General features: G+C 64.6%; 59 protein-coding genes (2 of these 59 running past the window's edge). 18 read left to right on the top strand and 41 right to left on the bottom strand.

From position 1 onward, the window contains the following. From ACSQ3S_RS20390 to flgB, 12 genes are all read right to left on the bottom strand, one after another. Positions 1-507 carry the start of a hypothetical protein gene (locus ACSQ3S_RS20390; protein WP_413446620.1) on the bottom strand. It extends 534 nt beyond the left edge of the window, so the window shows 507 of its 1,041 coding nt (coding positions 1-507); it begins with the start codon at positions 505-507; the stop codon falls past the left edge of the window. A gap of 17 nt (positions 508-524) precedes the next feature. Next, positions 525-1,436 carry a flagellar hook-associated protein FlgL gene (flgL, locus tag ACSQ3S_RS20385; protein ID WP_176651335.1) on the bottom strand — a complete coding sequence of 304 codons (912 nt, stop codon included), beginning with the start codon at positions 1,434-1,436 and terminating at the stop codon, positions 525-527. Between the two features lie 11 nt (positions 1,437-1,447). Further along, the gene (flgK, locus tag ACSQ3S_RS20380) at positions 1,448-2,818 is read right to left on the bottom strand and encodes a flagellar hook-associated protein FlgK (RefSeq protein WP_176651334.1); all 1,371 of its coding nucleotides are present in this window, start codon (positions 2,816-2,818) and stop codon (positions 1,448-1,450) included. Positions 2,819-2,921: 103 nt separating this feature from the next. Further along, positions 2,922-3,380, bottom strand: coding sequence for a rod-binding protein (locus tag ACSQ3S_RS20375; RefSeq protein ID WP_176651333.1), 459 nt, complete (start codon positions 3,378-3,380; stop codon positions 2,922-2,924). A 9-nt stretch (positions 3,381-3,389) separates the two neighbouring features. After that, on the bottom strand, positions 3,390-4,508 hold the full coding sequence (locus ACSQ3S_RS20370) for a flagellar basal body P-ring protein FlgI (protein ID WP_176651332.1): 1,119 nt from the start codon (positions 4,506-4,508) through the stop codon (positions 3,390-3,392). 23 nt (positions 4,509-4,531) lie between these two features. Continuing rightward, the gene (gene flgH / locus ACSQ3S_RS20365) at positions 4,532-5,200 is read right to left on the bottom strand and encodes a flagellar basal body L-ring protein FlgH (RefSeq protein ID WP_436143561.1); all 669 of its coding nucleotides are present in this window, start codon (positions 5,198-5,200) and stop codon (positions 4,532-4,534) included. Continuing rightward, positions 5,200-5,991: a flagellar basal-body rod protein FlgG gene (gene flgG / locus ACSQ3S_RS20360; RefSeq protein ID WP_176651330.1), complete on the bottom strand. Its 792-nt coding sequence runs from the start codon at positions 5,989-5,991 to the stop codon at positions 5,200-5,202. Before flgG ends, flgH begins: the two co-directional genes overlap by 1 nt. A gap of 33 nt (positions 5,992-6,024) precedes the next feature. Further along, positions 6,025-6,750 carry a flagellar basal body rod protein FlgF gene (locus ACSQ3S_RS20355; protein WP_176651329.1) on the bottom strand — a complete coding sequence of 242 codons (726 nt, stop codon included), beginning with the start codon at positions 6,748-6,750 and terminating at the stop codon, positions 6,025-6,027. 14 nt (positions 6,751-6,764) lie between these two features. After that, a complete protein-coding gene (locus tag ACSQ3S_RS20350) occupies positions 6,765-8,030 on the bottom strand; it encodes a flagellar hook-basal body complex protein (protein WP_176651328.1) in 1,266 nt (421 codons plus the stop codon). Positions 8,031-8,044: 14 nt separating this feature from the next. Continuing rightward, complete coding sequence (locus ACSQ3S_RS20345) at positions 8,045-8,731, bottom strand: flagellar hook capping FlgD N-terminal domain-containing protein (RefSeq protein ID WP_176651327.1); 687 nt, start codon at positions 8,729-8,731, stop codon at positions 8,045-8,047. Positions 8,732-8,734: 3 nt separating this feature from the next. Continuing rightward, a complete protein-coding gene (flgC, locus tag ACSQ3S_RS20340) occupies positions 8,735-9,157 on the bottom strand; it encodes a flagellar basal body rod protein FlgC (protein ID WP_176651326.1) in 423 nt (140 codons plus the stop codon). Between the two features lie 21 nt (positions 9,158-9,178). Beyond that, on the bottom strand, positions 9,179-9,541 hold the full coding sequence (flgB, locus tag ACSQ3S_RS20335; protein ID WP_176651325.1) for a flagellar basal body rod protein FlgB: 363 nt from the start codon (positions 9,539-9,541) through the stop codon (positions 9,179-9,181). A gap of 146 nt (positions 9,542-9,687) precedes the next feature. On the opposite strand from flgB, the gene flgA reads away from it, so the two are divergent. After that, positions 9,688-10,398 carry a flagellar basal body P-ring formation chaperone FlgA gene (flgA, locus tag ACSQ3S_RS20330; protein WP_353403793.1) on the top strand — a complete coding sequence of 237 codons (711 nt, stop codon included), beginning with the start codon at positions 9,688-9,690 and terminating at the stop codon, positions 10,396-10,398. Here the strand turns inward: flgA and ACSQ3S_RS20325 are convergent. From ACSQ3S_RS20325 to ACSQ3S_RS20245, 17 genes are all read right to left on the bottom strand, one after another. Further along, positions 10,379-11,152: a glycoside hydrolase family 73 protein gene (locus ACSQ3S_RS20325; protein WP_436143560.1), complete on the bottom strand. Its 774-nt coding sequence runs from the start codon at positions 11,150-11,152 to the stop codon at positions 10,379-10,381. The genes flgA and ACSQ3S_RS20325 overlap by 20 nt on opposite strands. After that, positions 11,139-11,627, bottom strand: a complete 489-nt coding sequence (gene flgN / locus ACSQ3S_RS20320) for a flagellar export chaperone FlgN (protein WP_413446614.1) — start codon at positions 11,625-11,627, stop codon at positions 11,139-11,141. The genes ACSQ3S_RS20325 and flgN overlap by 14 nt, the downstream gene beginning before the upstream one ends. Further along, a complete protein-coding gene (flgM, locus tag ACSQ3S_RS20315; RefSeq protein WP_176651322.1) occupies positions 11,624-11,899 on the bottom strand; it encodes a flagellar biosynthesis anti-sigma factor FlgM in 276 nt (91 codons plus the stop codon). The genes flgN and flgM overlap by 4 nt, the downstream gene beginning before the upstream one ends. 40 nt (positions 11,900-11,939) lie before the next feature. Continuing rightward, positions 11,940-12,962, bottom strand: coding sequence for a flagellar motor protein MotB (locus ACSQ3S_RS20310; RefSeq protein WP_176651321.1), 1,023 nt, complete (start codon positions 12,960-12,962; stop codon positions 11,940-11,942). Beyond that, complete coding sequence (motA, locus tag ACSQ3S_RS20305) at positions 12,946-13,866, bottom strand: flagellar motor stator protein MotA (protein WP_176651320.1); 921 nt, start codon at positions 13,864-13,866, stop codon at positions 12,946-12,948. Before motA ends, ACSQ3S_RS20310 begins: the two co-directional genes overlap by 17 nt. A gap of 55 nt (positions 13,867-13,921) precedes the next feature. Beyond that, positions 13,922-14,659: a FliA/WhiG family RNA polymerase sigma factor gene (locus tag ACSQ3S_RS20300; protein ID WP_176651319.1), complete on the bottom strand. Its 738-nt coding sequence runs from the start codon at positions 14,657-14,659 to the stop codon at positions 13,922-13,924. A gap of 45 nt (positions 14,660-14,704) precedes the next feature. Further along, positions 14,705-15,193, bottom strand: coding sequence for a flagellar basal body-associated FliL family protein (locus ACSQ3S_RS20295; RefSeq protein ID WP_436143559.1), 489 nt, complete (start codon positions 15,191-15,193; stop codon positions 14,705-14,707). A 16-nt stretch (positions 15,194-15,209) separates the two neighbouring features. Next, positions 15,210-16,769 carry a flagellar hook-length control protein FliK gene (locus ACSQ3S_RS20290; RefSeq protein WP_436143558.1) on the bottom strand — a complete coding sequence of 520 codons (1,560 nt, stop codon included), beginning with the start codon at positions 16,767-16,769 and terminating at the stop codon, positions 15,210-15,212. Next, complete coding sequence (locus ACSQ3S_RS20285; protein WP_353403798.1) at positions 16,766-17,044, bottom strand: hypothetical protein; 279 nt, start codon at positions 17,042-17,044, stop codon at positions 16,766-16,768. The genes ACSQ3S_RS20290 and ACSQ3S_RS20285 overlap by 4 nt, the downstream gene beginning before the upstream one ends. 31 nt (positions 17,045-17,075) lie before the next feature. Continuing rightward, complete coding sequence (gene fliS, locus ACSQ3S_RS20280; protein WP_176651315.1) at positions 17,076-17,465, bottom strand: flagellar export chaperone FliS; 390 nt, start codon at positions 17,463-17,465, stop codon at positions 17,076-17,078. Between the two features lie 31 nt (positions 17,466-17,496). Continuing rightward, a complete protein-coding gene (gene fliD / locus ACSQ3S_RS20275) occupies positions 17,497-18,921 on the bottom strand; it encodes a flagellar filament capping protein FliD (RefSeq protein ID WP_436143557.1) in 1,425 nt (474 codons plus the stop codon). A 102-nt stretch (positions 18,922-19,023) separates the two neighbouring features. Beyond that, a complete protein-coding gene (gene fliJ / locus ACSQ3S_RS20270) occupies positions 19,024-19,455 on the bottom strand; it encodes a flagellar export protein FliJ (protein WP_436143556.1) in 432 nt (143 codons plus the stop codon). Then, a complete protein-coding gene (fliI, locus tag ACSQ3S_RS20265) occupies positions 19,452-20,762 on the bottom strand; it encodes a flagellar protein export ATPase FliI (protein WP_176651312.1) in 1,311 nt (436 codons plus the stop codon). Before fliI ends, fliJ begins: the two co-directional genes overlap by 4 nt. Continuing rightward, entirely contained in the window at positions 20,759-21,469 is a 711-nt protein-coding gene (gene fliH, locus ACSQ3S_RS20260) for a flagellar assembly protein FliH (protein ID WP_176651311.1), read from the bottom strand. The genes fliI and fliH overlap by 4 nt, the downstream gene beginning before the upstream one ends. Beyond that, positions 21,466-22,518, bottom strand: a complete 1,053-nt coding sequence (locus ACSQ3S_RS20255; protein WP_176651310.1) for a flagellar motor switch protein FliG — start codon at positions 22,516-22,518, stop codon at positions 21,466-21,468. Before ACSQ3S_RS20255 ends, fliH begins: the two co-directional genes overlap by 4 nt. Further along, positions 22,499-24,271 (bottom strand): flagellar basal-body MS-ring/collar protein FliF, encoded by a 1,773-nt coding sequence (gene fliF / locus ACSQ3S_RS20250; RefSeq protein WP_176651309.1) that lies wholly within the window; start codon positions 24,269-24,271, stop codon positions 22,499-22,501. Before fliF ends, ACSQ3S_RS20255 begins: the two co-directional genes overlap by 20 nt. A 33-nt stretch (positions 24,272-24,304) precedes the next feature. Next, positions 24,305-24,652 carry a flagellar hook-basal body complex protein FliE gene (locus tag ACSQ3S_RS20245; RefSeq protein ID WP_176651308.1) on the bottom strand — a complete coding sequence of 116 codons (348 nt, stop codon included), beginning with the start codon at positions 24,650-24,652 and terminating at the stop codon, positions 24,305-24,307. Between the two features lie 616 nt (positions 24,653-25,268). Here ACSQ3S_RS20245 and ACSQ3S_RS20240 point away from each other — a divergent pair. The 7 genes from ACSQ3S_RS20240 to ACSQ3S_RS20210 are packed head-to-tail and all read left to right on the top strand — an operon-like array spanning position 25,269 to position 31,596. Next, a complete protein-coding gene (locus ACSQ3S_RS20240; protein WP_176651307.1) occupies positions 25,269-26,153 on the top strand; it encodes a FliM/FliN family flagellar motor switch protein in 885 nt (294 codons plus the stop codon). Positions 26,154-26,157: 4 nt separating this feature from the next. Next, positions 26,158-26,529 carry a FliM/FliN family flagellar motor switch protein gene (locus tag ACSQ3S_RS20235; RefSeq protein WP_218087782.1) on the top strand — a complete coding sequence of 124 codons (372 nt, stop codon included), beginning with the start codon at positions 26,158-26,160 and terminating at the stop codon, positions 26,527-26,529. Beyond that, positions 26,526-27,302 carry a flagellar type III secretion system pore protein FliP gene (fliP, locus tag ACSQ3S_RS20230; protein WP_176651305.1) on the top strand — a complete coding sequence of 259 codons (777 nt, stop codon included), beginning with the start codon at positions 26,526-26,528 and terminating at the stop codon, positions 27,300-27,302. Before ACSQ3S_RS20235 ends, fliP begins: the two co-directional genes overlap by 4 nt. A gap of 12 nt (positions 27,303-27,314) precedes the next feature. After that, the gene (gene fliQ / locus ACSQ3S_RS20225) at positions 27,315-27,587 is read left to right on the top strand and encodes a flagellar biosynthesis protein FliQ (protein ID WP_176651304.1); all 273 of its coding nucleotides are present in this window, start codon (positions 27,315-27,317) and stop codon (positions 27,585-27,587) included. Positions 27,588-27,597: 10 nt separating this feature from the next. Further along, positions 27,598-28,380 carry a flagellar biosynthetic protein FliR gene (locus ACSQ3S_RS20220; protein WP_176651303.1) on the top strand — a complete coding sequence of 261 codons (783 nt, stop codon included), beginning with the start codon at positions 27,598-27,600 and terminating at the stop codon, positions 28,378-28,380. Then, the gene (locus tag ACSQ3S_RS20215; protein ID WP_176651302.1) at positions 28,373-29,512 is read left to right on the top strand and encodes an EscU/YscU/HrcU family type III secretion system export apparatus switch protein; all 1,140 of its coding nucleotides are present in this window, start codon (positions 28,373-28,375) and stop codon (positions 29,510-29,512) included. The genes ACSQ3S_RS20220 and ACSQ3S_RS20215 overlap by 8 nt, the downstream gene beginning before the upstream one ends. Next, positions 29,509-31,596 carry a flagellar biosynthesis protein FlhA gene (locus tag ACSQ3S_RS20210; protein WP_353403801.1) on the top strand — a complete coding sequence of 696 codons (2,088 nt, stop codon included), beginning with the start codon at positions 29,509-29,511 and terminating at the stop codon, positions 31,594-31,596. The genes ACSQ3S_RS20215 and ACSQ3S_RS20210 overlap by 4 nt, the downstream gene beginning before the upstream one ends. A gap of 107 nt (positions 31,597-31,703) precedes the next feature. On the opposite strand, the gene ACSQ3S_RS20205 is transcribed toward ACSQ3S_RS20210, so the two are convergent. The 5 genes from ACSQ3S_RS20205 to ACSQ3S_RS20185 form a co-directional block, all read right to left on the bottom strand. Next, positions 31,704-32,570 (bottom strand): IS3 family transposase, encoded by an 867-nt coding sequence (locus ACSQ3S_RS20205; protein ID WP_413449690.1) that lies wholly within the window; start codon positions 32,568-32,570, stop codon positions 31,704-31,706. Next, entirely contained in the window at positions 32,567-32,881 is a 315-nt protein-coding gene (locus tag ACSQ3S_RS20200) for a transposase (protein WP_353403268.1), read from the bottom strand. The genes ACSQ3S_RS20205 and ACSQ3S_RS20200 overlap by 4 nt, the downstream gene beginning before the upstream one ends. Positions 32,882-33,123: 242 nt before the next feature. Next, entirely contained in the window at positions 33,124-34,071 is a 948-nt protein-coding gene (locus ACSQ3S_RS20195) for a hypothetical protein (RefSeq protein WP_176651200.1), read from the bottom strand. Positions 34,072-34,170: 99 nt separating this feature from the next. Next, complete coding sequence (locus ACSQ3S_RS20190; RefSeq protein ID WP_436143555.1) at positions 34,171-35,052, bottom strand: flagellin; 882 nt, start codon at positions 35,050-35,052, stop codon at positions 34,171-34,173. Between the two features lie 283 nt (positions 35,053-35,335). Further along, positions 35,336-37,012, bottom strand: coding sequence for an electron transfer flavoprotein-ubiquinone oxidoreductase (locus ACSQ3S_RS20185; RefSeq protein ID WP_436143554.1), 1,677 nt, complete (start codon positions 37,010-37,012; stop codon positions 35,336-35,338). 202 nt (positions 37,013-37,214) lie between these two features. Between ACSQ3S_RS20185 and ACSQ3S_RS20180 the strand changes: the two genes are divergently transcribed. Beyond that, on the top strand, positions 37,215-37,991 hold the full coding sequence (locus tag ACSQ3S_RS20180) for an SDR family oxidoreductase (RefSeq protein ID WP_176651197.1): 777 nt from the start codon (positions 37,215-37,217) through the stop codon (positions 37,989-37,991). On the opposite strand, the gene ACSQ3S_RS20175 is transcribed toward ACSQ3S_RS20180, so the two are convergent. After that, the gene (locus ACSQ3S_RS20175; protein WP_176651196.1) at positions 37,992-38,552 is read right to left on the bottom strand and encodes a LuxR C-terminal-related transcriptional regulator; all 561 of its coding nucleotides are present in this window, start codon (positions 38,550-38,552) and stop codon (positions 37,992-37,994) included. Positions 38,553-38,679: 127 nt separating this feature from the next. Here ACSQ3S_RS20175 and ACSQ3S_RS20170 point away from each other — a divergent pair, with 127 nt between their 5' ends. Next, on the top strand, positions 38,680-39,378 hold the full coding sequence (locus tag ACSQ3S_RS20170) for a CoA transferase subunit A (protein WP_176651195.1): 699 nt from the start codon (positions 38,680-38,682) through the stop codon (positions 39,376-39,378). A 17-nt stretch (positions 39,379-39,395) separates the two neighbouring features. Continuing rightward, positions 39,396-40,046 carry a CoA transferase subunit B gene (locus tag ACSQ3S_RS20165; RefSeq protein ID WP_176651194.1) on the top strand — a complete coding sequence of 217 codons (651 nt, stop codon included), beginning with the start codon at positions 39,396-39,398 and terminating at the stop codon, positions 40,044-40,046. A gap of 46 nt (positions 40,047-40,092) precedes the next feature. Here ACSQ3S_RS20165 and ACSQ3S_RS20160 read toward each other — a convergent pair whose 3' ends face one another. The 6 genes from ACSQ3S_RS20160 to tssK are packed head-to-tail and all read right to left on the bottom strand — an operon-like array spanning position 40,093 to position 47,973. Further along, complete coding sequence (locus ACSQ3S_RS20160) at positions 40,093-40,290, bottom strand: hypothetical protein (protein WP_436143553.1); 198 nt, start codon at positions 40,288-40,290, stop codon at positions 40,093-40,095. A gap of 9 nt (positions 40,291-40,299) precedes the next feature. Beyond that, complete coding sequence (locus tag ACSQ3S_RS20155; protein ID WP_436143552.1) at positions 40,300-41,409, bottom strand: hypothetical protein; 1,110 nt, start codon at positions 41,407-41,409, stop codon at positions 40,300-40,302. 10 nt (positions 41,410-41,419) lie between these two features. Then, positions 41,420-42,982: a hypothetical protein gene (locus ACSQ3S_RS20150; protein WP_436143551.1), complete on the bottom strand. Its 1,563-nt coding sequence runs from the start codon at positions 42,980-42,982 to the stop codon at positions 41,420-41,422. A gap of 23 nt (positions 42,983-43,005) precedes the next feature. Beyond that, positions 43,006-45,834 (bottom strand): type VI secretion system Vgr family protein, encoded by a 2,829-nt coding sequence (locus ACSQ3S_RS20145; RefSeq protein ID WP_436143550.1) that lies wholly within the window; start codon positions 45,832-45,834, stop codon positions 43,006-43,008. Beyond that, the gene (gene icmH, locus ACSQ3S_RS20140; RefSeq protein WP_436143549.1) at positions 45,834-46,601 is read right to left on the bottom strand and encodes a type IVB secretion system protein IcmH/DotU; all 768 of its coding nucleotides are present in this window, start codon (positions 46,599-46,601) and stop codon (positions 45,834-45,836) included. The genes ACSQ3S_RS20145 and icmH overlap by 1 nt, the downstream gene beginning before the upstream one ends. A gap of 16 nt (positions 46,602-46,617) precedes the next feature. Continuing rightward, the gene (gene tssK / locus ACSQ3S_RS20135) at positions 46,618-47,973 is read right to left on the bottom strand and encodes a type VI secretion system baseplate subunit TssK (RefSeq protein WP_353403811.1); all 1,356 of its coding nucleotides are present in this window, start codon (positions 47,971-47,973) and stop codon (positions 46,618-46,620) included. A 220-nt stretch (positions 47,974-48,193) separates the two neighbouring features. On the opposite strand from tssK, the gene ACSQ3S_RS20130 reads away from it, so the two are divergent. The 7 genes in view from ACSQ3S_RS20130 to tssG are tightly spaced (at most 44 nt apart) and all read left to right on the top strand, a layout consistent with a single transcriptional unit that may run on beyond the window. Further along, positions 48,194-48,799 (top strand): tetratricopeptide repeat protein, encoded by a 606-nt coding sequence (locus ACSQ3S_RS20130; protein WP_436143548.1) that lies wholly within the window; start codon positions 48,194-48,196, stop codon positions 48,797-48,799. A 17-nt stretch (positions 48,800-48,816) separates the two neighbouring features. After that, complete coding sequence (tssB, locus tag ACSQ3S_RS20125) at positions 48,817-49,326, top strand: type VI secretion system contractile sheath small subunit (protein WP_436143547.1); 510 nt, start codon at positions 48,817-48,819, stop codon at positions 49,324-49,326. 1 nt (position 49,327) lies between these two features. Then, entirely contained in the window at positions 49,328-50,809 is a 1,482-nt protein-coding gene (tssC, locus tag ACSQ3S_RS20120) for a type VI secretion system contractile sheath large subunit (RefSeq protein WP_176651185.1), read from the top strand. A gap of 44 nt (positions 50,810-50,853) precedes the next feature. Next, the gene (locus ACSQ3S_RS20115) at positions 50,854-51,345 is read left to right on the top strand and encodes an Hcp family type VI secretion system effector (protein ID WP_176651184.1); all 492 of its coding nucleotides are present in this window, start codon (positions 50,854-50,856) and stop codon (positions 51,343-51,345) included. 6 nt (positions 51,346-51,351) lie between these two features. Beyond that, a complete protein-coding gene (gene tssE, locus ACSQ3S_RS20110; protein ID WP_176651183.1) occupies positions 51,352-51,849 on the top strand; it encodes a type VI secretion system baseplate subunit TssE in 498 nt (165 codons plus the stop codon). A 2-nt stretch (positions 51,850-51,851) separates the two neighbouring features. Continuing rightward, positions 51,852-53,696, top strand: a complete 1,845-nt coding sequence (gene tssF / locus ACSQ3S_RS20105; protein ID WP_436143546.1) for a type VI secretion system baseplate subunit TssF — start codon at positions 51,852-51,854, stop codon at positions 53,694-53,696. Beyond that, positions 53,660-53,980 carry the beginning of a type VI secretion system baseplate subunit TssG gene (tssG, locus tag ACSQ3S_RS20100; RefSeq protein ID WP_436143545.1) on the top strand. 768 nt of this gene lie beyond the right edge of the window, so the window shows 321 of its 1,089 coding nt (coding positions 1-321); its start codon is at positions 53,660-53,662; its stop codon lies beyond the right edge, outside the window. The genes tssF and tssG overlap by 37 nt, the downstream gene beginning before the upstream one ends.

Here is a 53,980-nt window from a genome sequence, read left to right as displayed (position 1 = left end):
CAGGTTCTGGCCACCGCCGATGGAGATCGCCAGCACTTCGCGGCCGCCGTTGCGCAGGTTGGCCAGCGACATGCCGCGCACGGTGAAGCGGGTGGTCGTGCTCTTGTTGCTGAATTTGAGGCGGGCATCGAGCGTGCCGCCGGACGCCTGGCTGCGGTTGCGCCAGGTGTTGCTGAACTGGCGCACGCGCGCGTCCAGCGTGCCGTCGCTGCGCTGGCGGTTGGCCAGGCGGGCGCTGAGGTCGGCCTTCAGGTTGCGCAGCTGGGCCGCGCTCTGTTCAAGGAAGTCCAGCGCCTGCTGGGCGCCGGAAATGTCGCCCTGCAGCGGCTGGTCCCAATTGTTCAGCCCGCGCCGCAGCGGCGCCGCCGACGTCGGCGTCGGCGTGACCGGCAAGGCCGTGGCCGCGTTCTCGCCATTCAGCCCCAGCGCGGTGCCGTCCACCGCGCTGGCATTGCTGGCGCTGCCAGGAACAATGACAGTGGGAGTGGAATTGGGCGAGATTTGCATGACAGTTCAGTCTTTATTTACAGAATATTGAACAGCGACAGGTTGCTGATCTTGGAATACGCCTTGTACGACGATTGCAGGGCCAGATTGTAACCGTTCAGCTGGGTCGCGGCGTCGCCGTAGTCGAGTTGCCCCAGGTCCAGCAGCGCGTTCTGGTTCGACAGGCTGACGTTGGCGTGGTTGCCGTCGAGCGTGCTCATGATGTTTTGCGCGCCGCCCAAGTCGGCGATCTTGCCCGACACCTGGTCCAGCGCCGCCTCGGCGCCGTCCATATTGGCCTTCAACGCGGCTTGCAGCGACGGCGTGCTGGGCGACACGCCGGGCGCGCTCAGTTCGGCGACGGTGGTGTCCATCTGGTTCAGCAGCGCTTCCAGGCCGGACAGGTTGACGTTGGCCGTCTGCGAGATGCCGTTGCCGACCACCACTTTTTGCTGGTTGGTGTTGCCGGTGAAAGTGTAGCGCGAACCGACCGGCTGCGTCGCATCGTAGGTGATGGAGGGCGTGTTGGTCAGCGTGCCGGAGAACACATAGCGGCCTTCCTGGTCCTTTTCATTGGCGCTGTAGAAAATACTGTCGCGCAGCGAGGACATGGTGTTGACCATGGAGCCGAGGTCGGCGTCGGAGTTGCCGCCGTCCGAGGCCCAGACCAGCTGGTCATGGCTTTCGGTGATGTCGTTGGTGATACTGGAGAGGAAGGTCTCGTTCTTGTCCAGGCGGATCTTGACCGCCGCGATATTGTCGCGGTACTGGCCGACGATGGCTTCCTCGCGCGTCAGGCGCGACAGGCGCACGTTGGTGACCGGGTCGTCCGACGGCAGCTGGATCTTGTTGCCGGACGCCATTTGGGCGGTGATCTGGGCCAGATGGCTCTGGTTATCCTGCAGGCCGCGGTTCATGGTGGCCTGGAACTGACTGGTGGCGATGCGCATACAGGCTCTCCTTAACCGAACATTTGCAAGGTGGCGTCAAACAAGGTGTTGGCGACGGCGATCACCTTCATGTTGGCCTGGTACATATTCTGGAATTCCACCAGGTTGATCGCCTCCTCGTCGGTGTTGACGGCGCTGGTCGATTTCCAGTCGTCTTCCGATTGCTGGCGGATGGTGGTGGCGGTGTTCAACAGCGCCTGGTTCTGCTGGCTGTCGATGCCCAGCTTGCCGACGATCTGGGTATCGGCGTCGCCCAGCAGCACGCTGCCCAGCGTGGTCAGCGTGATCGGCTGGCCCTTGATGTCGACCAGTTTTTGCAGGTTGCCGCTGTCGCCGGGCGTGCCGTCGCTGGAGAACGCCAGGTCGGCGGTGGTGTAGCCGGTGGCCACCTGCAGCAGGCCGGTGGCGCTGGTCGGATTGAACGTCAGCAGCGGACCGCCGGCGGTGCCGGCGTTGTTGAAGCCGGCCGCCAGCTGGGTATTGACCTTGTTCGACATCTGCTCGGCGATCTCGGAGATCGACTTCTGCAGCGGTTTCAGCGTATTTTCCTGGTAGTCGGCCAGGCCGCCCAGTTGGCCGCCGACCTTGGTGTCGTCCAGGCGGAAGGTGGTGTTGGCGAACTTCAGCGTCAGCTGCTGGGTGCCGGTGCTGGTGTCGAACGCCATCGTCGCCGACAGGTTGCTGACCACCAGCGGCTGGCCGCTCTTCATCGAGACGCTGGCGGTGCCATCCGGATTGTTGATCACTTCCACCGCCACCTGCGAGGCGACGCTGTCGATCAGTTGCTCGCGCTTGTCGATCAGCGCCGAGGTGTTGGTGCCGTTGGCGCCGGTGGCGATGATCTGCTGGTTGAGCGCGGCGATGCCGGCGATCGATTCGTTCAGGCCGGGCAGGATGGCCGAGCGCTGCTGCTGGACCGAAATCAGCTGGTTGGCGGTGACGTTGTAAATGCTGTTGAACTGCTGCGACATCGAGTCGGCGGCGGTGATCACCTGCTGGCGCAGCGGGGTCGAGGTCGGGTCGACGCCGGCGGCGTTGAGCGCCTTGAAGAAATTGTCGATACCATAACTCAGGCTGGATTTGTCATCGCTCATGACTTTTTCCATCTGGGTCAGGTAGGGCTGCACCTGAGTGCGCGATCCCAGGTCGGAATTGGCGCGCCACAGTTGCTGGGTCTTGTAAGAATCGCTGAAACGCAGCAGCGAGCCGACCGCCACGCCATTGCCGGGGCTCATGGCGGAGCCATCGCCGGCGTTGGTCTGCAGCAGCACGCCCTGACGGGTGTAGCCTTTGGTCTGCGAGTTGGCGATGTTCTGGCTGACCGTGTTCAGGGCAGCCTGGGCGGCCAGGGCGCCGGACAGTGCGTTGTAAGAGATGCTCATATTGCAAGGGTCTTTCCTGGTGAAGGCCGCAGGAGCAGTAGCTTGCAGTGATCAAGTGACTTCCACCGCCCCCACTGCTCCATTACTCGTAAAGGGCGACCGCTTACCGCGCAGGATTAAGCGTGGCGCCAATTTTTTGCGATTCAGCAACATTCGCCGCGCTGTCGCGGCCCGGCAGCGCGGTGTTCAGCGGCTGCGGCGTGCTGGCCGGCGGCAACAGCTGGCGCAGGATGGCGTCGGCCACGCCGAAGGCGCGCTGGCCGGCCAGCTGGTCGGCCACCAGGTTGTCGGCCATGTCCAGCATATCCTCGTTGATCTTGTCCTTGAACACGCTGTCCTCGGCGGCCAGCTCGCGGGTGCCGGAGCGCATCTGGTGCAGCATGTGGCCGATGAAGAAGCTCTCGAACTTGATCGCCGCCTGGGTGGCCTTGGCGCGGTAGGCCGGGTCGACGCTGTCGTCGCTGCCAGCGGCGGCCACCGGCGCGACGTGGGTTTCGTTCAGCTGGTCGGCCACGCCTACGCGCATGGTGCTGGCATCGAATTGGGAAGGTACCAGGCTCATAGGGATTCCTTAAATGACGACCAGTTCGCCTTCGATGGCGCCGGCCTGGTCGAGCGCCTGCAGGATCGCCATGATGTCGTCCGGCGAGGCGCCGAGGCTGTTGATGACGTCGATGATCGATTGCAGCTTGGCGCCGGCCGGCCACTTGAACATCTGGCCCGAGCCCTGGTCGACGCTGACCTGCGATTGCGGCGTGGCCACGGTGTTGCCCTGGGCGAAGGCGTTCGGCTGGCTGACCTTGGTCGATTCGGAGATCACCACCTTCAGCGAGCCGTGGGTGACGGCGGCGGCGCGCACGCGCAGGCCGTCGGCGATGACCACGGTGCCGGTGCGCGAATTGAACACCACCTTCGGCGAATCGTCGCCGACCTCGATCGACAACGCCTCCAGCTTGGCCATGAAGGCCACGCGCTGGGTCGGGTTGGCCGGGGCCACCACGTCGATGCTGGTGGCGTCGCTGGTGCTGGCGATGTCGCCGAAGCGCTTGTTGATGGTGTCGACGATGTTGATGGCGGTCTGGAAATGCGGATGGCGCAGCGACAGGCGCACCGTCGGCTTGGTCGAGAAATCGGTGCCGATTTCGCGCTCGATCGCGGCGCCGCTCGGAATGCGGCCGGAGGTCGGGGTGTTGACGGTGACCGAGGAGCCGCTCTTGCCGGAAGCGCTGAAGCCGCCGACGACGACGTTGCCCTGGGCCAGCGCGTACACTTCATTGTCGGCCGCGCGCAGCGGGGTCAGCAGCAGGGCGCCGCCGCGCAGGCTCTTGGCGTCGCCCATCGACGACACCACGACGTCGATGTTCTGGCCCTTGCGGTAGCCGGGCGGGAACACCGCCGACACCATGACGGTGGCGACGTTCTTGGACTTGGCGTCGGTGCCGTCCGGCACCTTGACGCCGAACTGCTTGAGCATATTGATCACCGACTGGCTGGCGAACTTGACCTGGGTCGAGTCGCCGCTGCCGTTGAGGCCGACCACCAGGCCGTAGCCGACCAGCGGGTTGTCGCGCATGCCTTCGACGGCGACCAGGTTGCGCAGCACCTGCGCGGCCCGGGCCGGCACGGCCGCGAAGCCGAGGCAGAGGGCGAGTGGCAGGGCAAGGGCGCGGGACAGCTTGCGGAAATTCATGAGTTCACCCAATCAAAGACTGCTTAAAACGGATTCCACGGGCCATTGAAAAAGCGCGACAGCCAGCCCGCCGACTGCGTGTCGGCCAGGGTGCCCTGCGCCGAGTAGGCGATGCTGGCGTTGGCGATGCGCAGCGACGACACCTGGTTGTCGGCGTCGATGTCGGCCGGGCGCAGGAAGCCGCGCAGGCGGACGAATTCCTCGCCCTGATTCAGGGTCAGCGTTTTTTCGCCGGACACGCGCAGCAGGCCGTTCGGCAGCACTTCCTGCACGATGACGGTGATGGCGCCGGTCAGTGTGTTCTGCTGGGTGCTGGTGGCGTCGCCGGCGAAGGAATTGGACGCGCCCAGGCCGATGCCGCCCTTGGGGAAGGTCTTGCCCAGGAGATTGGGGGCGTTGATGGTGTCGGCCGAATTCTTGGAATAGCTGGTGCCGGCCTTCTTGCTGGCCTGCGTGGTTTCCTGCAAGGTCACGGTGACCACGTCGCCGACGCGGAAGGCGCGGCTGTCCGAGGTCAGCGACAGGCCCAGGTCGGTGCTGAAGACGCCGCCGGAAGTACCCTTGGCGCCGATGCTGCGCGACACGGCCGGCGGCTCGGCCGACGGACCGGGTCGCACCGGCGGCGGCGCCAGGCTGGCACAGCCGGCCAGCAGCAAGGCCAGGACGGCCGAGGCGGGCAGTGCGGGTTTCATCAGCGGGCGGCCTGCGACAGGTATTGCAGCATATTGTCGGCGGCCGACAGCACCTTGGTGTTCATTTCGTAGGTGCGCTGGGCGGCGATCATGTCGACCATTTCCTCGACCACCTGGACGTTGGAGCCTTCCAGCGCGCCTTGCTTGAGCTTGCCCCACTGGGCGTCGCCCGGCTTGCCTTCGGTCGGCGTGCCGCTCGACGGCGTTTCGGCGAACAGGTTCTCGCCCAGGGCCAGCAGGCCGGTCGGGTTGATGAAGCTGGTCAGGGTCAGCTGGCCCAGCTGGCTGGCGGTGGTGTTGCCGGCCAGCGTGGCCGAGACGGTGCCGTCTTCGCCGATGGTCAGCGAGGTGGCGTTGGTCGGCACGGTGATCTGCGGGATCAGCGGCAGGCCGTGGGCATTGACCAGGATGCCGTTGGCGTCGACCTGCAGCTGGCCGGCGCGGGTGTAGGCGGTTTCGCCGTTGGGCTGGCGCACCGACAGGAAGCCGTTACCCATGATGGCGACGTCGAGCGAGTTGCCGGTTGTTTGCAGGCTGCCGGTGGTGAACACTTTTTGCGTGCCGACCATGTGCACGCCGTTACCCAGCTGCACGCCGGACGGCGCCAGCGTGTTGTTGTCGGCGCGCTGCGTGCCCGGCTGCTGTTCCACCGAGTAGAACAGGTCTTCGAACACCACGCGGTCGCGCTTGAAGCCGACAGTGTTGGCGTTGGCCAGGTTGTTGGCGATGGCTTGCAGTTTTTCGTCCTGCGCCTGCACGCCGGTCTTGCTGATCCACATTGCTGGATTCATCGTATCTCTCCTTGAGGTGTAACGTGGACCGGCTTAGCCGCCGATCAGGCGATTTCCGGTTTCGGCCATCGAATCGCTGGCCTTGAACAATTTCATCTGGATTTCAAACGTGCGGTTCAAACTCATGGTGGCGACCATTTCCTCCACCGCCGACACATTGCTGCCTTCCAGGTGGCCGGGCTTGACCAGCACGGTGGCGTCGGTGGCCAGCGGCTGGCCGCTGCGCGCCACCAGCAGGCCCGCCTCGTTCTTGGTCAGCTCCGACGCCTCGGCCTTGACCAGCTTGAGCTTGTCGATGGTCTGCATGGTGGTCGTGCCGGGGCTCTGGATCGACACCGTGCCGTCGGTGCCGATGGCGATCTTGGTGTACTCGGGCAGGGTGATCGGGCCGCCTTCGCCCAGCACCACGTTGCTGCCGATGCGCAGCGTGCCGGTCTGGTCCAGGGTCATCGCGCCGGCGCGGGTGTAGGCCTCGCCGGTCGGTCCCTGCACGGCCAGGAAGCCGTCGCCGGAAATGGCGACGTCGAGGTCGCGCCCGGTGGCCTTGACCGTGCCCTGGCGGGTCGATACCGAGTTGGCCTGCAGCTGCGACATATGGCGGTCGTCGTAACCGTAGCCGTTGACGGTTTGCGCCGCCGACAGCTCCATATTGGCGCGGAAGCCGCCGGTGTCCATGTTCGCCAGGTTGTTGGCGTGTACCTGCTGGCCACGCAGGGCCCGTTCGGCCCCGCTCATGGCGGTGTAGATCAGCGCATCCATGGGTCAGTGCGTCCTTAGATGGCTTGCATCAGCGATTGCATCATGGTGCTCTCGGTCTGGATGACCTTGGAGTTGGCCTGGTAGTTGCGCTGCGACGTCATCAGGCCGACCAGTTCGGACGTGATGTCGACGTTCGACTGCTCCAGCGAACTGGTGTTCAGCGTGCCGGTCATGCCGACGCCGGCGAAGTTGACCAGCGGCGTGCCCGAGCCCAGCGACTGCGCCCAGCTGGTGTTGTCGATCGACGTCAGCGCGCCTTCGTCGGGGAAGGTGGCGAGCATCAGCTTGCCGACCGCCTGCTTCTGGCCGTTGCTGTACTTGGCGATCACCGAGCCGTCGGTCGCCAGATCGACACCGGCGAAGGTGCCCGAGGCGTAGCCGTTGGCGTTGTTGGTCGAGGTGGTCGCCTCGCCGGCGAAGTAGGTGGTGCCGGTGTAGTTGATGTTGACCGGGACCTGCGCCATCTTGGCGCCGCTGATGAAGCCGGGCCACAGCGTCGGATCGCTGGTGTCGAGAGCCGACAGGTCCAGCTGCAGCGAACCGTTGGTGGTGGTCGGGTCCGGTGCCGGGGTGGTCATCTGGCCGGTGACCGGGTCGAACGCCAGTGCCTGGGGCGTGCCGACCAGATTGCCGTCGAGGACGTAGTTGACCGACACCGCGCCGGGGCCGGTGGCGCCGAAATACTGGGTCAGCGTATGCTGGCCGCCCAGCGTATCGTAGAGCACGGTGGCCTTGGACATGCTGAAGGTGGACGGGTCGGGCGGCGTGGTCGGCGTGACGGCTGCCGGGAAGGCGGTGATCGGCCAGTCGGCCGACAGATTGCCGATGTAGTTGACCTTGTCGCTGACCACGGCCGGGATCTGGCCGGTCGGAATGGCGATGTCGCCCTGGGCGCCCGGCTGGGTGCTAGGCGGCGTGATGACCGCACCTTGCACGCGGCGGCCCGAGGCGTCGACCAGGAAGCCGTCCTTGGAGGTGTCGAAAATACCCACGCGGGTATAGTTGATGTTGTTGCTGCCGTCCTTGACCATGAAGAAGCCGGCGCCGTTGATGGCCGCGTCCAGCGAGCGGCCGGTGTTCAGCAGGCCGCCCGACAGGCCGATGTTCTGCGTGTGCGAACCGATGTTGACGCCGGTCGGCTGATCGCCCGCCACCAGCGACGAGAAGTTCGCGCGCGACGATTTGTAGCCGTAGGTGCCGGCGTTGGCGATGTTGTTGCTGGTGACGTCCAGCGCTTCGTTGATGGCCTGGATGCCAGACAATGCGATATCGAAACTCATGATGGATACCTTCCTTAGAGACTAGATTGGGTGGCAGAAGCGGTGGATTTACCGTTGAAAGCAGTGATGGCGGTCGGCGCGACTTCGCCGACGTTGCCGACGTTGAGCACGACGCTGCCGGCGGACGACAGGCGCACGCTGTTCAGGCGGCCCATCACGTCGACCGGCGGCACTTCCTTGGTGCTGGTTTGTACCGTCATCGTGTAGGTGCCGGCCGGCAGGCCCAGCGCGGTCGGGTCGATGGCGAACGGCACGGTGCCGGCCGCCTGCACGCCGAGGCTGACGTTGTGCTTGGTGCCGTCGGTGCCGGTCAGCACCAGCGTGGTGGTGGTGCTGGTGGCGGCCAAGGTCATCTGGCCGCTGACCTTGGTGTGGCCGTCCAGCGTGACCGAACCCGATTCGGCCATGACGTCGGAGCCGACCTGCGCGCCCAGCGCCAGCACCTGCATGCTCTGCAGCACGCTGTTGTTCGCGCTGGTCAGCGTCGACATGTTCTGCAGCGACTCGGTCTGCGACAGCTGGGTCAGCTGCTGCACGAACTGGGACGGATCGGTCGGCGACAGCGGATCCTGGTTCTTGATCTGCGCCACCAGCAGCTTGGTGAACATGTCCGAGGTCTGGCTGGCGGTGTTGCCGGTGATGTTGCTGCCGGTCGTGCCCGTGTTGTTGCCGCTGTTGTTGTTGAGGAGGCTGACTGTCATGGCTTAACCTTCACCGAGTTTTAAGAGGGACTGCTGCATCGTGCGGATGCGGCCGAGGACTTCGACATTGGTTTCAAACGCGCGCGAGGCCGACATCATGTCGGTCATCTCGGCCACCTGGTTGACGTTGGGATAGAACACCATGCCGTCGGCGTTGGCCATCGGGTGGCCCGGCTCGTACACCTTGCGCAGCGGCTCGCTCGATTCGACCACGTCCAGCACCTGCACCTTGCCGCCGGCGGCGCCCATGCCGTCGATGCTGTCGGCCATCACGGCGGAGAACACCGGCTTGCGCGCGCGGTAGGTGTCGGCCTCGTTGCCGGCCACGGAATCGGCGTTGGCCAGGTTGCTGGCGATGGTGTTGAGACGCACGGACTGCGCCGCCATGGCCGATCCGGCGATCTCGGAAATATTCTTGAACGACATGTCAGCGCTCCTTATTGACCGTTATTGTCCATTGATGGCTTTGGCCAGGCCCTTGAGGCTCATGTTGATGAAGGTCAGGCTGGTCTGGAAATCGGAAGCGTTCTGCGAGAACGCCGCCTGTTCGACGCCGATCTCGACGGTGTTGCCGTCGCGGGTGGGGTGGAAGGGCACGCGGTACATCATCGCGCTGTCCTCGTCGCCGCCGATATCGCCGTTGGCCTCGGATTGGGTGTTGGCCAGCGTGGCCGCGAAGTCCATGTCGCGCGCCTGGAAGCCAGGGGTGTTTTCGTTGGCGATGTTGGCGGCCAGGATGCGCGTGCGCTCGGCGCGCAAATGCAGCGCGTCGGCATGCATGCCTACCGCATCTTTGAAGTTAATGCCCATGTTCTTCCCCTGAGGTGACAAACCGTATTGCATGAGTGAAAAAACCGCTGACTCCCATGTAGAATGGCGGCCGTGTAAGCACGCACATCATAGTAGAGGTATTGCTCATGTTCAACAAAAGTATTGTAACCGGTCTTGGCGCGATCATGCTGTTTTGTGGCATATTTTCTGACGCCGTTTGCGCGCCCGGACCGACCGCCGCCGAACAGGTGCCGGCGCTGGTGGAGACCGCGGCGCGCGAGCACATCGCCCGCTGGGCCGACAGCAGCGGCCTGGTGGAACCGAAATTTGAACTCAGCGTGGTGCGCGGAAGCAGGCCGCTGGCCGCTTGCCGGCAGGCGGCGTCAGTCGAGGCGGTCGATACGCGGCTGCCCAGCCGCATGCGTTTTGCCGCCGTCTGCGCCGGCCAGGACGGCTGGCGATATGAATTCGTGGTGCGCGCGCAGATCTCGGCGCGCATTGCCGTAGTTGCAAGCGATGTGCCTGCTGGGAAAGTTTTGACCGACGAGGACGTGTTGCTGGAGCGCCACGACATCTCCGGCATCGCCGACAGCGTGGCCGATCCGGAGCAGGTGGTGGGCATGAGCGGGCGGCGCACGCTGCGCGCCGGCGAGGTGCTGCGCATGGCGCTGCTGTCGTCGCCGACGCTGGTCAAGCGCGGCGACGCGGTGCGCATCGTCGCGCGCCGCGAGCAGATCGAGGTCAGCATGGCCGGCGAGGCGCTGGACGGCGGGGCCAAGGGCAGCATGGTGCGGGTGAAGAATGCCAACGGCGCCGTGATCCGTGCCCGGGTGACGGGCGCGGCAACAGTGGAGCCTGTCGATATGCCCGTTTCCACTAATCCCCCGACGGAGTGACGCGGTGGACGCCGCGCTGCAGCTGCGCGGCCAGCTTGCTTAGCTTGTCCGCGTAGGCCGGGTCGGTGGCGTAGCCGCCCTGGGCCAGGCCGCTGGCGAAGGCGCGCGCGTCGCTGCCGGTGTTGAGCGCGGCCTGGTAGCGCGGATTGCTGGTCAACATGTCGGCGTAGTCGCGGAAGGCGCTGGCGGCGTCCGGATAGCTGCGGAAGCGCTCGGTCTTCTTCAGCATCGCGCCCTGTTCGTATTCGGAGGTGGTGACGGCGGCCACGTCGCCCTGCCAGCTGCCGCCGGCCTTCAGGCCGAACAGGTTGTTGGTGTCCATGCCGGCCTTGCGCAGCGGGTTGCGGCCCCAGCCCGATTCCAGCGCCGCGTGGGCGGCGACGATGTCGGGCGAGACGCCCAGCTTGCCGGCGGTTTCCTCCGCCCACGGCTTGATCGAGGCCAGGAATTGCTGTTGCAGCTCGGCGTCGGCACCGGAGCCGGCGTCGATGGCGCCGGCGCCCTGGTGGCGCAGCGCCATCGTCTGCAGGGCCATGGCCGGGCTTGCAGCGCCTGCGTCGGCGGCGCCGCTGGAAAAACCGCCGCCGCCGTTGCTGATGAAGGCGGCCACGTCATGCTGGACCTGCTTGAAGGTGGAGGCGAAGGTGCCGGACGCGGCAAAGCCGCCGGCTGCCGCGGCGGGGCGGCTGGGGCTGACGTTCGATACGGTTGCGGCGGTCGGTGCGGTAGGCTGCATCCGGTCAAGCTGGCGCATAAATCTGCTCCTCGCCATGCAGCACGCGCTGCATGATGCTGTACTGTTCCACCAGCAAGTCGCTATTGCGCTTGCCCAGACGCTTGCATTCGATAACCATCTGTTCCAGTGTTTTCCAGTCAGCTTCCATTCTCTCGCGTGCCGCATTTTTCAGCAAGGCAAAAGCCTGCATCATGGTCGCTGTTGGCCCCAATAAACGTTGTACCAGCGCCACTCTCTGCTGGCGGCGCTGTTGCATCGCGTCCACCAGCGCCGAAATGGCCTCGGCCACCTCGGTCAGGCGCGGGCCCTGGTGGCGCAGCGCGGCGTCGAATTGCTGCTCGAGCAGGGCGCTCAGCTGCTGGTAACCGGTCAAATCCTCCGCGATCCCGCCCAGCAGCTGCTTCATCGCTTCCTGCCGGGTGGCCGGGGCGGCGCCCGGAGTGCTGACGGCGGTGCTGGCTGCCTTGCCGCCCGGTGTTGCTTCTTGCGTCACTTCTCGCTCCCGTGGAAGCGCTGGATCAGGCCGGCCAGCTTGGCCGGGTCGAACGGCAGCTCGCCCTTGGCCAGCGCGTCGCGCAGCATGTCGACCTTTTCCTGGTCGATTTCCGGCATCTCGCGCATCGCCTGCAGCGCCGGCTGCATCACCGCCGATTGCAGCGGCGCCTGCACCGCCGGCGGCGCGACGGCCTCGGCCGCATCCGGCGCGGCGGATTCGGCCACGCGCTGGACGGCCACGCCGTCCGGACTTCCTGTCGAAATTCTCATACGTGTGCCTCTGGTTGGCTTGGTTTCCATACGTCGTACTTTATTTTTTGTGGCGCGGATCGCGCAACGGGCTGTCGCCGCCGAGCTTGCTGCGCAGCTTCTGCAGCAGCGTGGCGTCCGGCAGCGCCGTGTCGACATCCTGGGTCAGCGCGTTGGAGTTCTCCGGCATGCCGAACATGGTGGCGATCGACTTCGCTTGCGCGGTGGTCAGGATCAGCAGTTCGATGCGGCGGTTGACGCCGGCGTCGGCGCGCTTGGTGTCGAGCGGCGCGCGGTCGGCCATGCCCACCACCTGCAGCACCGATTCCGGGTTCATGGTGCCGGCCAGCAGCTGCGAGCGGGCCGACATCGCGCGGTTGGCCGACAGCGTCCAGTTCGAGAAGGCGGCGTAGCTGCGGTCGGCGTACTGCAGCGAATCGGTGTGGCCGACGATCAGCATCTGGTTTTCCATCTGCCGGAACAGCGGGCCCATCTTGCGCAGCAGCATGCGGAACTTGTCGGTCGGCACGGCGGAGCCGCGCACGAACATGCCCTGGCGGTCGGTGTCGTGCAGCATCACGCGCAAGCCGTAGGGCGTGATGATGGATTCGAGGTTGCTGGTCAGGCCGGCCTCGGTGCTCATCCTGGTCAGCGCCTTGGACAGCGCGGCCAGGTCGCTCGGACTGTCGTACTTGACCTTGGCCGGCTCGATCACGGCGGCATCCTCGCCGGTCTGGCGGGTGTTGGCCTCGCCCCGGGCCTTGGCGTCGCCCGGATCCTCGGTGCTGCCAGTGTGCGGCATCGGGAAGCGGTCGATCAGGCTGCCGCGCGGACCGCCGACCTGCTCGGGCATGACGCCCTTGCCCTGGTCGGTCTTGGCGCCGTCGGACTCGGTCAGGATCTGCTCCAGCGACTCGGTGTTGCGTGCCGCCATCAGCCACAGCACCAGGAACAGGCAGCTCAGCGCCAGGCAAAAGTCGGCGAACGCGACTTTCCACGCGCCGCCGTGCTCGTCATGGGCGTGCTTGCCGCCGCCGCGCTTGACGATGGTCTGCTCATGGCCCTTGTCATGCGACTTTAGCACCGCGGCCTCCTCTGCGTGAGCTGTCTTCGCTCGGTGCGCTGTCGCGGCCCTCGAGGTCGTTGATCCAGCGTTCCAGCTGGGCGAAGCTAGGCTTGATGTTGAGCGGCACCAGGCGGCGGCCGGCGTCGATCGCCAGCAGCGGCGGCTTGCCGGCCACATGGGTCACCAGCACCACCTTGACGCATTCCTTGTTCGACGCTTCCTGGTTGACCAGCTGCTTCATCATGTTGGAAATCGGATCGAGCACGCCGTAGCAGAAGAAGATGCCGATGAAGGTACCGACCATGGCCGCGCCGACGTGTTCGGCGATCTCGCCCGAGGTGGCGCCTTCGTTGACCGTGCCCATGGTGATGACGATGCCCAGCACCGCGGCCAGAATACCGAAGCCCGGCATCGCCTCGCCGATCTTGTTGAGCGACTTGGCCGGCTGCGTCAGTTCCTCGTGGATGGCTTCCAGTTCCTGCTCCAGCACGCCTTCGAGCTCGTGCGCGTTGATCTTGCCCATCGCCATCAGGCGGAAGTTGTCGACGATGAAGGCCAGCAGTTTCGGTTCTTCCAGCACGCGCGGATAGCGCTGGAACAGCTGGCTGTCCTTGGGCGCCTCGACGTGGGCGTCGAGCGCCTTCAGGCCGCCGGCGGCCAGCTGCAGCAGTTCGTACATCAGCAGCAGCAACTGGCGCTGGAATTCCGAGTCGTATTTCTTGCGGAACACGATCTTCTTGATCTGCGTGAACATTTCCTTCAGCACGTGCGGCGGGTTGCCGATCACCAGCGCGCCCAGGCCGGAGCCGGCGATCACGATCAGCTCGATCGGCTGCCAGATTTGATGGAAGGCGCCGCCCATCATGAAGAAGCCGCCGAAGACGCTGCCTAAAACTATGATAATGCCGACTATTTGCTGCATGATGATTCGCCTTTCCGCGTCATTTTTCTAATCTTGCCCTGCCGCCCGTTCTGGATCAGGCGCTCTGCAGTACTGCTCTCATCTTGCCCAGCGCCGCCTTGTTGAGCTGACAGACGCGGGCGTCGGTCAGGTCCAGCACGGCGGCGATTTCCTTGTAGCTGAGCTCGAACTCGTAATACATTTGCACCACCCGCTGCTCGCGCTCGTCGAGCCCGCGCAGCGCCTGTTCCAGGCTGCGCCGCACCACCAGCTGGTCTTCCGGGCTGGGCGCGCTTTCGTTGCTGACGCTTTCCTGCAGCACTTCGTCGAAGCTGGCGATCAGTTCGGCGTTCTCGTCCATCTGGTAAGCCTGGTAGGCTTCCGCCGTCAGGTTCAGGCCGCTCATGATTTCCTGCTCGCTGGGCTCGTGGCCCAGGTTGCGGGTCAGCGCGCGCACGGCGTCGCGCAGTTTGTGGCTTTGCTGGCGCACCGCGCGCGGGCGCCAGTCCTGGCGCCGCAGTTCGTCGAGGATGGCGCCGCGCACGCGCAGGCTGGCGTAGCTGCCGAAGGCGCCGTCCGGCTCGCCGTAGCGGCGCAGCGCTTCAAGCAAACCCATCAGGCCGATCTGCTCCATGTCGTCGCGGTCGATGGCGCCGGCGATCTGCGAATTGAGCTGGCGCACGATGCGCTTGACCAGCGGCGCATAGGCGAGCAGGTGCTTTTGCTCGTCGGCCACGCTGTGCGCGACCGGCGCGTGGCCGTTCTCGCCGTAGCTTTCGGCATAAGCGTCCGCGTATTGCTCTATATATGCCATTGCCGCTCCACTGGTCGCTTCCGTCGTGCTCATATGTGCTGCAATCTACTCAACGATCAGCTTGCCGATCATGACTTCCGAAAACGGTTTTTCCCGGCCCTCATGCTCGTAGGCGTCGTCGAACGCCTTGTTCAGCTGGGCGGCGAACTGGTCGATCGTCATCAGCTGCGCGGTGGCCATCGGCAGGTTGGACAGCGTCCGCACCGCCACGCTGCGCAGCAGCGGCAGGTTTTCCTTGGTTTCCTTCTCGCGCTTGGCGTCGGTGGTCACCACCAGGTCGGCCGACATGTAATGCGTCACCGTGTCGCCGGGCTGGCGCTTGAGCATGATGACCACCTTGTCCACCGTCAGGTACTTGGGCGGCTCGCCGTCCGATTTTCTTTCCTTTTTCTCTTCCTTCTTGGCCGTCTTCTTGACATCCTTGCTTGGCGCCGCCGCCGTGTCGTCACTACCTTTCGCCATGTACCAGACTGCGCCGCCGGCCACCGCCGCGCCAATCACGGCGACCAGCACCAGCGCTATGATCATTTTCATGTTCTTCATCTACTGATTACTCCCGCTCGGATGTCATGGCAAAGGTGGACGTGGCGCCGTCATCGGACAGGGCGCGGCCCGGCGTGCGGCCTTCGTCCTGGTCGCGCTGCTGCTGGTTGCGGCCACCGCCGTCGGCCTGCGCCTGGGCGCGCGACGAGCTGACCGTCACCGCGACGTCGCCAAACTGGCGGGTGGTCGACAGGTCTTGGCGCACGCTGTCGCCGATGGTGTTGAGCTGACGCACCACCTCGCTGTGATTGGCCGACAAATTCACCTGCAGCGTACCGCCGGACTGGCGGATCGAGATCTCGATGCTGCCCATATTGGGCGGTTCCAGGCGGATGACGGCGTGATCGTTGTTGCGCTGCAGCTGCACTTGCAGGCGGTCGCCCAGCGCTTCGCGCAGCGGCTGCTGCCACTGTTCTGGCGAGCCGGCCAGCTTGACGATGGCGGCGGCCGGCGTGGCGGCCGCCGCGTTCTGGCTGAAGCCGACGTTGTTGCCGGTGGCGGCAGGCGCCGGCGCGGCGGCGCGGCTGGCGCCGCTGTCATCCTTGACGGCGGCAACGCCCGCTGTCGTGGTGGCGGCGGTGTCGCTGGCGGGGGCTGCATCGGCGCTGCGCTGCGCGACGCGCTGCGCGGCCGGCGCGAAGGCGGCGCCGGAGGCGGCCGTCAGCACGGGAGCCGGCGCGGGCTGGACCGGCGCGGGGGCAGGGGCGGCGCCGTCGGCGGCGAGGGTGTTGCTGTTGTTGCTGCCACTGCTGGCGGCGGCCGGCGCATCGGCCTGGCTCTGCTGCGCCAAGGCGCCCAGGGCGGCGTTGTTGGCCATGGTGTAGATGCTTTGCGGCGTGCTGGCCGGAGCGGCGGTCGCCGGCGCCGGTGCTTGCGCGGCGGTCTGTGCGGCGGCCGATGCGGCGGTGGCGGCCGCGGCGGCGGCGTCGGCGTTCTGGAGCGCGGCGGCCTGAGGCTGCGGCGCGGCGTTGACGGCCACGCTGGCGGCCGACAGGTTCAAGCGGGTGGCGGCATTGCTCAGCGTCGACGTGGCGCTGATGGCGTCGGTACGCGGCGCGTCGGTGTCGGCGCTGGCGCCGGTATTGACCAGCGCGGTGGCGATCGGTGCGGCGGTGGCCAGCAGGGCGCCAAACATGGCGGGCAGCACGTCGGCGGTGGCGGTGCCGGCGCCGCTGTCGGCCTTGGTGTCGGTGCTGTCGCTGTCGGTGGCTGCGGGCGCGGCGGTGCTGGCGCCGGCCAGGTCGGCCAGGTCCAGCAGTTGGGCAAACAGCGGTACCGTCACAGCGGCCGGCGCTTCGTCGGCGGCCGTGTTGCTGTCGCGGCTGTCCTGGCCGGCCTGCGTACGCGGCGGCTGGCCCGCTTGCGCGCGCGGCTGTTGTTGCGGTTGTTGCGGCTTGGCGGCGGTCCTGCTGTCGCTGTTCTGCGCGGTCGACGGCTTGTCGTTGGCACGGGCGTTGGCGGCGGGCGCCGGCGCGCCGTCGGCTGGACCGTTGTTGGCGGCCACCGGAGCGGAGGAGGCGGCTTTCGCGGCGTTTGCCGAGGCCGAGGCGCTAGGGAGTGTCATCATGCTTGGATTCCGGTTTCTGCTTGTTCGCTGTCGAGGGCATAGGCCAGCCAGCCCTCTTTGTTGGTTTGCATTTCTTGCAATCGGCGCCCCAGGTCCTCGGTGGCTTCGTTGCAAACGCGCGTCGCTTCCTCGTGCCGCTGGCGCAAGGCCGCCAGCGCGGCGATCTCGGCGGGACTCCATTTACCCTGCGCCGCCATTTGCGGCAGCGTGGCGGCCATTAACGTGTTAAGCGCCGCCAGCGTCTTCCAATCCTCGGAAGCGATGGCGGCGTTCATTTTTTTTGCCATCTGCAACAGGGTGCGCTGTCTATCCATTTTTGGCCTGAACCCCAAGCCAGCCTTTTTTAATCGTGGTCAACAAGGTCGTCACTTCGTCGATGATGGTCGGGTCGAGGCTGACCCCGGCCGTGTACAGCCGGCCGGCGCAGTAGTCGTACAGGCGGCCCAGGTTTTCCACCACTTCGCCGCCGTTGTCGAAGTCCAGCGAGCTGGCCAGGCCATTGATGATGTCGGTGCACTTGTTAAGGCTGTTGGCCTTGAGCTCGTAGCGCTTGCCGACGATGTGGCCGCGCGCGCGCGCCAGTTCTTCCAGCAGGCCGTCGGTCAGGACCAGCACCAGTTCGATCGGCGAGGCGCGCGCCACCTGGGCATCCAGGTTGGTCGAGTGGTAACTGCTATAGGCTTCGTGATTCAACATGGTGTTCACCGTAATGGATTAACTGACTGTGTTAACTGCTGCTGGACGACGAGAACATCGCCGTAAACATGTTCGAGGTGCTGGTCATCGACGACTGCAGCTGCTGCAGCGCGGTGAATTGCGCCAGGTAGCGTTTGTAGGCGTTGTCGAACTGGCTCTGCACGTTGGCCTGGCGCAGCGTGATGTCGCTCTGCTGCTTGCTGTTGGTCAGCTGGCGGGTCGCGATCAGGCCGGTGCCGGCGCTGGTCCAGCCGCTGACGATCTTGTCCATCGCGCCCATCACGCCGCTCTGCACGCCGGTGCCGGCGCGGCCGAACAGCGTGTCCAGCGAGCCGGGATTGGCGGCCACGGCCTTGTTCAGGCGGCCCGCATCGACCGTCAGCGTGCCGTCGCGGCCGGCCGAGATGCCAAAGCTGATCAGCGACTTGCCGCCGGTGACCGCGCGCAGCGCGCTGCTCAGGCGGTCGCGCAGGTTGGTCACGCCGGCGTCGTTGTAGAAGGCGGCGTCGGCCGCGGTCGGCGATGGCGTGGCGTTGGCGTCGCTCGACTGCACCACCGTGTGGTCGCCCGCCGCGGTCAGCGTCTTGATCGAGGTCAGCAGTGCGTTGTAGGCGTCGACGAATTTCTGCACATTGGCCACGGTGCCGGTGGTGTCCGGCGCCACGGTCAGCGTGACCGGCGCCGCGCCGACGGCCTGCGCCGAGGTGACGGTGAACTTGACGTCGTCGACCACGCTGAAGGTGTTCGAGGCCTGCTGCACCTTGGTGCCGGCCTGGCCGCCGACCCACACGATGGCGTCGTTGGCGGCGGTCAGGGTCGACTGCGCCGACAGGCTGGCCTGCAGGCCGGGATCGTTGAGGCCGGACACGTCGATCGAGGCCACCGCGTTGGCGGCGCCGGTCTGGGTCGACGACAGCACCAGCTTGGAGGTGCCGTTGACGGTCATCACCGAGGCGGTCACGCGCGAATTGTTGTTGGCGGCGATGTTGACGGCGGCGGCGATTTCCTTGGCGGACAGCTGGCCGTCCATATTGCTGTCGGCGTTGGCCAGGTCGACCTGGAAGGTCGAGCCGTCGGCCAGCACCACGTTCATGGCGCCGGCGTTGGTGGCGGCGCTGTCGGCCACGTTGTACGACACCTGGCCGGCGGTGGCCAGCTGCTCGACATAGAACGAGTAGGTGCCGGCCACGGCGTTCGAATTGGCGGTGGCGTTGGCGACCGCGGTGTTGCTGAAGGTGGCCGAGTTGGCGCTGACGGTGCTGGTGCCGGTGGCCAGGCCGCGCATGGCCGACTGGAAGGCGGTCAGCGCCGAGTTGAGCGTGGTCAACCCGCTGTCGGTGGCCTTGGCCTTGTTCGACTGCAGGTCCAGGATCGCCTTCGATGGCGCGACGTAGGCGTTGGCCAGGTTGGTGGCGGTGGTGGTCGGGTCGTAGGTAGGACTGCTGATGACTGCCATGATCGTGCTCCTGGAAGGATGATTGAGTGTACCCTGATATAAGGCGACCTTAATCGTTTCCCTATGAAAATATTCCTGACTATTTTTTCGCGGCGGCGATTATCACTTCTGGCCGCGCATCCATAGCTGTGTTGCCAACTCATCATGTTGCTTGCGTTCCTGCGTGTTTTGTTGCTGCAACACGACTTTTTGCTGCTTGCTGAGCACCTTGCCCAGCACTTCGCGCTTGGCCCAGGCGGTGTTGAGCGCCTGCTGCGACACCGCCATGTCGGCCTCGTGCATGTGCAGGTCGAGGCGGTGGTTGTCGGCCATCTGCATCACGGCCTGCTTGAAGTCGCCGCAGTTGCCGGCCAGCGCGGGATGCAGAACGCCGCTGGGGCCGCTGTTGGTGTAGAGCCCGGTCAGGCGCTCGAGGTTCTTTTGATACCGTTCACGCAGGCTTTCCTTTTCCGCCAGTTCCGTCTGCAGGCGCTCCACTTCGGTGTTGCGCAGGGCCACCAGGGTGGTCAGGTTACGGATGTTGTGGTGGCTCATGTCATCAGCTTTTCAAGTTGGTTGATGCACGGTGCGAAGGGCGCCTCTTCTTTGGTGCCCTGGCACAGGAAGTCCTCGACTTTCGGGTGCAGCAGCACCGCCTTGTCGGTAACCGGGTCGGCGCCGGGCACATAGGCGCCCAGCGGTATCAGGTCGCGCACGCGGTCATGGCGGGCCATGCTGGCCTTCAGGGCGCGCGCCGCCATCAGGTGTTCGTGCGTGATGACCTGGCTCATGCAGCGGCTGATCGAGGCGGCGATGTCGATCGCCGGGTAGTGGCCCCGTTCGGCCAGCTCGCGCGTCATGACGATGTGGCCGTCGAGCACGGCGCGGGCGGTGTCGACCACCGGATCCTGCTGGTCGTCGCCCTCGGCCAGCACGGTGTAGATCGCGCTCATGCTGCCGGTCTGGTTTTCGCCGTTGCCGGCCGATTCGACCAGCTGCGGCAGCGCCGTGAACACCGACGGCGGGTAGCCCTTGGTGGCCGGCGGCTCGCCCAGCGCCAGCGCCACCTCGCGCAGCGCCATCGCGTAGCGGGTCAGCGAGTCGACCAGCAGCAGCACGTTCTTGCCCTGGTCGCGGTAGTGGGCGGCGATCGAGTGGCACAGTTCGGTGGCCATGATGCGCATCAGCGGGCTTTCGTCGGCCGGCGCGATCACCAGCACGGCCTTGGACAAGCCTTCCTTGCCCAGCGACATGTCGACGAATTCGCGCACCTCGCGCGAGCGTTCGCCGATCAGGCCGACCACGACCACGTCGGCCACGGTCTGGCGGGTCATCAGGCCCAGCAGCACGGATTTGCCGACGCCGGAGCCGGCCATCAGGCCGACGCGCTGGCCCTTGCCCAGGGTCAGCATGGCGTTGATGGCGCGCACGCCGACGTCGAGCGCCTCGGTGACCGGCTTTTTCTTCAGCGGATGGATGCGCGGCGGCAGCGGTTCGAGCGGGAAGTCGCCGGACAGCTTGCCGAGGCCGTCGATCGGCTCGCCCAGGCCGTTGACCATGCGGCCGAGCCAGCCGGAACCGATCTGCAGGCTGACTTTTTCCGGGGAGGGCAGCACGCGGGCGCCGGTGGTCAGGCCGATGGCCTTCTTGAACGGCATCAAAAACGACAGCTTGTCGCGGAAACCGACCACCTGGGCGTCCAGCCATTCGCCGCCGACTGTCTCTATCTGGCAACGCTGGCCCGTGTGCAACGGGCAACCGACCGCCTCGAGCAGCAAACCGGACGCGCCCACCAGGCGGCCCGTCGGGGTCGCCATGGGAACTGAACCCAGCTCGAGATTGCGTAAGGCGTCAGCGATCACTCTTCGCTCTCCGGTTCGTCGCCGCCGTCGGCAGCTTGAAGTTGATTATCGACCTGTTCCATGACAGCCGCAAGACGTTGATGACATCCGGCATCGACTTCATTGTCGCCAGCCTTGATGCGGCATTCGCCGGCGTCCAGGCGGGCGTCCGGGATCAGGTTCCAGCGCTTGGAACGTTTCGGGTCCAGCTCGGCGATGCGTTTGAGTTCTTCCGGGTTCAGGAACACGTCGATTTCCTCGCGGGTAGGCGGCATCGACGCCAGCGTTTCCTCGACCAGGGCCATCAGCTGCACCGGCTGCAGCGCCAGTTCGGCGCGGATCACCTGGCGCGCCACCTTGGCCACCAGGTCGACCACTTCCTTGCGCTGGGCGGCGCGGTAGTCCGAGCGCAGCTTCTTCAGGCTCTTGAGCATGGCGTCCACCGGGCGCGCCATCTGGTCGTAGGCCACCAGCGTTTCGTGGCGGCCTTCCTCGCGGCCCTGTTCCTGGCCGGAGGCGCGGCCGGCCTCGAAGCCGTCTTCCTGGCCGCGGGCCAGGCCGATCTCGTAGCCGTCGCGCTGGCCCTGTTCGAAGCCTTCGCTGACCGAGGCCGCCCACTGGGCGCCGCCGTCGCCGTTCTGGCTGTGGCTCTGCGCCACCGCGCGCTGGTGCGCGAGGTTGGTGAACTGGGCCAGCGGCGGGAAGCGGTAGGCGCGGAATTGCTTCATTCGACCACCTGTTCGGCGAACAGCTGAATCTCGATTTCGCCGACGTCGGCCAGCGCCTTGACGGTGGCCATGATTTCCTGGCGGGTCTGCTCGATGCGCGACATCGGCATCGGGCCGGCGCGCCGCATCATGTCCTCGAAGGCCTGGGCCTGGCGTTTCGGCATGGTCTTGAGGATGGCGTCGCGGATCGACACTTCGGCGCCCTTGAGCGCGATCGCCCATTGCTCCAGCGGCACTTCCTCGATGATGCGGGTGATCGCCACCTCGGACTGGTTGCCGAGGATGAAGAAGTCGTACATCGACAGCTCGATCTGCGCCACCACTTCCGGGTCGTGGGCGCGCAGCAGCTCGACCATCTGCGCGCGGTTGCCCGGCAGGCGGTTGAGGATCTCGGCCGCCTGGCGGATGCCCTCGACGCTGGTGCTCTGCGAATCGAAGGAGGACAGGCAGCGCACCACCAGCTCGTCGAGCTCCTGCAGCAGGTCGCGGTCGATCTCGTCCAGGCGCGCCAGGTTCAGCAGCACCAGGTCGCGGCCCTCCTGCGGCAGCGCGTCGATGATCTGGCCGGCTAGCGCCGGCGGCAGGAAGGCCAGGAACACCGCCTGCATCTGCACGTGCTCGTTGGAGATGTATTCGGCCAGCCACTTCGGCGAGGCCCACTGCAGGCGCGCCATCTTGGGCCGCAGCTCGTCGCCGTAGATATTGTTCAACACGGTGTTGGCCAGGTCGCCGCCCAGCGCCAGGTCCAGCGAGCGCTTCAGGTAGCTGCGCGAGGCGCCGTGCACGCCGGACTGCTGGCGGTAGTCGTCGAAGAAGGTTTGCATCGCCGTCTTGACCGACTCGACCTTGATGCCGCTCATGCGCGACATCACCTGCGTCACCTCCAGCAGCTCTTCGCGCGTCAGGCAGCGCAGCACGGCCGCGGCCGGCTCCTCGCCTATGCTCAGCAGAACGATGGCCGCCTGCTCCACCGGCGACAGCTGGGCGTTGCGGACGGCGCCGGCGTAGTCTTCGTCGGCGTCCTGCGGGTTATTGTTGAGTTCGGCCATTTTTCTGCATCCATTGTTTGACGACTTCGGCGACACGTTCCGGTTCTTTTTCGGCCAGCACTTTCAGGTGGTCGACCATGACGTCGACCGCCGAGCCCGGCGGAGGCAGATCGTAGTTTTCCAGCAGCGGCACCACCGGCATGCCCGGCTGGCCGGCGGCGCCCGGCAGCGCGGGGGCGCCCGGCGTGCCCGGCGCGCCGATGGCCGGCGCGGCTGCCGCGGCTTCCTTGGCGGCCGCTTCCTTCGCTTCCCTGGCGGCGGCCACGGCGGCCTGCTCGGCGGCGCGGCGCTCGCCGGCGATGCGCTGCAGCTCGCGCGGATCCGGCGCGAAGCGCACGGTGACCAGGCGCATCAGCGGACGCAGCAGCAACAAATAACCGAGGATGATGCCGACCGCGTACATCACGTAGGAGCTGATGTCGACCACGTTGTCGCGTTCCTGCCACCATGGCGCCACGGCGGCCTTGGGCGGGAAGTTCATCGCCGACACCACCAGCTGGTCGCCGCGCTCGGCGTTGATGCCCAGGCCGTTGCGCAGGATCTTGTCGATGTTGGCGATTTCGTTGGCGCTCCAGCCGGTCTTCGGCGTGGGCGAGGCGGCCTGCGCCAGCACCACGGCCACGCTGAGCTTTTCCAGCCGGCCGCGGCTGCGCTTGGTCTGGGTGATGCTGCGGTCGTAGGCGTACTGGCGGGTGGTGGCGTTCTTGCGGGCGGTGCCGTCGGCCGGGTTGTTCGGGTCGTTGGCGGCGGCCGGCTTGGCGGCGTTGGCCGGGTTGGCGTCGGCCGGCGGCGGCCGGTTCGACAGGGTGCCCGGCACGCCCATGGCCACGCGGTTGCGGTCCTGTTCCTCGCGCATCGCCTCGCTGGTGACTTTCGGATCGGCGCCGTATTTCTCCACCGTCTCCTCGATCCGGTCGTTGTCGACGGCGGCCATCACGCTCATGCGGAAGTTGTCTTCGCCGATGACCGGGCCCAGCAGGTTGCGCACATTGGCCTTGACCTCGTCCTGGATGCGCTTGCCGTTCTCGTTGCTGGCGCTGCCGGCGTCGAAGCCGTCGGTCAGGTCGACATGCGAGGACAGCAGGTTGCCGGTCTGGTCGACCAGGCTGACGCGCTGCGGGCTCAGGCTGGCGACGCTGCCGGCCACCATGTTGACGACGGCGGCGATCGCCTCCGGCGACATGGTGTGGCCGGGCTTGAGCGCCACCACCACCGAGGCCGACGACTTCTCGCCGTCGGACGACACGAAGGAGGTCGACTTGGCGATCGACAGGTGCACGCGCGCGTGGGCGATCGCGTCCAGGGTCATGATCGATTGCGCCAGCTCGCCTTCGAGGCCGCGGCGGAAGCGCACGTCCTGCACGAACTGCGACACGCCCAGCGGGTCGTTCTTGTCCATCAGTTCCAGGCCGGCCGGCAGTTGCGCGGTCACGCCCTTGGCGGCCAGCAGCATGCGCACCTTGCCCAGCATCGACGACGGCACCAGCACCTGGCCGCTTTCCGGATGCAGGCGGTAGGGGATGTGGTCGGAATCGAGCACGGTCATCATGTCCGAGGCGGAGACTTTCTCGCGCGCGCCGAACACCGGCTTGTAGCCGGACTGGTCGCTCCACAGGTACATCAGCACCATCGCCGTCACGCCGATCGCCAGCAGCATCACCGGATACAGGTTCTTCAGCAGGTTGGGCGGCAGCGATACGGCGGCGGGGCTCGCGCGCCAGCGCTCGAGGGCGGACTTGAAGGGATTGATCACGTTGTTGGCTTTCGCGTTGAACTGGGTGCGCCGTTACAGCGGCAGTTTGATGAGCTCGTCCATGGCGCCCATCACTTTGTTGCGCACTTGCATCAACATCGAGAAGGACAGGCCAGCTTCCTGGCTGGACAGCATGGCGCCGACCAGGTCGTCGCTGGCGCCGGAATCGACGTCGGACATTTTTTGCGCCGCCGAGGCGTCGGCCTCGTTGACCTTGCTGACGGCGTCCTTCATCGATTGGGCGAAGGAGAAGGCCGGCTGGGTGTCGCCGTGGCCGGCGAACTGGGCGGCCGGCGCGACGGTATTGCTGGCGAGGTTGCTCGCGGCATTGGTCAGCGCGGCCAGGTCGGCCTGGATCAGATTCGAGATTCCGTTACTCATCTTGATTTCTCCCGTTTTTGCAACGTTAGTCCCACATGTCTACCATATCGAGATTGCCGGAAAGCAGCAAGCTCTCTGATGCATATCCGATGGCGGCTTATGGTTATCGTGCTACACATGCGGTTTGCATGTCACAGTCTTGTAAGAAAGATAGTGTATGGCTGTCGGTCAAAACCGGACGCGGCGATGTAATGCGGCGGCCGGGCGGCGGGGTGCTGAAAACAGGGGAGGCGACGGCAGGTTGCTGGAAAATGAACACTGGGCGCTTGCCCCGCGGCACTGTTTTTCTAGGGCAAATATCGTTATAAAACATTCACTAAGCGCCAATTATTCATGTATGTTGCGGAGCAGCGTCAGACCTCAGACACTGCGAATAGCTTACCGGCTAGCAATTTTCTTGTAAAGGTTTATTTGCCCTCGGGCACTACTTGATCAAATATTGTTGAATGGAAATAATGTGAATTTTGATGTATCCTGTGTGTATCCTGCGCTACCGCCAACGTCGCGCTTACGTTACGATTGGAAAAATTCCCGAATAATGCACTGGAAGTAGCCAGTTTTTAGCTGGATAGTGCGATGATGGAGGCGTAGCAAAGAAATTCGACATGGCCCAAACATGACAACCACAAAACAGACAGCGCAACATCAAGTTCTGGATCCATGCCTGCTGGGGCGGCCCGTCCATCTGCTGCATATCTTTGCGGCGCAACTGCGCGACGACCTGGCCCAGGCCATGCGGCTGAATATGAACCGCCGTTACTGGGGCGGCTTCGAGGTCGACGACGTCGCCTTCACCCGGCTCGAGGGCGACGAAGTGCGCAGCCGCTGGCTCAGCTTTGCCGCGCCGGCCGGTCAGATCGCCTTTTCGCTCGAGCGCAAGGTGTTGCTCAGCGTACTCAACTTCCGTTATGGCAGCGGCAAGGCCGACAGCGCGGCCACCGACGAGAGCACCGTGCGCGTGACGGCCACCGAGGAGCGCCTCGCTGTGGTGCTGGGGCAACAGTTGGCCGCCACGCTGGCCGGCCGGATCGAACTCAACCTTCCCGCCATCGACAAGCCGGCCGCCCAGGGCGACGAGGCCCAGGCCGACGCCGCCGACAGTGAATTCAAGCCGGCGCCCGGCGCGCAGCCGCCCAAGGGCAGCTGGGTGATCGCCGTCACGGTGGCCGACGTCGCCAGCCACGCCACCGGCCAGTTCTGGTTCGCGCTCGACAAGACGCTGATGTCCAGCGTGCTGCGCGGCCTGTTGCGCGACCGCGACGGCGGCAAGAAAGCCAAGGTCGCCAGTCCGCTGGCGCAGCGGCTGCAGGTCGGCCTGGTGGGCCGCCTGGCCAGCAAGGAAGTGCTGCTCGGCAGCCTGTACGACTTGCAGGTCGGCGACGTCATCCCGATCAGCTTGAACCGCGCGGACGTCCTGCTCGAAGATTCCCGCCTGTTTACGGCCGCGGTCACCGAGCACAAAGGCAAACTGTGTTTAACCTCTTTTGAAGACGCCGAATAACATGATGAACATGAACGTAGCCAACCCAAGCGACGCCCTGCTGGAAGACCTGTCCGAAGAGATGATCATCGACCAGGTCAGCACGGAGCTGACCGACCTGCCGGCCACGCCGCCGCGGCGCGACCTGCCGGCCATGATGCGCAAGATCCCGGTGACGCTGACCTTGGAAGTGGGCTCGGCGCGCATCTCGCTGCAGGACCTGATGGCGATCGGCCCGGACAGCGTGGTCGAGCTCGACGTGCTGGCCGGCGAACCGCTGGTCATCAAGGTCAACGGCACCGCCATCGGCCGCGCCGAGGTGGTGGTGGCGGGCGAAAATTACGGCCTCAAAGTGATCGACCTGGACGGCCTGAATCTCGACATGATGACTCCATGACCTGGAGTGTGAACGCGCCGCCGGGCCGGCGCCTGCTGCCGGGCGCCTGCGCCGCTGCAGTGCTGATGATGCTGGCCTGTGCCTGTATGCCGGCCCACGCGGTCGACCTGCTGGCCAACGTGGTGCCCGGCGCCAAAACCGAACTGACGGTCAAGACCCAGATCCTGATCATCATGACCTTGCTGGGCTTGCTCCCGGTGATGGTCATGATGATGACCAGCTTTACCCGCTTCGTCATCGTGCTGTCGCTGCTGCGCCAGGCCCTGGGCCTGCAGCAGGGTCTGCCCAACCGCATCATCACCGGGGTCGCGCTGATCCTGACCTTGCTGGTGATGCGCCCGATCGGCGACCAGATCTGGTCCGAAGCCTTCGTGCCCTACGACCAGGACAAGATCGGCCTCGAGGTGGCGCTGCAGATCGCCGAGAAGCCGGTGTCGCGCTTCATGCTGGCGCAGACCAGCAAGGCCGCGCTGCAGCAGATCGCCCACCTGGCCGGCGAGGACAAGATCACCGAACCGTCGCAGCACGCGTTCACCGTCAAGCTGGCGGCGTTCGTGCTGTCCGAGCTGAAGACCGCGTTCCAGATCGGCTGCATGCTGTTCATTCCCTTCCTGGTGATCGACCTGGTGGTCTCGTCGGTGCTGATGGCGATGGGCATGATGATGCTGTCGCCGCTGGTCATCTCGCTGCCGTTCAAGCTGCTGCTGTTCGTGCTGGTGGACGGCTGGACCCTGACCGTCAACACGCTGGTCACCAGCGTGCAGGCGTACTGAAAGGAGTAGCGCATGCTGACACCCGAAGTGGCCGTCGACCTGGTGGTCGAATCGCTGCACATCGTCATGCTGCTGGTGGTGATCCTGGTCGTGCCCGGCCTGATCACCGGCCTGGTGGTGGCGCTGGTGCAGGCCGCCACGCAGATCAACGAGCAGACGCTGAGCTTTCTACCGAGGCTGCTGGTGACCCTGCTGGCGATTATCCTGATGGGGCGCTGGATGGCGACCTACCTGATGGATTTCTGCGTCTCCATTTTCAACCGCGCGGCCACGCTGGTCGGCTAGCTGGCTTTTCATGGAACCGATCCTGGCCCAGTTGCTGCCGCTGCTCACCGCGATCTGGTGGCCGTTCTGCCGCATCCTGGCGATGTTCATCGGCGCCCCGGTGCTGGGCGAGGCGGTCACGCCGGTGACGGTGCGCATCCTGATCGCGCTGGTGCTGGCGGTGCTGATGCTGCCGCTGACCACCACCGGCGCGCCGATCAATCCGTTTTCCATGCACGGCGTGGTGGCCTCGATCGAGCAGGCGCTGATCGGCTTCGTGCTGGGGCTGGCGTTCCACTTCGCCATGTCGGTGATCGGCGTGCTCGGCTTCCTGGTGTCGTCGCAGATGGGCTTTTCGATGGCGGTGATGAACGACCCGATGAACGGCCAGTCGTCGGACGTGGTGTCGGCGCTGCTGTCGGTGCTGTCGATCATCGTGTTCTTCGCCATCGACGGCCACCTGGTGATCGCCAACGTCATCGGCCAGAGCTTCAAGGCCTGGCCGCTGGGCCACGGCTACAGCCCGCTGCTGCTGCAGGCGATCGCCTACAACGTGGCCTGGATCTTCTCGGCCGCGATGCTGCTGGCCATCCCCATCGTGTTCTCGACCCTGGTGGTGCAGCTGGGCTTTGGCTTCCTCAACCGCGTCGCGCCCAGCCTGAACCTGTTCGCGCTGGGCTTTTCGGTGATCACCATCTTCGGCCTGATGATGCTGGCGCAGGTGGTGCGCTTCATCCCCGAGCATTATGTGCGCATGACCAATATGGTGCTGGAGCTGATACGCCAGCAGATGCAGGCGGCCGCCCATGGCTGACAGCGAGACCGGCGACAAGACAGAAAAGGCTTCACAGCAGAAGCTGAAGAAGTCGCGCCAGGAAGGGCAGGTGGTGCGCTCGCGCGACCTGTCGACGGCGATCGGCATCCTGGTCAGCCTCAAGCTGTTCGTCTACCTGCTGCCCGACTACATGGCCGAGTTCCACGAGATCTTCCACCAGAGCTTCGCGCCGCTGGGCGCCACCGGCGCCATCGACAACGCGATGTCTACCGTGTTCAGCAGCTCGATGTGGCTGCTGATCAAGATGGTGCTGCCGCTGTTCGTGGTGCCGCTGTTCATCGTGCTGGGCGCGATGGTGCCGGGCGGCTGGGTCATCAGCACCAAGCACTGGGAGCCGAAGATGGAGCGGCTCAGCCCGGCCGCCAACCTGGGGCGGCTGTTCGGCGCCAAGCACGCGTTCGAGTTCCTGGTGTCGGTCGGCAAGGCCGGCGTGCTGATCGCCGTGCTGGTCCATGTGGCGCGCTCGACCGTGAAGGATTACACCCAGCTGCAGCACATGCCGATGGGGCAGGCGATGATGTCGGGCTCCAACCTGATGCTTGACGGCTTGATGTCGCTGATCGCGGTGTTTATCATATTCGCCTTGATCGACGTGCCGGCGCAGGCGTATTTCTTCGCCAAGAACCAGCGCATGTCCAAGCAGGACCAGAAGGAAGAGCACAAGTCGACCGAGGGCCGGCCGGAAGTGAAGAACCGCATCCGCCAGCTGCAGCGGGCGATGGCGCGGCGCAGCGCGCGCAAGACGGTGCCGACGGCCGACGTGGTCATCGTCAACCCGGAACATTACGCGGTGGCCCTCAAGTATGACCAGGATCGTGCCGAAGCGCCGTATGTGATCGCCAAGGGCGTCGACGAGATGGCGCTGTACATCCGCCAGCTGGCGGTGGAGTTCAAGGTCGAGGTGATGCCGCTGGCGCCGCTGGCGCGCGCCATCTACAACACCAGCCAGGTCAACCAGCAGATCCCGGTGCAGCTGTACCAGGCCGTGTCGCAGGTGCTGAACTACGTGCTGCAATTGAAGGCATTCCGTACCGGACGGCGTAGCGCCGAGCCGGCGTATCCGAAAGAAGTTGTCGTACCCACATCCATGAGCGAGGTCAAGGAGTCATGAATTTTCTGAACAGGCTGGTAGCGGAAGCGCGCCGCCACAAGTTCGCCACGCCGGCATTCCTGCTGGTGATCCTGGCGATGATCATCCTGCCTTTGCCGCCGGTGTTGCTGGACGTGATGTTCACGTTCAACATCGTACTGGCGCTGATCGTGATCCTGGTCTCGGTGTCGGCGCGCCGGCCGCTGGATTTCTCGGTGTTCCCGACCGTGATCCTGGCCACCACGATGATGCGGCTGACGCTGAACGTGGCGTCGACCCGGGTGGTGCTGCTGCACGGCCATGAAGGCACGGCCGCGGCCGGCCAGGTGATCGAGGCCTTCGGCAAGGTCGTCATCGGCGGCAACTACGTGGTCGGTATCGTCGTGTTCGTGATCCTGATGATCATCAACTTCATGGTGGTGACCAAGGGCGCCGAGCGGATATCCGAAGTGTCGGCCCGCTTCACGCTGGACGCCTTGCCGGGCAAGCAGATGGCGATCGACGCCGACCTCAACGCCGGCCTGATCAATCAAGAGAAGGCGCAGGCGCGCCGCCAGGACGTGGCGGCCGAGGCCGACTTCTACGGCGCCATGGACGGCGCCTCCAAGTTTGTGCGCGGCGACGCGGTCGCTTCGATCCTGATCCTGATCATCAACATGGTCGGCGGCGTGGCGATCGGCGCGCTGATGCAGGACATGTCCTTCGGCGACGCCTTCCGCCAGTATGCGCTGCTGACCATCGGCGACGGCCTGGTGGCGCAGATCCCGGCGCTGCTGCTGTCGGCCGCCGCCGCCATCCTGGTGACCCGTATTTCCGACTCCGGCGATTTCGAGCAGCAGGTCGGCGGCCAGGTGCTGGCGTCGCCGCAGGTGATGCTGAGCGCGGCCGGCATGATGATGATCCTGGCGCTGGTGCCGGGCATGCCATGGCAGATGTTCGGTCCGTTCGCGCTGGTGCTGGCCTATGTCGGCTACCGGCTGCTGCAGCGGGTCAAGGCGCCCGACACCACCAATCTCGACGCGATCGAGGCGGCGCTGCGCGAGGAGCGGGCGCCCGAGCTGGACTGGCACAGCCTGCCGGCGGTGCAGCAGCTGCAGGTGGCGCTGGGCTACAAGCTGGTCGGCCTGATCGACAAGGCGCACGGCGAGCCGCTGACCAAGCGTGTGCGCGGCGTGCGCCAGAGCCTGTCCGAGGCGATGGGGCTGCTGCTGCCGCCCATCATCGTGCGCGACGACCTGGGCTTGAAGCCGTCGCAGTACTCGGTGATGCTGTCGGGCAGCGTGGTGGCGCAGGCGGAGGTGTTTGCCGACCGCCTGATGGCGATCCCGTCGCCCAACATCTACGGCCAGATCGACGGCATCCCCGGCATCGAGCCGGCCTACGGCATGCCGGTGACGTGGATCGAGACCAGCGAGAAGGCCAATGCGCTGGGGCTGGGCTACCAGGTGGTGGAGGCGCCGAGCGCGATCGCCACCCACGTCTCCAAGCTGATCCGCGAGTACCTGCCGGAGCTGTTCCGTCACGAGGACGTGTCGGCGCTGATGGACCGGCTGACGGCGCTGTCGCCCAAGCTGGCCGGCTCGCTGGACAAGGCGCTGACGCACACGCAGATGCTGCGCGTGTTCCGCGTGCTGCTGGCCGAGAACGTGTCGCTGAAGGATATCGTGCCGATCGCCACCACGCTGGTCGACAGCTCGGAGACCACCAAGGATCCGATCTTGCTGGCGGCCGAGGTGCGCTGCGCGCTGCGGCGCCAGATCGTCACCGGCCTGTTCGGGCAGAAGACCGAGATGCAGGCCTTCAACCTGGGCGGCGACCTCGAGAACATGCTGCTGGGTTCGTTGAACCAGGCGCGCCAGAGTGGCAAGGTGGTGCTGGACAACTATCCGATCGACCCGCACCTGCTGGCGCAGCTGCAGGTCAACATGCCGGTGGCGCGCGAGCAGATGAAGCAGCAGGCGACGCCGCCGCTGCTGCTGGTGCTGCCGCAGATCCGTCCGCTGCTGGCCCGCTACGCGCGCCTGTTCGCGCCCGGCCTGCACGTGCTGTCCTACAACGAGATTCCGGAGAACCGCGAAGTCAGCATCATCGGCACCGTCGGCTAAACCCGGGGTCAGATCCGACATTCGGACACGAGCTCTGCCGTAGCGGCTGCTACGGCAGAGCTCGTGTCCGAATGTCGGATCTGAGGTATCCCGGATTTCCCGGACAGTTAAATAGGCACACAGAATTGTGCCTCGACTTTTACCGGTGTCTGGTACCTTAAGGTTTGGTGCAGACGCATTTGATTGTAGTACACCGCAATGTAGTCGTTGACGACCGCTGCCGCCTCAGCGCGAGTCGGAAAGATCCGGTCGTGTATCAGTTCATTCTTCAAGCTTGAAAAGAAACTCTCGGCCACGGCATTGTCGTGACAGTTTCCTTTGCGGCTCATGCTGGCCTGCAAGCCATGTCGCCCCATCAACTCTCGATAGTCGTGCGATCCATAGGCGCTGCCTTGGTCACTGTGGAAGATGAGGCCCGGTGCAGGTTTTCTTTGATCAATAGCCATCTGAAGTGCTGCGGTCGGCAACGCGACGACCGGGGCATCATGCATCGACCAGCCCACTACCCGACGCGCAAACAGATCTAAGACTACCGCCAGATGCAGGAATCCCTCTTTGGTGCGTATCATCGTCATGTCACCAACCCAGACCTGGTTCGGCAGCCCAACCTGAAAGCGACGCTGCACCAGATTGGGGGCCGGTGGCTGCGAGCGGTCCTTGGCTTGTTTGGAGTGAGCACGACGGCTGCGGTTGGATTTCACCCCGTCGAGCTTACGCAACCGGGCAATGCGGTGTTTGCCGCAACGAACGCCTTGCCCATTAAGCAGGCGCCAGGTCTTGACTGAACCCGGAATCCAGCGGTGTTCCGTGTGCACGCGAACAATCTCCTGCCGCAAGGCCATATCTTCCAAGCTATGCAAGCTCTGTGGCGCCGCCTTGTAGGCGTAATAACGGCTACGACTGATGTCTAGCGCCCGGCACAATGACTTGACGGCAAACTCGCGGCGGTAGCGGTCGATATAGGCGTACTTCACTTCGCTAGGCGAGTTAAGTACGCATCGAACTTTTTTAGGATGTCCAGTTCTTCCTCGGCCTTAGCCAACCGGCGCCGCAGTTGCGTCACTTCATCCTCCTCGTCCAAGCGTGGACGCCCCGGGATTCGGAATTTCTCATCCGGAACCAGCTGATCAAATTTCCTGGCCCATTTGTAGAGCAGGTTACGGCGAATACCTAGTTCCAGTGCCAGGTCGGTCGCAGTTTGCTCTCGTTGCCGCAACCTAACGACCGCCTGCCGCTTAAACTCATCCGAGAACACTGTGCGCAGTCTGGCTGTTTCGTTCTCCATGGCTATCCTCCCGAGGCATGCTGACCTCTGTTAGAGTGTCCATGAAACCCGGGGTTCCTCAATCTGACCCTAATGCCGTTAAGTTAAGGCGCGTCGTTCCCGCGAAAGCGGGAACCCATACTGAGTTTGCCTCGGACTCGCTGCATGGATTCCCGCTTTCGCGGGAAGTCATTTCCCCCAGTGGGGGGAATGACGATGAGCGATATCGCCTTAACTTAACGGCATTAGGATCTGACCCCGGATTAGGCGGTTTCGGAGAACAGGTCGTCGGGCGGCATCGGCTGCGACAGCAGCACGGCCAGCTCGGCCATCGCCTTGAAGATGGCCTGCGTCAGCGCGGCCGTGTGCATGCGGGTGGGGTAGGAGTGCTCGCCGGTGGCCGGCGGCAGTTCGCGCCGCAGCCGGCAGCGCAGTATCGTCAGGCCCGACCGGCTCACCGTCGACGCCAGTTGCGGCAGCATCTCGCGCATGTGCTGCATGGCCGAGGTCTGCGCCGCGCCCACTTCCAGCACCACGCCGTTGCCGCTGGCCGGTTCGATCTGGATCACCACCCGGCCCACGCCCGGCAGCATCAGTTCCAGCCGCAAGGCCACCCGCGAGCGCTTGCGGCGGTTGCCGCGCTCCGGCTCGTCGTCGTCCTTGACGATCACTTTCAGCACCAGCCGCTCGGCGCCCCAGGCGTAGACGGCGAAGCGCCACGGTTCCATTTCCGTCACCAGCGGCAGGCCGGGGCGGCCCTGCATCGCCGCCGGCGTATGGTCGGCCATGAACAGGCTGGACGGCACGTGCTGGCCGCTGGCCTGCTCCAGCCACGCGGCGCGCTGCTCGCCGTAGGTGCGCACCATCACCTGCCACGAGGCCGCCATCATCGCGGTGTCGGGCGGCTGCCAGACCAGCTGGCGCGATAAAAAGACTTGATTGGGCCGCATCGCGGCCGGGTCGGCGGCGTTCGGCACGTCGGCCAGCGCGGCGGCCAGCGCTTCCAGTCCGGCCTGCGGCATCGGCAGGCCGTCGGGGCCGTCCAGCAGCACGCCGACCGCGCCCGGGCCGTTCGGCGCCACCGGGCCGACCGGGTAATCCGCATCGACCGGCACTTCGCCCGGCGCGCGCGCAACCGGGCCTGGCTGCGTCGGCTGCCGGTCCGGGATGCCCACGGGGCGTGAAGTAGGTCCGATGCGGTCCAAAGCCATCAGGCTGACTCTCAAAAATACGGCTTAAAAAAAAGCCAACCGAAAATCCGGTTGGCTCCTTGTTGTCCCGGTCCGCGAGCGAACCGGGAAGCGCTACGATTACTGCAGCAAGGACATAACCAGGGACGACGTGCTGTTCGACTGCTTCAGCATGGCGGTACCAGCTTGCAGCAGCATCTGGCTGGAGGTCATGTTCGACGATTCAGCAGCGAAGTCGGTATCCATGATACGGCCTTGTGCGGCTTTGGTGTTGGTCGAAACGTTGGCCAGGTTGTTGTAGACGTGGTCCAGGCGGTTCGAGACAGCACCCAGGGCCGAGCGGACGGTCGAGACGGAGTCGATGGCGGTGGCCAGCGTGTCGATCGCGGTGTTGGCGGCGCCGGAGGTGGCGATTTCAGCGCCGGTGGCGGCTGGATCGACACCGGTCGAGGCGAAGTTGGCCGTGGCGCTGGTCAGCGCGGTTTGCATCGCGGTCAGGTTGGCGGTCACGTCGACGTTCATTTTTTCGCCCGACGAGGTACCGATCTGGAAGCTGACGGCGGCGTTGAACTTGGCGTCGGCCTTGGTGCCCAGCAGCGAGGTGCCGCCGAATGCGGTGTTGCCGATGATGTTGGTCAATTCCTTGCCCAGCGCATCGAATTCGGACTGCATCGCGGTACGGTCGGAGTCGGTCGAGGAACCGTCAGCCGATTGGGTCGCCAGATCCTTCATGCGGATCAGGATGTTGGTGGTCTCGTCCAGCGCGCCTTCGGCGGTCTGCATCATCGAGATCGAGTTCTGGGTGTTACGCATCGCAACGGTCATGCCGCTGGTCTGGTATTTCAGACGGGTTGCGATTTGCAGGCCTGCAGCGTCGTCCATGGCCGAATTGACACGGAAGCCGGTGCTCAGGCGGGTCTGCGAAGTCGACAGCGCCATCTGGGTGCGGGAGATCGAGTTCTGTGCGGATAAGGCCGCAGAATTAGTGTGAAGGCTCAGCATGAAATAACTCCTGGTAGGTGGATTCAGTTCGGAGCAACGAATCTTTTGTGCTCTCCCAAGTACAAGACGACCGTATCTGGAAGGACATTAAATGCTTTATGGAAATTTATAAAATATTTTGTAACAGAGAGCCGGTTAAGCTACTGTTTTAGCCGTTTTCCACCCGGTCGATTATGGTCCGGTTGCCATTCCGGTGCAACAAATCCTTCCTGGCATAAAAAAACAGCACGTCCATGACGGGCGTGCTGTTTCGACGTTGTTGCTTTTTTGTTGATTTTTTGACCTACATGTTCGGATAGTTAGGGCCGCCGCCGCCTTCCGGCGTGATCCAGACGATGTTCTGGGTCGGGTCCTTGATATCGCAGGTTTTGCAGTGCACGCAGTTTTGCGCGTTGATCTGCAGGCGGTCGGCGCCGTCGTCGGTCTTGACGAACTCGTACACGCCGGCAGGGCAGTAGCGCGCCTCCGGACCGGCGTACTGGGCCAGGTTGACGTCGACCGGCACGCTCGGGTTCTTCAGCGTCAGGTGGACCGGCTGGTCTTCCGCGTGGTTGGTGTTGGAGATGAACACCGACGACAGGCGGTCGAAGGTCAGCTTGCCGTCCGGCTTGGGATAGCTGATCGGCGCGAACTGCGAGGCCGGCTTCAGGCATTCGTGGTCGGCGTGGCTGTGGTGCAGCGTCCATGGCGCCTTGCCGCGGAAGACCAGCTGGTCGATGCCGGTCATCAGCGAACCCAGGTACAGGCCCTTGTTCAGCCACGGCTTGACGTTGCGCGCCACATGCAGCTCCTCGTGCAGCCACGATTTCTCGAAGGCGACAGGGTAGGTGGCCAGCTCGTCGCCCTGGCGGCCCGCGTCCAGCGCCTCGAACACCGACTCGGCGGCCAGCATGCCGGACTTGATCGCGGCGTGGCTGCCCTTGATGCGGCTCATGTTGAGGAAGCCGGCGTCGCAGCCGATCAGCGCGCCGCCCGGGAAGACCAGCTTCGGCAACGATTGCAGGCCGCCGGCGGTGATCGCGCGGGCGCCGTAGGAGATGCGCTTGCCGCCTTCGAAGAACGATTTGATGGCCGGATGGGTCTTGTAGCGCTGGAATTCCTCGTACGGCGACAGATAAGGATTCTCGTAGTTCAGGCCGACCACGTAGCCCACCATGACCTGGTTGTTTTCCAGGTGGTACAGGAAGGAGCCGCCGTAGGTCTTGCTGTCCAGCGGCCAGCCGGTGGTGTGGATCACCAGGCCGGGCTGGTGCTTGGCCGGGTCGATTTCCCACAGTTCCTTGATGCCGATGCCGTACGATTGCGGGTCCTTGCCCTTGTTCAGGTCGTACTTGGCCATCAGCTGCTTGCCCAGGTGGCCGCGCGCGCCTTCGGCGAACAGCGTGTATTTGCCGTGCAATTCCATACCCAGCTGGAAGTCCGGACCGGCTTCGCCGTCGCGCTTGACGCCCATGTTGCCGGTGGCGACGCCCTTGACCGAACCGTCGTCGTTGTACAGGATCTCGGCGGCGGCGAAGCCGGGGAAGATTTCCACGCCCAGCGCCTCGGCCTGCTGGCCCAGCCAGCGCACCACGTTGCCCAGCGAGATCACATAGTTGCCATGGTTCTCGAAGCAGGCCGGCAGCATGAAGTTCGGGGTCTTGTAGGACTTGGTTTCGGTCAGGAACAGCACGCGGTCTTCGCTCACCTCGGTGTTGAGCGGCGCGCCTTTTTCCTTCCAGTCGGGGATCAGCTCGGTCAGCGCCTTAGGATCCATCACGGCGCCGGACAGGATGTGCGCGCCCAGTTCGCCGCCTTTTTCCAGCACGACGACCGACACTTCCTGGCCTTTTTCAGCGGCCAGCTGCTTGATCTTGATCGCTGCCGACAAGCCCGCAGGCCCGCCGCCGACGATCACGACGTCATACTCCATCGCGTCGCGTGGGCCGTACTGTTCTACTAGATTTTGTGGCTGTGTCATGGTCTGTTCTTATAGTGTTTAACAAGGATGGGAAAATTTAAGCACGAGTGTGCTTCTTTTTCGTCCGGAATGCAATGTGGGCGCCATTTTGAGGGACATTATTAGACACTGCAATCTAATACTGGCGATTTGTGTAATCATAACGATTCGACAGCCACGCTGTCGGGAATTCATCACTTAATATCAACACTAGGAGTAGCTCGTGGGCATAGAAGTCAACTTTGAGGGAAAAATTGCGCTGATCACCGGCGCCTCCAGCGGTCTCGGAGCCCGGTTTGCCAAAGTGCTGGCCCAGGCTGGCGCCCAGGTGGTGCTGGCGTCGCGCCGCACCGAGCGGCTGAAGGAACTGCGCGCGGAGATCGAGGCCGACGGCGGGGCGGCCCACGTGGTCAGCCTGGACGTGACCGACTACGCCAGCATCAAGTCCGCCATCGCCCACGCCGAGACCGAGGCCGGGCCGATCGACATCCTGGTCAACAACTCGGGCGTGTCGACCACGCAGCGGCTGGTCGACGTGACGCCGGAAGATTATTCCTTCGTGATGGACACCAACCTGCGCGGCGGCTTTTTCGTGGCCCAGGAGACCGCCAAGCGCATGATCGCGCGCGCCAAGGGCGACCCGACCAAGAAGCACCGCATCATCAACATCGCCTCGGTGGCGGGCTTGCGCGTGCTGCCGCAGATCGGCGTGTATTGCATGAGCAAGGCCGGCGTGGTGCAGATGACCAAGGCCATGGCGGTGGAGTGGGGCAAGTACGGCATCAACACCAACGCCATCTGCCCCGGCTATATCTCCACCGAGATCAACGAGGATTATTTCGCCAGCGAGCAGGGCCAGAAGCTGATCGAGATGTTGCCGCGCAAGCGGCCGGGCAAGCCGGAAGACCTGGACGGCCTGCTGCTGCTGCTGGCCGGAGAAGACTCCAACTTCATCAACGGCGCCATCATCTCCGCGGACGACGGCATGACCGCCATGTAGTTACAGATGCAGGCCGACCAGCTTGTGGACCAGTTCCGACGAGGTGGCGGCCGAGAATTTTCGCATCAGCTTGGCGCGGTGCATTTCCACCGTGCGCGGGCTGAGGTCGATCTGGCGGGCGATGGTCTTGCTGGTCTTGCCTTCGACCAGCAGCGCGGCGATTTCCCGCTCGCGCGGCGTCAGTTCCGCCGTCACCGGACGCTTTTCGCTGACGTCCTCGAAGGTCCAGATGCCGGGGCCGAGCGGTTCCGAGGCCTTCATCGAATGGCCGGTGACGTGGCACCAGAACAGCTCGCCGTTCGCGCGGCGCATGATGCGTTCGTCCGAATAGCGGCCCTTGGCGTTCATGATGGGGATGATGCGGTCGCCGGTGCGCAGGAACTCGTCCATGGTGGGGTACAGCACGCGGAACGACAAGCCGTCCAGCTGGGCGCGGGTGTAGCCGAACATCGCGGCCAAGGCCTCGTTGCTCGACTGGATGACGCGATTTTCCGAGATGCACATGCCGACCGGCGCGTGCAGGAAAATGGATTGGTAATCGATGACAGGCTGTGCGCTCATGTGTTCCAACGGCAGGTAGTTCTACGGTATTGTGCTTTTGATGTGCGTATTCTATGCTGAGACGCCTCGTAGCTAGCGCATTTAACAACGTTAGCAACGACTATTGCAACATAAGATAAGGGACACCATGAATAAAATCTATCCGGACGCCACAGCCGCCTTGGCCGGTGTCGTACAAAATGGGCAAACCATTGCCGTCGGCGGCTTCGGCCTGTGCGGCATTCCCGAGGCCTTGATCGCCGCGCTGCGCGACTCCGGCGTGACCGGCCTGACCGCGATCTCCAACAACGCCGGCGTCGACGGCTTCGGCCTGGGCCAGTTGCTGGAGACCCGCCAGATCAAGAAGATGATCGCTTCCTACGTGGGCGAAAACAAGGAGTTCGCGCGCCAGTACCTGGCCGGCGAACTGGAACTTGAATTCACGCCGCAGGGCACCCTGGCCGAGAAGCTGCGCGCCGGCGGCGCCGGCATTCCCGCCTTCTTCACCAAGACCGGCGTCGGCACCATCGTCGCCGAGGGCAAGGAAATCCGCGAATTCGACGGCGAGCAATACGTGATGGAACGCAGCCTGGTGGCCGACGTGGCGCTGGTCAAGGCGTGGAAGGCCGACAAGGCCGGCAACCTGGTGTTCCGCAAGACCGCGCGCAACTTCAACCCGAACGCGGCGATGGCCGGCAAGATCACCATCGTCGAAGTCGAACAGCTGGTGGAAATCGGCGAGATCGATCCGGACGCCGTGCACCTGCCGAGCATCTTCGTGCACCGCATCGTGGTCAACGCCACGCCGGAAAAACGCATCGAGCAGCGCACCGTGCGCGCCAACTAAGAACATCGGAGATTACTATGGCATGGACTCGTGACGAAATGGCCGCGCGCGCGGCAAAGGAATTGCAGGACGGTTACTACGTCAACCTCGGCATCGGCTTGCCGACCCTGGTGGCGAACTACGTCCCGGAAGGCATGGAAGTGTTCCTGCAATCGGAAAACGGCTTGCTGGGCATCGGCCCGTTCCCGACCGAAGATGAAATCGACGCCGACCTGATCAACGCCGGCAAGCAGACCGTGACGGCGCTGCCGGGCGCGGCCTACTTCAGCTCGGCCGACTCGTTCGGCATGATCCGCGGCGGCAAGATCAACCTGGCCATCCTGGGCGCGATGCAGGTGTCGGAGCAGGGCGACCTGGCCAACTGGATGATCCCGGGCAAAATGGTCAAGGGCATGGGCGGCGCGATGGACCTGGTGGCCGGCGTCAAGAAAGTGGTGGTGCTGATGGAGCACGTGGCCACCGCCAAGGACGGCTCGACCTCGCACAAGCTGCTGAAGAAATGCGACCTGCCGCTGACCGGCGTCGGCGTGGTGGACCTGGTCATCACCGACCTGGGCGTGATGGAGGTGACCCCGGCCGGCCTGAAGGTCACCGAACTGGCGCCCGGCGTGACCAAGGACCAGATCAAGGCTGCCACCGGCGTGGAGCTGGATCTGTCGGCCGTTTAAGTTCGGATCGCGGATGACCTATGGCACGCTGCGGCGTGCCATTTTCTTAGGCGATGATTTTTTCAACCATTATCCATTTGCAGGGGCGCTCGGCGTAAATAGGTTCATTGCCGTATTTTAACCCTGTATCCGGCGCCAGCAGCGCTCGTTCGCCGACGAGGACAATGGCTTTCGGACGGCAGAGGTGTAGCGCTCCAGCAGAAAAATCTCCTGCGGTATCAGCTTCACGACGAGCCTCCTTCAATACGAATGATCACTCTTGACCGAGGTCCCATTGCCAAATCGTCGCGCCGTAATCGCCACCGACCTGCGGCATCGTTTCACCCTTGGCAAAATAGCGGCGCGAATCTGCTTTTGCCGGAGTGAAGTAGTAGCCGGATTGCGGGCAGGCCACACCACCTTCAACGCGCGGCCCATTTCCAATTTCTACGCTTCCCCCGTTTTCCGACCAGTCTTCGCGCTCACCGTGAATTTGCTCGACATAAATCCAACCGCATGGACGGCTGGTAAAGGCGTTGCGCGCGACCAGGCTGGGTGCCAATTTGGGTTTGGCGGTGCTGCGACTGAATAACGGATCACGGCTCAGGCGCGGATCGTTCAGATGCGCTTGGACAAACGTGTGCATGCTGTCGTCGCTCACCCAAAGATCGGCCCGACCGACTGCCGCCAGTGCGTCCAATCCCAGGTCGTTGAATGTGCTGCTTTCCAGCAGTTCGCCGGCGGGACTGCCGGTCCAGCAGAATTGTGGAGTGCCATGCGGATCGTCGATCGGCAGATACACCCCTGTACGCACGGGCACCATGCCGGTTTGTCCCGTGACGTCGGGGCGCAAGCGCAATGCCGGCGCATGCGCCAAGGCTTCCGGGTACTCATGTCGCCGAAGCGCCAGGCTGAAATCATCCCAGCGTGTGGTCTGGCCGGAACGGTCCATGGTGTCGTCAATGTTCATCGCATACAGCGATATTTGTTCAAAGCGGGTCTCGAAGTCGCTCTGCTCATCCGGTGTCATCCAGTCCAGCGATATCTCGGCCAGACCGCGACCGCATTGGTTTGCACCGGTAATCGAATACACCTCGAACGCCCGCTTGGCGATGTGGATGGCTACCGACAACTCAAAATCGGCCAGGAACGGCCAACCATTGTTGGCCCAGTTTCCGGACGTGTTGCGCGTTCCCCAACGTGCATCGGTCAGCAATGGATCGCGCTGCTGCAGCTTGGCCAAATCCAAGGTTGGATCGATGAACGCCATCAGCGCATGCAGCCGTTGCTGCAGTCCTTTGAGGTAGTCGAGCGAAGCAAAGTGGTAAAGCAGAGTCACTTGGGCTTTTTGCCATGCGCTTAACTGAAATGGGGCTTTTTGCATAGTGGCTTCTTTACTCAATCAATTTGGTTGTTTGTCCTGGCAGCGACGGAAGACCGATCCGCTCTCCCAAACCGGCGCCGCCGAAGTCTGAATAACCCCAAGCGGTATCAAACGGTCCGCTGATGTTCGGATGGTTGATGGATTCGCGCAAGCCTACATAGCGGCGCTGTTCTTCCCGGCTGAGTTTGTTGTACGCGTCCTGGCTCAAAGCATTCTGTAACCGGTTCGCACGGCCACCGTTGAGCGTGTAGTATCGCATCGTATCGTTACGGCGGTCGGCGCGGGTAACATTGAAAACGACCTGTTCCCATCCTCCCTCCAGATGGCGGTCAGGCAGGTTGTCCTTGAACTGGGTCGATGCCTTGCCACGCCATACTTTGAGGCTTTCGCCGGGTTTCACATCATAGACGACAAACTGTCCGTTGACATTCCAATCCGGCCACACCGCGAGATGCTTACGCCAGGCTGCACGGGGATCTGCTGCGGACTGCAGCCGCTTGAAGACTTCCTCCGTGACCCAGCAGTCGCTCATCGCCCGGCTGTTTGGGGCCAGGATGCGATACAGACGGGCCGGCCCTTTGATCTCAGCTTCGATCAAGTCGGCGAAGGATTCGACGTTTTGCTTGCTCAATGCCGGCCAACCTTCGGCCGCCTTGTCGTCGACATAGGTTTTATACCGTGCATGGTTCAGTGCCGGGAACTCGGCTTTTTTACCTTTACTGAGCCAGGAGGGCGGCGGATCAGCCTTGCGCATCAATGTCACCGCCGACGCTTCCGGCAGGGCTCCACGGTAGTGGATATTGTTTGCATTGAGGATGCCGCGCTGGCGCTCCAGCGACTCACGCTCCAGGCGCATGACAATGGTATCGAGCACATCCTGTACAGGACGCAGCACCTTGCCAAGGTAGTCGTTGGCAGCCATGCGGATCTTGCGTACCTCTTCCAAGCAAGCACGAGCCTTGTTGCCGATCACCGGCACATATTTGACCTTGGCCACCAGATCTTCCAGTACCTTGATGCCGCGATCAAAGGCCTGCAACAATGCGCCCAGATTGACCTTGCCGCGTATGACCTTGATTTCCGCAGCCAGCCACTTGAATACTTCGTCGACCTTGTGCAGGTGCAGGTATTTCTGCACGTCGCGCCGGCGCAGGAATGTGATGACCCAGGTCATCGCCAGTTCGACCGCCTTGAGCGTGGCTTCGCCGCCCATGCGTCGCACGAAACCAAAGAATATCTTCAGCACGCCTTTGACCAGCGAACCCAGGGTTGGGAACAAACCGATCAAGGTTAACGCCAACGCCACCCATGCCCAAGTGTCTTTGATATCCTTACGCAGTTTGTTGCAGTTCGCGATGAGGTCGCGTACATCGCACACTTGGTCGACTAGCGGTATCATCGAAATGGCGGCGTCGATCACCAACTGCCCGGTCGAACGTTCTTCGTTGAAATCCCCTTGTATCGCTTGCCAAAACCATTCGAAAGGATTTGTGCTGGGCTCCTCAGCCTTCTGCTGGTCGTTGGTCATCCATGCCAACGCGTCCCGCATCTGGGTTGAATTGATTTCAGCCATGCGGCGCTCCTTGTATCGATGCCTCAGGCATTGCTCAAATCCTCCAGCGGCGAGACCGGCTGTTCCTTGGCCGGCGTACGCGGTTTATAGACGACTTTTTTCACAGGTTTGTGTTCCACATTGTCGTGATGCGCCTTTCCTTGCTCGTCCAATTTTCCGTTGACGACCGAGCCCCCCTCGAAGTGGATTTCGTATTCCGCGCCGGCGATACCGAGTGCGGTTTCCGGTTCGAGATAGTGCAGTGCTATCCAGTCGGTTTGCGTTGTCAGAGCGCCTGGCAGCGAGGGCGTGTTGGCAGTCTGGCGACCCCCACCATCAAAAATATGCTGCCCACCCTTGACCGTGAATTCACCCGGGCAGGCAAACGTGATATCGCCGCCCTCCAGCGTGATCGACGATTGGCCGGCCTGCAGCACGATCTTCTGGCTGGCCTTGATCTCGATGACGTCGTTGACCGAAATGACCTTGATCGACTTGTCCGCCAAGATCTCCAGCTGGTCCGTATGCGCCTGCAGCGACACCGGGCCGTTGGCGGCGATGGCCTGGATGCCGCCGGCGTGGCTGAAGTAGCCGGCCGCGTTGGCCGCCACCGACGACAGCGTGTACGCCGCCGTCATGTGCATATCGCCCTGCGTGGTCCAGTGCAGCTGTTCGCCGGCGAACAGCACGGTCGATGCCGGCGTGGCCCAGTTGATGCTGGCCGGAGCGTCCATCAGCACCAGCGGGTCGGCGAATTTTTCCACCGGCTGCGCCGCGTCGAGCTCACGCGCGCCGCCGGGCGCCTTGCTGGCCTGCTGGCCGTTGACGGCGCCGTCATGCTTGCCCTTGTCCGTGGGATCGATGCGCGATAACAGTTCCTGCTGCGCCTTGGCCGCATCGGCGCTGGTAAGCGCGGCCTGCTGCCTGGCCGCGTCGCCCAGCACCTTGCCCAGTTCCTGCGCGGCTTGCAGCGACTTGACCGCTTCCGCCGCGTCCATCTGCGTCGACGCCACACCGCTGCCTTGCGCGGCGCGCGCGCTGGTGGTCAGCAGCACGCCTTCGCCGCCGCGCAGCACGGCCCAGGCGTCGGTGCGCAGCTCGAAGCCGGCGCCGCGGTAGGCGCCGCGCTGCGCGCTGCCGGCCGACTGCGCCACCAAGTAGCCCAGATTCAGCTGCGTGGCCGCGCTGCTGGTGGCCAGCCGGGTGCGCACCTGGCCCGGCGTGTCGTCCAATTGCCACTGGTTGTAGCCGCCGCCGTCGAAATTGTGGCTGTGGATGCCCGACAGCGTGCCCGCATGGTTGGCGCCCGAATCCTCGCCGGCCGCATACGGCGGCTGGTCCGAGCCGGTGTACAGCTGCGCCACCACCAGCGGCCGGTCCATGTCGTTGTCGATGAAGTCGACCAGCACTTCGGTGCCGATGCGCGGCGTGAATTGCGAACCCCAGTTCGGGCCGGCCAGCGCTTCGGCCACGCGCACCCAGGTGCCGCTGCTGTCGTCGCCGGGCGCGCTACCCTTGGCGTCGGTGTCGTGCCCGATGCCACCGGCGTTGGCGCCCTGGCCGCGCTGCCAGGCGAACTGGATGCGCACCTGGTGGTCGCGCGTGGTGGTGGCCACCGCGTCGGCGGCGCCGACCACGATGGCGGTCTGCGGCCCCAGCGCGGTGGCCGCCTGCGGCGCGGCGATCGCGCGCGGGACGACGGCGACGCTGGCGCGCACGCAGCCGAAGCTGTTGCGGTAGGTGCCGGCCTCGATGGCGTCGGCGCCCGGCGCCTTGCGCACTTCGGATTGAAAATTATTGCGCGCCTCGTGCCGCACCCACAGCACGGTGAAGCGGTTGTCGTCGGCGTAGCGCTCGTGCTGGGTCAGCGCGAAGGCGTGGCCGGCCGCCAGCTGGCGCACCGCGCCTTCGCCCTCGAACACCTTGTTGTCGAGTTCCAGCGCCTGCAGCATCAGCTGGCTGTACTGATCCGGCTCGCCGCTGGCGCTGGCGACGCGCTCGCCGCCGCCGTCGTACACGGGCAGCGACGGCAGTTCGCCCGCGTCCAATGACGACTGCTGTTCCGCGCCGGGCGCCAGCAGCTGCGCCGGGTCCCAGCTGCTGATGCCGACCGCGTTGGCCCGCACCTGGCGGCGCGCGGCAAAGCGGTCGATGGCGTCGGCGCTGTCGGTGGCGCGCACGCCGTGGAAACGGAGTTCGGCGTCGCCCGGCATGGCGGGTGCCTCGGCCTTGCTGTCGAAGATCACCAGCCGGTGTCTGGCCTGGCCGTCCGCGCTTTGCCCATCCGCCTCGGCCTGGTCGTGTTCGAAGCGCCAGCTCAGGCCTTCGGACGCCAGCAGGCGCTGGAAGAATTCCAGGTCGCTTTCGCGGTACTGGGTGCACACCGCGCGCGGCGCCAGCGTTTGCGTGACGTCGAATTCAAAGCGCAGTTGCGGATAGTCGGCCAGCAGTTCGGTGACGATGTCCTTCGCGTTCTTGTCCTGGAAAATATAGCTGTCGCGGCGCAGCCGCAGCAGCGCCAGCGCGGGCTCCAGCAGCAGGCGGTAGCGCGCCGTGCCACCGTCCGCGCCCAGCCAGGCGGCTTCGGTGCAGATGCCGTGCCACGCGCGCCGGCTGCCGTCGGCCTGCAGCAGCGTGACGGTCAACTCTTCGCCGATGAACTGCTGCAGATCGAGGTCGGTGGAGGTGCTGAGCGCATCGACTTCGAACGCATACAGCTCATTGATCCCTTCGCGTCCGGCGAAGCGCTCGGCCACCAGCGCCTGCGGCAGCGACGAGTCCTGCGCGCTGGCCAGCGTCAGCAGGCGCGCGTGCTGGCTCAAGCCGGTGCCGAACAGGCCCAGCGCCGACGGTATCAGCGAGGCGATGTCCATTACGGCAGCGTGATGGTCAGGTTGGCCTGGCGCGGGGCCAGCTTGACGATGTCGTTATAGGCGGCCACGCGCTGTTCGGTGCCGTGGTCCAGCGAGGTGCGCAGGCCGATGTAGCCGAGCACGCAGATCAGGCCGAACACCGAGCACAGTACCCACAGCGGCAGGTCGCTGCGCAGCTTGTGGACGATCTGGTCGGGCCGCTCCGCATGCGGCGCGAAGCCGCCGCGCTTGCCCTTCATGTGGGCGATTTCCTCGCCCAGGCGCGCCGTCAGGTAGTTCAGCTTTTCCGAGCCTTCGAGGATGTAGCGGCCCTGGAAGCCCAGCAGCAGGCACATATGGTAGACCTCCAGCGCCTGCAGGTGGGCGCTGCCGCGCGCGCGCAGCGCTTCGAGCCGGTGGAAGAAGTTTTCGCCGGCCAGTTGCTCGCCGAACAGCGCCAGTTGCAACGGGCGCCGTTCCCAGGCGTCGCGGATCGAGAAGGTCGAGCGCAGGATGATTTCGTCGACCGCCGCGCAGAACGCGTACTTGGCGGCGTCGACGTCGTCCGGCGAGGCGCCGTGCTTGCGCGCGCCGCGGCCGAAGTCGTCGAGGAACTGCGTCATCTTCTGCGCGAACTCGGCGTTCTGCTGCGGGCCGTTGCCGTTCTTGAGCATGAACAGCGCGTAGAAACCGTCATACATCAGGTCGAGCAGGGTTGGCGGCGCCGTATGGCCGGCGGCGGACGGCGGCGCGGCGCCCATCAGGGAAGGTGCGGTGGCGGTATTCATGGTGACTAACCTCGGTTCAGGATGTGACGGCGACCAGGTCCAGCTTCAGGTCGTTCATGCCGCCGGGGACGTAGATGGAAATCGACTGGGCCTGCAGCATGCGCTCGTACATCTGGCCCTTGGCCTCGATGGCGAAGTAGCAGGCGTCGGGGCGCACCGGCACCGCGGCCGGCACCTGCGGCGCGTGCTGCAGCCGCACGCCGGGCATGGCCGACAGCACGAACTTGTCGACGTCGTCCGGCGCGCCGACCTTGAAGCGCAGCGGCACCACGTCCACCAGTTCGCTGGCCGGCATGGCGGCCGAGACGGCGATGTAGAAGGTGGTCTTGTCGTCGATCTTGCCCGAGTCCAGCATGCCGTGGTGGTACGAAGGCTTGACCTCGCGCAGCGCGATGGCGAAGTAGCGCGACGAGATCACCGTGTCGAGCAGTTCGCGGATGATCTGGTGCAGCGTGGCGAAGGCGGGGCCGGCGTCGGCGTGCTGGTAGGCCGGCAGGTCGGCCAGGGTCCAGCTTTTGGAAAAGGTCATCAGCGCGCCGGCCAGGCTGAGCAACTGCTCGTACAGCCGCTCCGGATGCAGCGCCGGGTGCTGGAAGTAGTGGGTCAGCGAGGCGAAGGCGGAACTGGCCGTGTGCAGCAGCCAGAACGAGGACATGTCGCCGGAGCGGAACTCGATCACGTGCTTGCTCGGCTCGCGGTGGTGGCCGTACAGCGCGCTGACCTTGGCCTGCAGCGCGTCGAGCAGGCGGCGCAGCTGCAGGAACAGCAGCGGCGCGCTGCGGATGGTCAGGCTGGGCGGCACGAACGCCGCGTCCAGCTCGAAGCCGCCGGTGGCCGCGCGGCGCAGGCGCAGCAGCGGGAAGTGGGTGTACGAGTCGCGCGGCTCGAATTCCGACACCAGGCGCAGCGTCTTCTTCAGGTAGCTCAGCTGGGCCGGCGCGGCGTGCGTGTACAGGTCCGGCGTGTCGGCGTTGTGCTGCTGGTAGCGCACCGCGCTGGCGCCGGTGCCGGCCGCACGCTCGCTGCCGTCGCCGAAATTGCCGCCAAAGGACTTGAAGGCGGGCAGGGCGGCGTAATAGGTGATGGTCTGCTGCGACTGCTGCAGCTGGCCCAGGTCGACCGCGTCGGGCAGGTCGTCGGCGCCGGGCGCGTCGTAGAACTCGCCATCCTGGAAGCGCAGCGACAGTTCCAGCAGGCGCAGGCTGTTGTTGGCCAGCGCGTCGCGGTCGATCTGCAGCTGGTTGACGCCCCAGGCGTAGGGATGCAGCGCTTGCACGCTCTGCAGCAGCCGCTGCTCGTGGTAGCGGTCCTGCTGCTGGAAGTGTTGGGGCCGAAGGAACAGTCCCTCGCCCCAGAGAATTTTGCTGCTCATGCTATGGCGCGTCCTTTTTTTCGGTCTGCTACATATTTGTTATTTGTAAAGTAGCAGAACAATAACATTTCTTTTTTTAAAGAGGCGCACGGCTGTGTTTGTACCGTGCGCACGGTTGAATTCAATTGAACGCGGTCAATAATAAATTTCTGATAACGTGGCGCCAGTTGCAGAAATTGTTAATTAAATATTGTTTTTTGATATCGAATTTGAGGCTAGCATGACAACCCAACATACCCTCCGCCGCATCGGCCAGCTGGCTGGCGCCGTCGTCTGCGTGGCGGCGCTGAGCGCCTGTACCACCGCCCCGGTGGCGCCGCAGGCGGCGGCCAAGCCGGCGCTTCAATCGATGCTGGCGCAAGCCGGCGCCGCCTCCAGCGCGGGCCAGAAGGAGCAGGCTGTTGCCCTATGGAAACAAGCGGCGGTCGCCTATCCGGCCGATAAATCGCCTTGGCTGAGCATCGCGCAGACCCGCTACGAGGCCGGCCAGTACGGCGACGCCATCATCAACGCCGAGGAAGTGCTGGTGCGCGACCCCAACGACACGCTGGCCAACAGCATCATCGCCATCAGCGGACTGCGCCTGTCGACGCGCTCGCTGTCCGACCTGAGCCGCCAGAACAACCTGTCCGGCTCGATCCGCACCGAATCGCAGGACCTGGCCAAGCTGCTGCGCGAGAGCCTGGGCGAGAACGTGCTGGTGCCGCCGGCGCCGGCTCCTGTGCAACAGGCCGCCGCGCCGGCGCGCGGCAAGGCGGCCGCCAAGAAAGGCCGCGCCAAGCAGCAAGACGAGGCCAGCGCCGATCCGTTCGGCGCCTTGAAATAATCGAAGAGGGGAATCTCATGTCCAAAAGCGTAAGTGTGCAGAAGAAGCTGCAAAAAATCCGCCCGCCACGGGTGCAAATGACCTACGACGTTGAAATCGGCGACGCCATCGAGAACAAGGAGCTGCCGTTCGTGATGGGCGTGGTCGGCGATTTCGGCGGCAATTCGGAAGTCGAGCAGAAACGGCTGAAGGAGCGCAAGTTCGTCAACATCGACCGCGACAACTTCGACGAAGTGCTGAAGGGCGTGGAGCCGCGCGCGGCCTACCGCGTCAAGAATGAGCTGAGCGGCGAAGGCGGCGAGTTCGCCGTCGACCTCAAATTCAAATCGATGGACGACTTCCGTCCGGAGTCGGTGGTGCGGCAGGTGGACCCGCTGCGCAAGCTGCTGGAGGCGCGCACCAAGCTGGCGGACCTGCGCAACAAGCTGGCCGGCAACGACAAGCTGGAAGACATCCTCAACGACGTCCTGCACAGCACCGAGAAGCTGGCTCTGCTGGGTCAACAAACCGACAAGAAGGAGGACTGACATGTCCGCACAACTGACCCCGGGCGGCGCGCCCGCCACCACGGAAATGGCGCTGCTGGACCAGATCGTCGAGCAGAGCAAGGTCGCCAAGTCCAGCGTCGAGCACGCGCGCGCCAAGGACCTGATCTCGGAACTGGTCAGCCAGGTGATGGACGGCACCGTCGTGGTGTCCGACAACCTGGCCGCCACCATCGACGCCCGCGTGGCGGAGCTGGACCGCCTGATCTCGGCGCAGCTGTCGGCCGTGATGCACGCGCCGGAATTCCAGAAGCTGGAAAGCAGCTGGACCGGCTTGAACTACCTGGTCAAGCACACCGCCACCGGCCAGAACCTGAAGATCAAGATGCTCAACGCGACCAAGAAGGAGCTGGTCAAGGACTTCCAGAGCGCGCTGGAATTCGACCAGAGCACCATGTTCCGCAAGGTCTACGAAGAGGAATTCGGCACCTTCGGCGGCGCGCCGTTCGGCGCCCTGATCGGCGATTTCGAGATCACCCGCCAGCCGGAAGACATGTACTTCGTCGAGCAGATGTCGCACGTGGCCGCCGCCGCGCACGCGCCGTTCATTTCCGCCGCCTCGCCCGAGCTGTTCGGGCTGGAGAGCTACAGCGAGCTGGGCAAGCCGCGCGACCTGTCGAAAGTGTTCGACACCGTCGAATACGCGAAGTGGAAGTCGTTCCGCGAATCCGAGGACTCGCGCTACGTCGGCCTGACGCTGCCGCGCTTCCTGGGCCGCCTGCCGTTCAACCCGGCCGACGGCGCCACCGTCGAAGGCTTCAACTTCGTCGAGGACGTCGACGGCACCGACCACCAGAAATACCTGTGGTGTAACGCCGCCTACGCCTTCGGCACCAAGCTGACCGCGGCCTTCGAGGACTTCGGCTGGTGCGCGGCGATCCGCGGCGTCGAGGGCGGCGGCCTGGTGGAAGACCTGCCGACCCACACCTTCAAGACCGACGAAGGCGAAGTGGCGCTCAAGTGCCCGACCGAGATCGCCATCACCGACCGCCGCGAGAAGGAATTGAGCGACCTCGGTTTCATCTCGCTGGTCCACTGCAAGAACACCGACTACGCCGCCTTCTTCGGCGCGCAGTCGGCGCAGAAGGCCAAGAAATACTCCAGCGACGCCGCCAACGCCAATGCGGTGCTGTCGGCGCAGCTGCAATACATCTTCGCGGTATCGCGCATCGCCCACTACATGAAGGCCATGATGCGCGACAAAATCGGCAGCTTTGCCGCCGCATCCAACGTCGAGGACTTCCTCAACCGCTGGCTGACCCAGTACGTGCTGCTGGACGATAACGCCAGCCAGGAACAGAAGGCCCAGTTCCCGCTGCGCGAAGCCTCGGTGCAGGTGTCGGAAGTGCCGGGACGTCCCGGCGTGTACCGCGCCGTGTCGTTCCTGCGCCCGCACTTCCAGCTCGACGAATTGTCTGTTTCCCTCCGTTTGGTCGCGGAGCTCCCGGCATCGACCAAAAACTAAGTCATTGCATCTCGCAATAACATCAACTCATTGAAAGGATTACTATGGCTATCGACGTTTACCTGCAAATCGACGGGATCAAAGGCGAATCGGCCGACACCACCCACAAGGATTGGATCGAGTGCCAATCGGTCCAGTGGGAAGTGCTGCAACCGAAATCGGCTACGGCCTCCACCGGCGGCGGCCACACCGCCGAGCGCACCGAGCACAAGGACATCGTCATCAGCAAGCTGGCCGACCTGGCCACGCCGCTGCTGCTGCAAAACTGCTCGTCGGGTAAAACCCTGGCAAAGGCAAAGCTGGAATTCCTGCGCGCCGACGGCCAGGGCGACCGCGTCAAGTACTTCGAGATCGAACTGGAAAATGTGCTGATCTCCAGCGTATCGCCTGCTGTCGCACCAGGCAATATCCTGACCGAAGACCTGGCGCTGAAGTACTCCAAGGTCAAGTGGAAGTACACCCAGCAAAAAGTCGGCGGCGGCTCCGGTGGTAACACCTCCGGCGGTTGGGACCTGTCGGCCAACAAGACTGCTTAAGCTGGAATGAAAGGATTTACTCCGGGTTTGTTCGATCGCCTGATGGACGCGCCGCTCAACGGCAACGCCAGCGGCACCGTGCCGCGACAGTCGATCGAGGACCTCAAGGATTCGGTGGCGCGCGATCTCGAAGCGCTGCTGAACACCCGGGCCGTCATCCCGGAGGATCTCCTTAAACGCTTTCCCGAATGCGGCCGCTCGATCGCGACCTACGGCCTAAACGATTTTGCGGGCCTGTCGCTGTCGAGCACGGACGATCGCGCTTTCATCTGCCGCAGCCTGGAAAGGGCGATCGCCCGCCACGAGCCGCGGCTGCGCAATGTGCAGGCGTCGCTGGAGTTGCGGGCGGATGCCGTCAACCGGCTGAATTTCTCCATTACCGCGCTGCTGGTGGTCCACAGCGCGCACGAACCTGTTAACTTCGACGCCGTCCTGCAGCCCTCAAGCCTGCATTACACCATCAGCAAAGCGCGCCGCGTGAGCCCGACACCGCTGGGAGCCTGAGATTGGAACAATTATTACCGTATTACGAACGGGAGCTGGGATTCCTGCGCCGCTATTCGCGCGAATTCTCCGAACGCTACCCGAAGATCGCCGGCCGTCTGCTGATCGCCGGCGAGGTGTGCGAGGACCCGCACATCGAACGCATGATCGAATCGTTCGCGCTGCTCAATTCGCGCATCGCCAAGCGGCTCGACGACGACTACCCTGAATTTACCGAAGCACTGTTCGAGGTGCTGTATCCGCATTACCTGCGGCCGTTTCCCTCGTGTTCGATCGCGCGCATGGACTTCAGCGGCGCCGCCGCGCAGCTGACCACCGCCAGCGAGATCCCGCGCGGCACGCAGCTGACCACGCGGCCCGTGCGCGGCGCCACCTGCACCTTCCGCACCGCATATCCGGTCACCGTGGCGCCGCTGGCGCTGACGGCCGCCCACTTCGCCGCCATCATCGCCGCGCCGGAAGCGCTGCGGCCGCCGCAGCAGGCCACCTCCAGCATCAGCCTGACCTTGTCCAGCACCGCCGAGCAGGTCACGCTGGCGCAGCTGGGCCTGGGCCGGCTGCGCGTGTTCATCGACGGCGAGCCGTCGTTCTGCGCCGCGCTGCGCGACGCGCTGTTCACCCGCGTGGTGGCGGCCTACGCCGAAGCGGACGGCAATGGCCGCTGGACGCCGCTGCACAAGGTGCCGGTGTCGCCGGCCGGCTTCAGCGAGGACGAATCGCTGATCGATTTTTCCGCGCGTTCGCATACCGCCTACCGGCTGCTGACCGAGTATTTCTGCTTCCCCGAAAAATTCAACTTCTTCGACATCGACCTACACGCAATCGCCGGCGTGCTGCCGGCCGGCTGCAAGTCGGTCACGCTGCACCTGGCGCTGTCGGGCATGCGCACCGATTCCAACCTGGCGCGCATGCTGTCGACGCTGTCGACCAACAACGTGCTGCTGGGCTGCACGCCGGTGGTCAACCTGTTCCGCCAGCGCGGCGAACCGATACGGCTGACGCATGCGTCGGCCAGCTACCCGGTGCTGGCCGATGCGCGCCGCGCCTTCGCCTATGAGGTGCAGGCCATCGAGTCGGTCAAGCTGGTGCGGCAGACGCCGCAGGGCGAGTCGGTGCAGGAGTTCCGGCCGTTCTATTCGCTGCGCCACGGCCAGACGCCGGAAAAGAACGGCCACTACTGGGTGGCCCGGCGCGACGAGGACATCGCCGGCAAGAGTCCCGGCTATGAAACGCAGATCTCCATCGTCGACATCGACTTCGATCCGGCCGAGGTGGAAACCGACACCCTGAGCCTGGAGCTGAGCTGCACCAACCGCGACTTGCCGGCCTCGCTGAGCTATGGCATGCGCGGCGGCGACCTGTTCCTGGAAGGCGGATCGAGCGTGCGCGCGATCAGCTTCCTGCGCAAGCCGACGCCGTCGTACCGCTTCGAACGCGGACGCGGCGCGCACTGGCGCCTGATCTCCCATTTGTCGCTGAACCACCTGTCGCTGACCGGCGGCGGTCTGGACGCCTTCCGCGAGATGCTGACGCTGTACGACCTGCCGCGCTCACCGTCGTCGCAGCGGCAGATCGGCGGCATCGTCGCCGTCTCGCACAAGGCGGCCAATACCTGGCTGCCGGGGAACCCGTTCGCCTGCCTGGTGCGCGGCATCGAAGTCACGCTGACGGTGGACGAGGAAGCCTTTGTCGGCAGCGGCATCCACGCGTTCGCGCAGATTGTCGAGCGCTTCCTCGGCCTGTACGTGCACGCCAACAGTTTCGCGCAGCTGGTCATCAAGTCGGATAAAAATGGAGAGGAACTGCTGCGATGCCTGCCACGAAGCGGCGATTTGAGCCTGCTGTAATCGAGCGGCTGTTCGCGCAGCCGCAGCGGTTCGAATACTTCCAGGCGGTGCGCCTGCTGGAGCTATGGCTCAAGCGGAACGGGGCGCCGCAGGAGGGCGCGGTGGCGAACTTCCTGCGCTTCCAGAATTCGACTTCGCTCAGCTTTCCGGCCAGCCAGCTGGAGTCGCTGCAGCCGGAACCGCGCGACCTGTCGATCGATGCGTCCAGCCTGGGCGCGGCGCTGCAGTCGGCGCAACTGCGCTACATCCGCATCACCCCGGCCTTCATGGGCTTCCTGGGCACC

Source organism: Duganella sp. LjRoot269, from assembly GCF_964254095.1.
In the GTDB taxonomy this organism is placed as follows: domain Bacteria; phylum Pseudomonadota; class Gammaproteobacteria; order Burkholderiales; family Burkholderiaceae_D; genus Rugamonas; species Rugamonas hordei.
The sequence above is the reverse complement of the archived record's forward strand: the minus strand, read 5'-3'. Positions and strand labels throughout refer to the sequence as shown.

What these genes read in the sequence shown, in the direction of transcription:
- flgL (WP_176651335.1), bottom strand. Translation starts at nt 1,436, where the DNA reads ATGCGCATCGCCACCAGTCAGTTCCAGGCCACCATGAACCGCGGCCTG.
- flgK (WP_176651334.1), bottom strand. Translation starts at nt 2,818, where the DNA reads ATGAGCATCTCTTACAACGCACTGTCCGGCGCCCTGGCCGCCCAGGCT.
- ACSQ3S_RS20375 (WP_176651333.1), bottom strand. Translation starts at nt 3,380, where the DNA reads ATGAGCCTGGTACCTTCCCAATTCGATGCCAGCACCATGCGCGTAGGC.
- ACSQ3S_RS20370 (WP_176651332.1), bottom strand. Translation starts at nt 4,508, where the DNA reads ATGAATTTCCGCAAGCTGTCCCGCGCCCTTGCCCTGCCACTCGCCCTC.
- flgH (WP_436143561.1), bottom strand. Translation starts at nt 5,200, where the DNA reads ATGAAACCCGCACTGCCCGCCTCGGCCGTCCTGGCCTTGCTGCTGGCC.
- flgG (WP_176651330.1), bottom strand. Translation starts at nt 5,991, where the DNA reads ATGAATCCAGCAATGTGGATCAGCAAGACCGGCGTGCAGGCGCAGGAC.
- ACSQ3S_RS20355 (WP_176651329.1), bottom strand. Translation starts at nt 6,750, where the DNA reads ATGGATGCGCTGATCTACACCGCCATGAGCGGGGCCGAACGGGCCCTG.
- ACSQ3S_RS20350 (WP_176651328.1), bottom strand. Translation starts at nt 8,030, where the DNA reads ATGAGTTTCGATATCGCATTGTCTGGCATCCAGGCCATCAACGAAGCG.
- ACSQ3S_RS20345 (WP_176651327.1), bottom strand. Translation starts at nt 8,731, where the DNA reads ATGACAGTCAGCCTCCTCAACAACAACAGCGGCAACAACACGGGCACG.
- flgC (WP_176651326.1), bottom strand. Translation starts at nt 9,157, where the DNA reads ATGTCGTTCAAGAATATTTCCGAGATCGCCGGATCGGCCATGGCGGCG.
- flgB (WP_176651325.1), bottom strand. Translation starts at nt 9,541, where the DNA reads ATGGGCATTAACTTCAAAGATGCGGTAGGCATGCATGCCGACGCGCTG.
- flgA (WP_353403793.1), top strand. Translation starts at nt 9,688, where the DNA reads ATGCTGTTTTGTGGCATATTTTCTGACGCCGTTTGCGCGCCCGGACCG.
- ACSQ3S_RS20325 (WP_436143560.1), bottom strand. Translation starts at nt 11,152, where the DNA reads ATGCGCCAGCTTGACCGGATGCAGCCTACCGCACCGACCGCCGCAACC.
- flgM (WP_176651322.1), bottom strand. Translation starts at nt 11,899, where the DNA reads ATGAGAATTTCGACAGGAAGTCCGGACGGCGTGGCCGTCCAGCGCGTG.
- motA (WP_176651320.1), bottom strand. Translation starts at nt 13,866, where the DNA reads ATGCAGCAAATAGTCGGCATTATCATAGTTTTAGGCAGCGTCTTCGGC.
- ACSQ3S_RS20300 (WP_176651319.1), bottom strand. Translation starts at nt 14,659, where the DNA reads ATGGCATATATAGAGCAATACGCGGACGCTTATGCCGAAAGCTACGGC.
- ACSQ3S_RS20295 (WP_436143559.1), bottom strand. Translation starts at nt 15,193, where the DNA reads ATGAAAATGATCATAGCGCTGGTGCTGGTCGCCGTGATTGGCGCGGCG.
- ACSQ3S_RS20290 (WP_436143558.1), bottom strand. Translation starts at nt 16,769, where the DNA reads ATGATGACACTCCCTAGCGCCTCGGCCTCGGCAAACGCCGCGAAAGCC.
- ACSQ3S_RS20285 (WP_353403798.1), bottom strand. Translation starts at nt 17,044, where the DNA reads ATGAACGCCGCCATCGCTTCCGAGGATTGGAAGACGCTGGCGGCGCTT.
- fliS (WP_176651315.1), bottom strand. Translation starts at nt 17,465, where the DNA reads ATGTTGAATCACGAAGCCTATAGCAGTTACCACTCGACCAACCTGGAT.
- fliD (WP_436143557.1), bottom strand. Translation starts at nt 18,921, where the DNA reads ATGGCAGTCATCAGCAGTCCTACCTACGACCCGACCACCACCGCCACC.
- fliJ (WP_436143556.1), bottom strand. Translation starts at nt 19,455, where the DNA reads ATGAGCCACCACAACATCCGTAACCTGACCACCCTGGTGGCCCTGCGC.
- fliH (WP_176651311.1), bottom strand. Translation starts at nt 21,469, where the DNA reads ATGAAGCAATTCCGCGCCTACCGCTTCCCGCCGCTGGCCCAGTTCACC.
- ACSQ3S_RS20255 (WP_176651310.1), bottom strand. Translation starts at nt 22,518, where the DNA reads ATGGCCGAACTCAACAATAACCCGCAGGACGCCGACGAAGACTACGCC.
- ACSQ3S_RS20245 (WP_176651308.1), bottom strand. Translation starts at nt 24,652, where the DNA reads ATGAGTAACGGAATCTCGAATCTGATCCAGGCCGACCTGGCCGCGCTG.
- ACSQ3S_RS20240 (WP_176651307.1), top strand. Translation starts at nt 25,269, where the DNA reads ATGACAACCACAAAACAGACAGCGCAACATCAAGTTCTGGATCCATGC.
- ACSQ3S_RS20235 (WP_218087782.1), top strand. Translation starts at nt 26,158, where the DNA reads ATGAACATGAACGTAGCCAACCCAAGCGACGCCCTGCTGGAAGACCTG.
- fliP (WP_176651305.1), top strand. Translation starts at nt 26,526, where the DNA reads ATGACCTGGAGTGTGAACGCGCCGCCGGGCCGGCGCCTGCTGCCGGGC.
- fliQ (WP_176651304.1), top strand. Translation starts at nt 27,315, where the DNA reads ATGCTGACACCCGAAGTGGCCGTCGACCTGGTGGTCGAATCGCTGCAC.
- ACSQ3S_RS20220 (WP_176651303.1), top strand. Translation starts at nt 27,598, where the DNA reads ATGGAACCGATCCTGGCCCAGTTGCTGCCGCTGCTCACCGCGATCTGG.
- ACSQ3S_RS20215 (WP_176651302.1), top strand. Translation starts at nt 28,373, where the DNA reads ATGGCTGACAGCGAGACCGGCGACAAGACAGAAAAGGCTTCACAGCAG.
- ACSQ3S_RS20210 (WP_353403801.1), top strand. Translation starts at nt 29,509, where the DNA reads ATGAATTTTCTGAACAGGCTGGTAGCGGAAGCGCGCCGCCACAAGTTC.
- ACSQ3S_RS20200 (WP_353403268.1), bottom strand. Translation starts at nt 32,881, where the DNA reads ATGGAGAACGAAACAGCCAGACTGCGCACAGTGTTCTCGGATGAGTTT.
- ACSQ3S_RS20195 (WP_176651200.1), bottom strand. Translation starts at nt 34,071, where the DNA reads ATGGCTTTGGACCGCATCGGACCTACTTCACGCCCCGTGGGCATCCCG.
- ACSQ3S_RS20190 (WP_436143555.1), bottom strand. Translation starts at nt 35,052, where the DNA reads ATGCTGAGCCTTCACACTAATTCTGCGGCCTTATCCGCACAGAACTCG.
- ACSQ3S_RS20185 (WP_436143554.1), bottom strand. Translation starts at nt 37,012, where the DNA reads ATGACACAGCCACAAAATCTAGTAGAACAGTACGGCCCACGCGACGCG.
- ACSQ3S_RS20175 (WP_176651196.1), bottom strand. Translation starts at nt 38,552, where the DNA reads ATGAGCGCACAGCCTGTCATCGATTACCAATCCATTTTCCTGCACGCG.
- ACSQ3S_RS20170 (WP_176651195.1), top strand. Translation starts at nt 38,680, where the DNA reads ATGAATAAAATCTATCCGGACGCCACAGCCGCCTTGGCCGGTGTCGTA.
- ACSQ3S_RS20165 (WP_176651194.1), top strand. Translation starts at nt 39,396, where the DNA reads ATGGCATGGACTCGTGACGAAATGGCCGCGCGCGCGGCAAAGGAATTG.
- ACSQ3S_RS20155 (WP_436143552.1), bottom strand. Translation starts at nt 41,409, where the DNA reads ATGCAAAAAGCCCCATTTCAGTTAAGCGCATGGCAAAAAGCCCAAGTG.
- ACSQ3S_RS20150 (WP_436143551.1), bottom strand. Translation starts at nt 42,982, where the DNA reads ATGGCTGAAATCAATTCAACCCAGATGCGGGACGCGTTGGCATGGATG.
- ACSQ3S_RS20145 (WP_436143550.1), bottom strand. Translation starts at nt 45,834, where the DNA reads ATGGACATCGCCTCGCTGATACCGTCGGCGCTGGGCCTGTTCGGCACC.
- icmH (WP_436143549.1), bottom strand. Translation starts at nt 46,601, where the DNA reads ATGAATACCGCCACCGCACCTTCCCTGATGGGCGCCGCGCCGCCGTCC.
- tssK (WP_353403811.1), bottom strand. Translation starts at nt 47,973, where the DNA reads ATGAGCAGCAAAATTCTCTGGGGCGAGGGACTGTTCCTTCGGCCCCAA.
- ACSQ3S_RS20130 (WP_436143548.1), top strand. Translation starts at nt 48,194, where the DNA reads ATGACAACCCAACATACCCTCCGCCGCATCGGCCAGCTGGCTGGCGCC.
- tssB (WP_436143547.1), top strand. Translation starts at nt 48,817, where the DNA reads ATGTCCAAAAGCGTAAGTGTGCAGAAGAAGCTGCAAAAAATCCGCCCG.
- tssC (WP_176651185.1), top strand. Translation starts at nt 49,328, where the DNA reads ATGTCCGCACAACTGACCCCGGGCGGCGCGCCCGCCACCACGGAAATG.
- ACSQ3S_RS20115 (WP_176651184.1), top strand. Translation starts at nt 50,854, where the DNA reads ATGGCTATCGACGTTTACCTGCAAATCGACGGGATCAAAGGCGAATCG.
- tssE (WP_176651183.1), top strand. Translation starts at nt 51,352, where the DNA reads ATGAAAGGATTTACTCCGGGTTTGTTCGATCGCCTGATGGACGCGCCG.